45 protein-coding genes (1 of these 45 cut by a window edge) are annotated in these 57,671 nt (G+C 41.7%); 36 read left to right on the top strand and 9 right to left on the bottom strand.

The genetic code is table 11. The features are described from left to right. Window positions 1-61: 61 nt before the first annotated feature. The 5 genes from IM797_RS03160 to IM797_RS03140 all read left to right on the top strand — a co-directional run bounded on the left by IM797_RS03160 (window position 62) and on the right by IM797_RS03140 (window position 3,510). On the top strand, window positions 62-1,438 hold the full coding sequence (locus IM797_RS03160; RefSeq protein WP_194125625.1) for an MFS transporter: 1,377 nt from the start codon (window positions 62-64) through the stop codon (window positions 1,436-1,438). Between the two features lie 123 nt (window positions 1,439-1,561). Continuing rightward, window positions 1,562-1,882, top strand: a complete 321-nt coding sequence (locus tag IM797_RS03155; RefSeq protein WP_194125624.1) for a hypothetical protein — start codon at window positions 1,562-1,564, stop codon at window positions 1,880-1,882. Between the two features lie 105 nt (window positions 1,883-1,987). Beyond that, the gene (locus IM797_RS03150; RefSeq protein ID WP_194125623.1) at window positions 1,988-2,302 is read left to right on the top strand and encodes a hypothetical protein; all 315 of its coding nucleotides are present in this window, start codon (window positions 1,988-1,990) and stop codon (window positions 2,300-2,302) included. Window positions 2,303-2,304: 2 nt separating this feature from the next. Beyond that, window positions 2,305-2,871 carry a Crp/Fnr family transcriptional regulator gene (locus IM797_RS03145; RefSeq protein WP_194125622.1) on the top strand — a complete coding sequence of 189 codons (567 nt, stop codon included), beginning with the start codon at window positions 2,305-2,307 and terminating at the stop codon, window positions 2,869-2,871. Window positions 2,872-2,931: 60 nt separating this feature from the next. Then, window positions 2,932-3,510: an NAD(P)H-dependent oxidoreductase gene (locus IM797_RS03140; RefSeq protein ID WP_194125621.1), complete on the top strand. Its 579-nt coding sequence runs from the start codon at window positions 2,932-2,934 to the stop codon at window positions 3,508-3,510. Window positions 3,511-3,569: 59 nt separating this feature from the next. Here IM797_RS03140 and IM797_RS03135 read toward each other — a convergent pair whose 3' ends face one another. Both IM797_RS03135 and IM797_RS03130 read right to left on the bottom strand, forming a co-directional pair. Then, window positions 3,570-4,364 carry a M48 family metalloprotease gene (locus IM797_RS03135; protein ID WP_228098696.1) on the bottom strand — a complete coding sequence of 265 codons (795 nt, stop codon included), beginning with the start codon at window positions 4,362-4,364 and terminating at the stop codon, window positions 3,570-3,572. Between the two features lie 111 nt (window positions 4,365-4,475). Then, window positions 4,476-5,738: an ATP-binding protein gene (locus tag IM797_RS03130; RefSeq protein WP_194125620.1), complete on the bottom strand. Its 1,263-nt coding sequence runs from the start codon at window positions 5,736-5,738 to the stop codon at window positions 4,476-4,478. 116 nt (window positions 5,739-5,854) lie between these two features. On the opposite strand from IM797_RS03130, the gene IM797_RS03125 reads away from it, so the two are divergent. Then, window positions 5,855-6,004, top strand: a complete 150-nt coding sequence (locus IM797_RS03125) for a DUF4990 domain-containing protein (protein WP_194125619.1) — start codon at window positions 5,855-5,857, stop codon at window positions 6,002-6,004. Window positions 6,005-6,044: 40 nt separating this feature from the next. Continuing rightward, entirely contained in the window at window positions 6,045-6,341 is a 297-nt protein-coding gene (locus tag IM797_RS03120; protein ID WP_194125618.1) for a Dabb family protein, read from the top strand. A gap of 131 nt (window positions 6,342-6,472) precedes the next feature. Here IM797_RS03120 and IM797_RS03115 read toward each other — a convergent pair whose 3' ends face one another. Then, window positions 6,473-7,000, bottom strand: coding sequence for a thioredoxin domain-containing protein (locus IM797_RS03115; RefSeq protein WP_194125617.1), 528 nt, complete (start codon window positions 6,998-7,000; stop codon window positions 6,473-6,475). A gap of 4 nt (window positions 7,001-7,004) precedes the next feature. Beyond that, window positions 7,005-7,469: a redoxin domain-containing protein gene (locus IM797_RS03110; protein WP_228098695.1), complete on the bottom strand. Its 465-nt coding sequence runs from the start codon at window positions 7,467-7,469 to the stop codon at window positions 7,005-7,007. A 108-nt stretch (window positions 7,470-7,577) separates the two neighbouring features. Here IM797_RS03110 and pepE point away from each other — a divergent pair, with 108 nt between their 5' ends. The 3 genes from pepE (at window position 7,578) to IM797_RS03095 (ending at window position 9,300) form a co-directional block, all read left to right on the top strand. Further along, entirely contained in the window at window positions 7,578-8,288 is a 711-nt protein-coding gene (pepE, locus tag IM797_RS03105; protein ID WP_194125616.1) for a dipeptidase PepE, read from the top strand. Then, on the top strand, window positions 8,285-8,923 hold the full coding sequence (locus IM797_RS03100) for a hypothetical protein (protein WP_194125615.1): 639 nt from the start codon (window positions 8,285-8,287) through the stop codon (window positions 8,921-8,923). Before pepE ends, IM797_RS03100 begins: the two co-directional genes overlap by 4 nt. An 86-nt stretch (window positions 8,924-9,009) precedes the next feature. Next, entirely contained in the window at window positions 9,010-9,300 is a 291-nt protein-coding gene (locus IM797_RS03095) for a putative quinol monooxygenase (RefSeq protein ID WP_194125614.1), read from the top strand. Window positions 9,301-9,418: 118 nt separating this feature from the next. Here the strand turns inward: IM797_RS03095 and IM797_RS03090 are convergent, their stop codons facing one another. Continuing rightward, window positions 9,419-10,630 (bottom strand): hypothetical protein, encoded by a 1,212-nt coding sequence (locus tag IM797_RS03090; protein WP_194125613.1) that lies wholly within the window; start codon window positions 10,628-10,630, stop codon window positions 9,419-9,421. Window positions 10,631-10,650: 20 nt separating this feature from the next. Further along, window positions 10,651-10,986: a helix-turn-helix domain-containing protein gene (locus tag IM797_RS03085; protein ID WP_194125612.1), complete on the bottom strand. Its 336-nt coding sequence runs from the start codon at window positions 10,984-10,986 to the stop codon at window positions 10,651-10,653. A gap of 103 nt (window positions 10,987-11,089) precedes the next feature. On the opposite strand from IM797_RS03085, the gene IM797_RS03080 reads away from it, so the two are divergent. The 12 genes from IM797_RS03080 to IM797_RS03025 all read left to right on the top strand — a co-directional run bounded on the left by IM797_RS03080 (window position 11,090) and on the right by IM797_RS03025 (window position 28,871). Beyond that, window positions 11,090-12,097 carry an NADP-dependent oxidoreductase gene (locus IM797_RS03080; protein ID WP_194125611.1) on the top strand — a complete coding sequence of 336 codons (1,008 nt, stop codon included), beginning with the start codon at window positions 11,090-11,092 and terminating at the stop codon, window positions 12,095-12,097. A gap of 10 nt (window positions 12,098-12,107) precedes the next feature. Beyond that, window positions 12,108-12,689 (top strand): GNAT family N-acetyltransferase, encoded by a 582-nt coding sequence (locus IM797_RS03075; RefSeq protein ID WP_228098694.1) that lies wholly within the window; start codon window positions 12,108-12,110, stop codon window positions 12,687-12,689. Window positions 12,690-12,784: 95 nt separating this feature from the next. After that, entirely contained in the window at window positions 12,785-14,641 is a 1,857-nt protein-coding gene (locus IM797_RS03070; protein WP_194125610.1) for a 7TM diverse intracellular signaling domain-containing protein, read from the top strand. A 638-nt stretch (window positions 14,642-15,279) separates the two neighbouring features. After that, window positions 15,280-18,513 carry a TonB-dependent receptor gene (locus IM797_RS03065; RefSeq protein WP_228098693.1) on the top strand — a complete coding sequence of 1,078 codons (3,234 nt, stop codon included), beginning with the start codon at window positions 15,280-15,282 and terminating at the stop codon, window positions 18,511-18,513. Between the two features lie 41 nt (window positions 18,514-18,554). Then, window positions 18,555-20,477: a RagB/SusD family nutrient uptake outer membrane protein gene (locus IM797_RS03060; RefSeq protein WP_194125609.1), complete on the top strand. Its 1,923-nt coding sequence runs from the start codon at window positions 18,555-18,557 to the stop codon at window positions 20,475-20,477. 19 nt (window positions 20,478-20,496) lie between these two features. Then, on the top strand, window positions 20,497-21,723 hold the full coding sequence (locus IM797_RS03055) for a DUF5000 domain-containing lipoprotein (protein ID WP_194125608.1): 1,227 nt from the start codon (window positions 20,497-20,499) through the stop codon (window positions 21,721-21,723). Between the two features lie 23 nt (window positions 21,724-21,746). Continuing rightward, window positions 21,747-23,090 carry a DUF4998 domain-containing protein gene (locus tag IM797_RS03050; RefSeq protein ID WP_194125607.1) on the top strand — a complete coding sequence of 448 codons (1,344 nt, stop codon included), beginning with the start codon at window positions 21,747-21,749 and terminating at the stop codon, window positions 23,088-23,090. 87 nt (window positions 23,091-23,177) lie between these two features. Beyond that, window positions 23,178-24,980: a glycoside hydrolase family 9 protein gene (locus IM797_RS03045; RefSeq protein WP_194125606.1), complete on the top strand. Its 1,803-nt coding sequence runs from the start codon at window positions 23,178-23,180 to the stop codon at window positions 24,978-24,980. Between the two features lie 20 nt (window positions 24,981-25,000). Then, window positions 25,001-25,774, top strand: a complete 774-nt coding sequence (locus tag IM797_RS03040) for a ThuA domain-containing protein (RefSeq protein ID WP_194125605.1) — start codon at window positions 25,001-25,003, stop codon at window positions 25,772-25,774. An 8-nt stretch (window positions 25,775-25,782) separates the two neighbouring features. Beyond that, a complete protein-coding gene (locus IM797_RS03035) occupies window positions 25,783-26,574 on the top strand; it encodes a ThuA domain-containing protein (RefSeq protein WP_194125604.1) in 792 nt (263 codons plus the stop codon). Window positions 26,575-26,584: 10 nt separating this feature from the next. After that, a complete protein-coding gene (locus IM797_RS03030) occupies window positions 26,585-27,784 on the top strand; it encodes a DUF5009 domain-containing protein (RefSeq protein WP_194125603.1) in 1,200 nt (399 codons plus the stop codon). 40 nt (window positions 27,785-27,824) lie between these two features. Continuing rightward, complete coding sequence (locus IM797_RS03025; protein WP_228098692.1) at window positions 27,825-28,871, top strand: glycoside hydrolase family 18 protein; 1,047 nt, start codon at window positions 27,825-27,827, stop codon at window positions 28,869-28,871. A 48-nt stretch (window positions 28,872-28,919) separates the two neighbouring features. Here IM797_RS03025 and IM797_RS03020 read toward each other — a convergent pair whose 3' ends face one another. Beyond that, window positions 28,920-29,705, bottom strand: coding sequence for a ThuA domain-containing protein (locus IM797_RS03020; protein ID WP_228098691.1), 786 nt, complete (start codon window positions 29,703-29,705; stop codon window positions 28,920-28,922). Between the two features lie 411 nt (window positions 29,706-30,116). Between IM797_RS03020 and IM797_RS03015 the strand changes: the two genes are divergently transcribed. The 6 genes from IM797_RS03015 (at window position 30,117) to IM797_RS02990 (ending at window position 39,282) form a co-directional block, all read left to right on the top strand. Further along, window positions 30,117-32,348, top strand: coding sequence for a glycoside hydrolase family 3 N-terminal domain-containing protein (locus IM797_RS03015; RefSeq protein WP_194125601.1), 2,232 nt, complete (start codon window positions 30,117-30,119; stop codon window positions 32,346-32,348). A gap of 6 nt (window positions 32,349-32,354) precedes the next feature. Then, entirely contained in the window at window positions 32,355-35,027 is a 2,673-nt protein-coding gene (locus tag IM797_RS03010; protein WP_194125600.1) for a glycoside hydrolase family 2 TIM barrel-domain containing protein, read from the top strand. A gap of 6 nt (window positions 35,028-35,033) precedes the next feature. After that, window positions 35,034-36,197: an alginate lyase family protein gene (locus tag IM797_RS03005; RefSeq protein WP_194125599.1), complete on the top strand. Its 1,164-nt coding sequence runs from the start codon at window positions 35,034-35,036 to the stop codon at window positions 36,195-36,197. A 12-nt stretch (window positions 36,198-36,209) separates the two neighbouring features. Then, window positions 36,210-37,664, top strand: a complete 1,455-nt coding sequence (locus IM797_RS03000) for a glycoside hydrolase family 30 beta sandwich domain-containing protein (protein ID WP_228098690.1) — start codon at window positions 36,210-36,212, stop codon at window positions 37,662-37,664. A 22-nt stretch (window positions 37,665-37,686) separates the two neighbouring features. After that, on the top strand, window positions 37,687-38,331 hold the full coding sequence (locus IM797_RS02995; protein WP_194125598.1) for a hypothetical protein: 645 nt from the start codon (window positions 37,687-37,689) through the stop codon (window positions 38,329-38,331). A 69-nt stretch (window positions 38,332-38,400) separates the two neighbouring features. Further along, window positions 38,401-39,282, top strand: a complete 882-nt coding sequence (locus IM797_RS02990) for a hypothetical protein (protein ID WP_194125597.1) — start codon at window positions 38,401-38,403, stop codon at window positions 39,280-39,282. A gap of 27 nt (window positions 39,283-39,309) precedes the next feature. Here IM797_RS02990 and IM797_RS02985 read toward each other — a convergent pair whose 3' ends face one another. Then, entirely contained in the window at window positions 39,310-40,260 is a 951-nt protein-coding gene (locus IM797_RS02985) for a helix-turn-helix domain-containing GNAT family N-acetyltransferase (RefSeq protein ID WP_194125596.1), read from the bottom strand. 235 nt (window positions 40,261-40,495) lie between these two features. Between IM797_RS02985 and IM797_RS02980 the strand changes: the two genes are divergently transcribed. Next, window positions 40,496-41,050, top strand: a complete 555-nt coding sequence (locus tag IM797_RS02980) for an STM3941 family protein (protein ID WP_194125595.1) — start codon at window positions 40,496-40,498, stop codon at window positions 41,048-41,050. Between the two features lie 8 nt (window positions 41,051-41,058). Here the strand turns inward: IM797_RS02980 and IM797_RS02975 are convergent, their stop codons facing one another. Further along, window positions 41,059-41,538 carry an Lrp/AsnC family transcriptional regulator gene (locus tag IM797_RS02975; RefSeq protein WP_194125594.1) on the bottom strand — a complete coding sequence of 160 codons (480 nt, stop codon included), beginning with the start codon at window positions 41,536-41,538 and terminating at the stop codon, window positions 41,059-41,061. Window positions 41,539-41,764: 226 nt separating this feature from the next. Between IM797_RS02975 and IM797_RS02970 the strand changes: the two genes are divergently transcribed. The 7 genes from IM797_RS02970 to IM797_RS02940 form a co-directional block, all read left to right on the top strand. Next, on the top strand, window positions 41,765-42,757 hold the full coding sequence (locus tag IM797_RS02970) for an NAD-dependent epimerase/dehydratase family protein (protein WP_194125593.1): 993 nt from the start codon (window positions 41,765-41,767) through the stop codon (window positions 42,755-42,757). 338 nt (window positions 42,758-43,095) lie between these two features. After that, complete coding sequence (locus IM797_RS02965; RefSeq protein WP_194125592.1) at window positions 43,096-46,335, top strand: TonB-dependent receptor; 3,240 nt, start codon at window positions 43,096-43,098, stop codon at window positions 46,333-46,335. An 18-nt stretch (window positions 46,336-46,353) separates the two neighbouring features. Continuing rightward, the gene (locus tag IM797_RS02960; RefSeq protein ID WP_194125591.1) at window positions 46,354-48,180 is read left to right on the top strand and encodes a RagB/SusD family nutrient uptake outer membrane protein; all 1,827 of its coding nucleotides are present in this window, start codon (window positions 46,354-46,356) and stop codon (window positions 48,178-48,180) included. Window positions 48,181-48,190: 10 nt separating this feature from the next. Beyond that, entirely contained in the window at window positions 48,191-49,828 is a 1,638-nt protein-coding gene (locus tag IM797_RS02955; RefSeq protein ID WP_194125590.1) for a DUF4957 domain-containing protein, read from the top strand. A 36-nt stretch (window positions 49,829-49,864) separates the two neighbouring features. After that, window positions 49,865-52,492 (top strand): glycoside hydrolase family 3 C-terminal domain-containing protein, encoded by a 2,628-nt coding sequence (locus IM797_RS02950; protein WP_194125589.1) that lies wholly within the window; start codon window positions 49,865-49,867, stop codon window positions 52,490-52,492. A 127-nt stretch (window positions 52,493-52,619) separates the two neighbouring features. Further along, the gene (locus IM797_RS02945) at window positions 52,620-56,999 is read left to right on the top strand and encodes a two-component regulator propeller domain-containing protein (RefSeq protein ID WP_194125588.1); all 4,380 of its coding nucleotides are present in this window, start codon (window positions 52,620-52,622) and stop codon (window positions 56,997-56,999) included. Window positions 57,000-57,055: 56 nt separating this feature from the next. Continuing rightward, window positions 57,056-57,671: the 5' portion of a dienelactone hydrolase family protein gene (locus IM797_RS02940; RefSeq protein WP_194125587.1), read on the top strand. Its footprint extends 272 nt past the window's final position; only the first 616 of its 888 coding nucleotides appear in the window; the start codon lies at window positions 57,056-57,058; the stop codon falls past the right edge of the window.

Here is a 57,671-nt window from a genome sequence, read left to right as displayed (position 1 = left end):
TATTTTTTTTAATCAAAGTGACTGCATTTACATTTGCATAGAATAATATTCTTTTTTAGTTATGATTTCCAAGAAAAACCTCATCCTGATTATTGCCTCTATTGGTATCTTTGTAGAAGCATTGGATATTGCTATAGTGAACCTGGCGATACCATCTATACAAACACATTACGGGCTAACAGGAGATGCGGTTCAATGGCTGCAAACCTTGTACGTACTGTTGTATGGTGGCTTCCTGATCATCGGTGGTAAGCTGTCTGATGTGATTGGGCGTAAAACTATATTTATGCTTGGCGCAGCACTGTTTCTACTGACCTCCCTGGGGGCGGGTCTTTCTCCTTCTTTTCATCTGCTGGCTTTTTTCAGAGCGGTTCAGGGACTTGGAGCAGCTTTGATTATGCCATCTGCATTTTCAATCGTGACACATACTTTCACGGAGAAACAGGAGCGCGCTAAAGCTATCGGAATATTCAGCTCCTTTGCTGCAATAGGATCTGGCAGCGGTTTGTCTCTCGGCGGCATTATAGCGACATATTGGGGCTGGCAATGGGTGTTCTTTATGAATGTACCTGTGCTTGCTTTAGTGATCTTGCTGGCCTGGATCTATTTAGAGAAAGATGTTCCGGCGAAATCGAACAGCACACCCGACGTATGGTCAGGGTTGTTATTGGTGCTCAGTTTACTCATGTTGAGTTACGCCGTACATGAACTGGGTGATATTGGAAAACACTATTGGACATTACTGGCCCTGACGGGAGCGATTATAGGTTCTTATTTTGTCCTTAAACATCGATTGACAACACTGGAATCGCCCTTGATCGATCTCAGCGTTTTTAAATCGCGTGTTACCGTCAATGGTATTGTTGTATTCATGCTTCTTGGTGCATTTTTCACAGGTTATTTGTTTTTGCTTTCTATCATGCTTCAAAAAGACATGCAGTTCAGCGCAGCCAGGGCTGGGGTAACATTGGTTCCTTTCAGCATTTTATCAGCCTTGTTTGCTAAATTTGCTTTACCCTATGTGATGAAGCGACTGAACATCTGGCAGACCAGTATAGTGGGTATGGTACTGATGCTTAGTGGGGCAGTCTTGCTCGTCTTATGCATACTAAATCACTATAATTTTGCGGCCTTACTTTTTTCCGTTGCCTGTGTTACAGGATTGGGAATGACCATTTGTTTTACCAGTCTGTCTGTAATATGCGTTCAGGAGGTAGAAGCGAAGCACTATGGCCTGGCCTCCAGTGTAGCAACCACATCTTACTTCCTGGGGGGCGGTGTTGGTTTATCCCTGCTATCTTTATTTTTAAAATCAAATGCCGAAACTGCAAGTGTAACGCTTACAGCTGTTCTCGTACTCGGTCTATATGCTGCAATAGGACTGGTCTGGCTATTGATCTATAACAGGCGAAAATCGATTGCGTTCAATATGGCCTGATTTCTCTAATGGTCTTTTCATGCTGGACGTATTTAGTGCGCGTTAAATACCGTTAATGCTGAATATAATGATAGCTTTGGAAGGAAGCCCTTAATTTCATTTATCACCGGGATTTATTTGACTATGAAGAATGACAATTATGTAAAATTTATCCAGGCAGTTAAGGATAAAAAAGTAGTGAAGATTACCATAGAGACGAAAGAGGAGGGGCCTGTAACGCGAACTTGTATCCCTTTTGATTTTGGTGCCAATAAAAAATACAAAGATGGCCTGGACAGGTACTATTTTTATGCTTTGGACAGTCCGGATGGTCGGAAAGATTTACCCATTTTGGAAAATAAGTTGATCTCATTAGAGATTTTAAAGGACAAATTTGAGCCGGAGGACTACGTAACCTGGGATCCAAATTGGATATTAAAGCGTGATTGGGGCAGTTATAGCTAATAAATTCAAATATTTACGAATTTATGGCAGAGTCGGTAACACCAGGTATAGTATTTGCAACAAAATTATTATATTTGCTAATATTTGTAGTATTTCATTGATAATATGACCGTTACAGTACTTCCAATTGTAGATCCCGATACTGGCTCAACAGCCCCTTTAGCCAAAGTGATGACCGAAAGGTTGAAACGTCTTGCTGCCGAGTTGCAGGAAACCCATTTAAAAGCATTGGAATCAGTAGAACCGATGTTTGAAGATGTTGTCATTTACATTAGTTATAACAGTAAGTTCAGTATCCGTTGGAAGGTGGTAAACGATGTCGCTTTGTCTGTTGAAAATGAAGTGGCAGATGTTTGTGGTCGTTTGGGTTATATCAAATGGAAAACAGCAACTTTAAATACATTTAAAGGAAATCCCTAACCGTGCTTAAAAGCTATCTGGAATCTTTTAAACTGCTAACTGATCAGGAAATAGCAGAATTCATAGCGCTTACAAAACTAAAAGTATTGGATAAAGGCGCCTTTTTCATTAAAGAAGGCGAGCAGTGTAAGGAAGTTGGTTTTTTGACCAGCGGCATTTTGCGTTCCTTTTTCTGCTCAGCTCAGTCCGAAGAAATCACCTACTGCATTACTTTTCCCAATAACCTCAGTACAGCTTACTCTTCTTTTATTAGCCAACAACCGAGTCCCGAAAATATTCAGGCATTGGTTCGTTCTGAATTATTGGTTGTTAAAAAGAAAGATGTTGAGCGGTTGGCTGCTGGTAGTTTAAACTGGACACGCTTTTTAAAACAAATGGCAGAACAACAATATCTGGAACTTGAAAAAAGGTTGTTTTTGTTTCAAAAAGAGAAAGCAATAAAACGTTATTTAGACCTGATGGACCATCAGCCAGTTTACATTCAACAAATTCCTTTGCAATATCTTGCGTCTTATTTAGGAATTACACCCAGGCATTTGAGCCGGATACGGAAAGAAATTCTTTTATAGACATTTGTCTACTGGAAACCCTGCGGTACAACGTACTTTTGATGCCAAATAAAAGATACCATGAAGCAGATTCTGATCATCAACGGACACCCCAATACAGAGAGTTTTAATTGCGCACTTGCCAGGGCTTATAAAGTCGGTGCAGAGGCAGCAGGTGCAAATGTCTCTGAGATCAATATTAGTGCGCTGGACTTTAATCCAAATTTGCAATTCGGTTATAAAAAAAGAATGGAACTGGAACCTGACCTGTTAGATAGCCTGGAGAAAATTAAGCGGGCTGATCATCTGGTATGGGTACATCCGGTGTGGTGGGGCGGTTTTCCGGCAATGATGAAAGGTTTCATAGACCGGTTGTTTTTGCCGGGTATAACTTTTAAATACAGGGAGAACTCTGTCTGGTGGGATAAATTACTGGTTGGTAAGACAGCGAGGATTATGACCACTATCGATCAACCTGCATGGTATTATCGCCTGGTTTATGGTAGTCCCAGTGTAAATCAGTTAAAGAAAAGTATCCTGGAGTTTTGTGGTGTAAAGCCCGTTAAAGTAAGCTATTTTGGCATCGTTAAAACTGCTGATTTACGCAAGCGGAATAAGTGGCTGGAGCAGGCTGAGTCCCTGGGCAGGGGTTTGAAATGATAAAACCCTTCATGGTAATGACGCGCAGCCACTACAATGAAGGGTTTATTTAAATGCTCTTATTTTGAAAGGCCGTCTTTTTTAGCTTTTGCAAGAATTTTTTCGGCACGCGTTGCGCTTTCCGGGTGTGAACTTAACATCTTTTCAGTTTTAGTCCTATTGTCACCAGATCCTTTTTCCATATCTGCAAATTTCTGAAATGCGCTGGCTAAAGCTGTTACCTTATATTTATGGGTTTTCATAAACTCGTAAGCATAATCGTCAGCTTCACTTTCTTGTTTGCGATTGTATTTGCTATCCAGCAAAGCTGAAGCAAAACTACCCAGTTGAGTTTGAGATAAGCTGTTTACTACGCCCGACTGAGAGGAGGCAGCTTCAGTAATTGCAGCTCTTTTGTAAGCACTTCTTACCGCATCTCTGGAATCTTTATTGGCAACATGGCCAATTTCGTGTCCGATGATCCCCAGCAGTTCATCGTCAGACATGATGTCCATTAACGAAGAAAACACCCTTACACTACCGTCAGCACATGCAAACGCATTGATGTCTTTAACAAGATACACCTTGTAATTGAGTTTTAAACCACCCTCATTCTGGTGTTTAGAAAAAATCTTGTTTAACCTGATGGTATGTGGGTCTTTTGCATCTGCTACTTTATTGTGCGCATCCATCCAGGTTACCGCTTCTGCTGCTAGTTTTTCAGCATCTGCATCTGAGAATGTTACAGCTTTATAGCCTTTTTCAAGTGCACCAATACCTTTGGTATTTAATTTGATTTGCGCGGACACATTAGTGGCGCCAAGTGAGAGGGCCATGCCCAGTAGGGCCATTGGCAGAACGTTTTTTTGAATCATTGATGTTTTTTATAGGTTATGTATGGCAGCCTGATGAAGCTGCTGAACTAATATATACGCATAACCACTAACACACCATAATTGTTTTTAATCCATCAACTTATTTATCCCTTAATCAGCTAACAATACAGAAAGCTCTGTTTTCTCGTCATCTTCAAGCGTTACCACATGTGCAATGGTGTCAATAAGGCCTGCACGCTGATCGGAAATCAAGACCGTGTCGAGCAGTCTGACCAATATTTTTTTCTGATCAATACTCAAATTGCTGAACAATTTAGGTTGTATTTCGTAAAGCGATTTGAGCACATTTAACAAGTTGTGCTTACGTTCCGGATGTGTTTCATCGTAACCGGAAAATACCCCTTCTTTTTCATAACGCTCCAGCAATTTCCCCGAGTGTTCTTTCAAAAAGGCTTTACGTTTAAGTTGAAGTAACTCGTTAACTTTTTTGATCAGAAACTTATATTCCGGAGCGGATTTCGATCGGCTGTATAAATTTGCCTGCATTTCAAATTCTGTTCCACTGAAATCAAATTCACTGAAAAACTCACTTTCTATGTAAATACTGTGGTAATATTCATCAGCTTTTTTGTTCAGTGTGGTGTATTCTTTATGCACCTCTTCCAATTTTTCGTTGATGAAATACGCTTTAGAAAGTTCTTTATGAAGCGATTCGTTCCATTGGACAAATTTTAGTCTGAAGGTTGTATTGGTGTCTTCATATCTTAATATCATGTCATCCTGGTAATCGGCAATGTGGGTCTCGTAATCTAAAAGGATGCCATTGATCAGGATGCGATAGTTCTTTTTTTTATTGAGTTCCAGAAACCAGCAAAATTCAGATTTTAAATAAGGAATAATTTCCTGCAGCAAATGGGACTCATTAATTTTGAGGTTTAAAAATCTCACCGTCGTTCCGGTGTGCTCCTGGATGGGCTGATCAAATATAACCGATTGATAACTATTTAGTGAGCCAACGCCAATTCCAATTTTACCACTGACAAATTTGCTGCCTTTTTTAAAAGTGGTTGTCCATTCTGCATCGTTTGCCAATCTGAAAAATGTCAGGCGTCCGACTCCATTTTTACCATGCATCACTGATTTGTTTCGGTTTACAGCAAGCTGTAAGGCTTTTTCAGATTCATAGAAAGGATTGAATTTTGAGACCAGATGGTCAAAATCGATCCCATAGCCATTGTCAACCACTTCAAGATGGTCTATAAAGCCGAGCGGATTGGCATTAAAATTAATTTCAATGGTATCAGCCCTGGCATCAAATCCATTCCAGATGTATTCGGCAAGCGCTTGTTTTTCAGTATAATTGCGCAATACTTTTTGAATACCGTTTGAAGTAATGTTAACATGAGCAGCCATAAATTCTGTTGGATTTTGTTAAATTCAAAATTAACCTTTTTTATCCGTTTTTGTAGCTTTCAACCGTTTCGTTTTGAATCAGAATTTAATCCTGATGAGATACCCCTAAGCACAGGATGGATTTGATTTTGAGAAAGGCAGATGGAAGTTTGCCTGATATTCAATTCATGAAACTTAAATCGAATAGTACGCTGATTGGTAAGGGCACCGCAATTGGCTTTCCTTTTCAGGGAAAAGCTCCTGATTTGGGGTATGGTGTGCATTAATACCTGTGAATTCTTATATTCGGCAAAAAAAAATTGAAAAATGATAGCACATCACGTTTTATTCTGGCTAAAGGCCGATACATCAGAAGATCAAAAAAATGCGTTTCGTAAAGGATTGGAATCTTTGGAAGGCATTGAAACCGTAAAAACATTTCACATTGGTACCCCTGCGCCAATCGAGCGGGCCGTTGTTGATACCACATATACTTTCTCTTTGATTTTATTCTTTGAAGATTTAGCCGGACATGATGTGTACCAGGTTCACGCGATTCACAAAGCATTTCTGGATGAGTACCGTAGCTTATTTGATAAGGTCATCATTTATGATGCCGAATAATCGAGCTAATTGATGGCTGGTCTTGCCGGGGTTTTAGAGCGGCTGTGGCCCCAGCAAGGCCCCAGCAACACCTGCTTAAGGCCCCAGTAAGGCCCCCGCAATTACGAGCCAGATACGACCTGGATACCTGCTTAACCCAGGCCTGTATTTTCTTTGATCAAAGCATACAAATCCGCTGCTCCACCATCAAATCTTGCGCCATTTACAAAAAAGGTTGGCGTGCCATTTACGCCACTTCGTGCACCACTTTCAAAATCCGATTCAATTTTTTCGGTCAGCTTTTCGTCCTGAACTGCATTTTTAAAGCGTTGCAGATCCAAGCCAATTTTTTCCGCCATGTTCAGCAGGGAATCCCGATCCAGGCGGCTTTGGTTCGCGAAAAGGAGGTCGTGCATTTCCCAGTATTTACCTTGCTGACTTGCGGCTTCGGCAGCGATTGCGGCGTCAAATGCAAATTCATGGACATCTTTAAGTGGGAAATTTCTAAAACTAAAGGCGATGGCCTCCCCAAACTGATCCATAATCTCTTCTACGATTGGTTCCGCATCTCCGCAATAAGGACATTGAAAGTCTCCATATTCTACAATGGTCAGTTGAGGTTTTTTAGAACCTCTGATGTGATCTTTTTCCGAAAGTGCTGGTTTTAACTGTGCTGACATGGTGTTATGATTTTAATTTTTCAAGTGCGTCCAATACGCCATCTGCACCTGGATTGATCTCGTCAGGCGAGAGGAAGCTCCAGGCGATCTGGCCTTGCTTGTCGATCAAAAATAATGCCCGGCTATCGTAGCCCGCCTGGTCGTTATAAACCCCATATTTTTTGGCTACATCACCTTTTGGTTCAAAATCTGCCAGCAATTGAAAGTGGACTTTCCGATCGTCAGTAAACGCTTTGTGGCAAAAAAAGCTGTCCACAGAAATACCCAGCAATACAGCCTCTTCTTTGTCAAATATGGACTTCATTTCACTAAACAATGCAATCTCATCCCCGCATACCGGACTCCAGTCTGCCGGGTAAAAAATCAGGATGACGTTCTTTTTTTGGTAGTAATCTTTTAAGGCTACCGGTTTTCCGTCTGGATTTAACAGTTGAAAATCAGGTGCTTTAGTGTCTTTTTGTAAGATCATGGGCAGATAAGTTAGCTGATACAATATAAACTATTCCATTTATATATGAAAGCACTGATTGACGAAAACAATGCCTGTTTTCATGTTGATTTTAATTAGCTTCGCGATATGAAAAATGTGATTCTTGCCAGTACATCGAGTCTTTTTGGCGAAGCTTACCTTGCGTATCTGAAATCGGAGGTTGAAACTTTATTTCAGGGAGTTTCTGAACTTATTTTTGTACCCTATGCCCGCCCGGGTGGCATCAGTCATGATGAATATACGGAAAAAGTTGCCGGTTTTTTTGAAGCTATCGGAATCCGGGTAAAAGGATTACATGATTTCGAAGCTCCGGCAGAAGCATTGAGAAACGCAGAAGCTGTATTTACGGGTGGTGGCAATACATTTTTATTGGTAAAACAACTCCATGAACAAGATCTGATGGATGTTTTAAAACAAGTTGTAAGTCAGGGAAGGCCATACCTGGGTACCAGTGCAGGCAGTAATATCGGTGGCGTCAACATGCAGAATACAAATGATATGCCCATTGTGTATCCGCCGGCTTTTTCGACGATGGGACTTATTCCTTTTAACCTGAACGCGCATTACCTGGATCCTGATCCCAATTCAAAACACAATGGAGAGACCAGGGAAACCCGGATTAAAGAATTTCATGTGTTGAACCAGATTCCGGTACTGGGGCTGAGAGAAGGAAGCTGGATTCGCATAAAAGGCGATCTGATAACCACGGAAGGTCAGTTTTCTTCCAGGGTATTTTTGCCAGGACAGCAACCTTATGAAATTGAACCTGGAACGGTATGTGAATTTAGTTTGATATGATCTCTACTCAAGACTATAGTTTATTGCCTGATCACGAGGAGGTCAGGGCGATTTGTAAAGCAATTTCTGTCTTAGATGCGATCCTTTGCCAGGATTGGGTATACCGTTATTATTCTTACAACTGCGCCTGGGATGTTGGAGAGGAGTTTTGTGAAATGCGTAACGGCGAAGGTGATCAGATGCTGATCCTGTTTCGTAATGATGGTTGTGTTATTAATGGTTTTTCATCAGAATTTGAGCAACCTGATAAATTGGAAATTACAGCTGGCCTGCCCACTATATTTGAGTCTTTCCTTTTCGGCGAACCTGTGGATTCCATAGGAACAACTTTTTGCTTATGGAAAACTGAAGGAGCAGATTGGAGCCGTGGGGGACTTGCTACAGCCGGAGACGGGTCAGAGGAGATGCTTAAGATTTTAGATGGAAAGCCTCAAACCTATATCCAATGGGCTAGTCAATATTTTGAAGGCAGTTATACAGCCAATGGCCTTTCGCTTCCTGTCGTAAGAGAAATTTACCAGGGAAAAACGCTGACTAAAGCCATGGTACTTTCTTTGGTGGATGAGCTGGAAGATTGGGGGCAGCTGGAAGATGATTTAATTGAAATCGGCTACGCTTTCGACTTCAATATTTAACTATCATAATTATAATAGGTGGCTATGAGATTGCTTATTTTAATATGGGCCGGACATGTGGTATTTTTGGCCATAATTAAAATCATATGAACATTCACTTAACTGCATTGATCAGATGCAAACCAGGTCATACCGCTCAATTTAAATCACTTTTAAAAGCGCTCGTCAACGCTTCCAATGAAGAAGAGGCTTGTCTGAAATATGAATTGTATCAAACGGCATCAGATGATTGTCAATTCATTTTTCAGGAAACCTGGAAAGACCAGAAGGGCCTGGACCTGCACAACCAACAGCCACATTTACTTGGCTTTTTAAAATCTGCGGAAGCGCTTATGGACGGAAATGTTCTTGTCTATAGTACGAATAGGCTTTATTAATCATCATTACAATAATGGATACAAAAAATAGAAAATAAAACCTTTGCGTAGTCTGCAATTGCCTATGGCGCTTTTGCCATTGGTGGTAAGTGGTAATATGTGGGGTGGCTTTACAGGTTTAAACTTTATCCAGGTACTTGATGATCGATTCCGGATCTTTATCTTTCATCTCTAAAACTGAAAATTCTTTGATATGGCCCAGTTTTAATAAAGAAGCGCAACCTGCAGAAGTGAAAAGCCTGCTTAACCGCTCGTTTTTTTCAAAGTGGTAGGCATTAAAAGCGGGGAGGGTATCAATTTGCAGGTATGCTTTGTCTTCTTTTTCCAAAGCAACGAGGCCTTTCAGTTTTTCGCCTTCAGGAGTATCATTGTTGGTCAGGAAAAGAAAAGATTGAATCAATAGTTTTGCATCAATGAGCCTAACCAGTAAATAGCCGGTTTTTAGGTCAGACAATCTAAACTCTACCAGGCTGTAGTCTTTCAATTTATGGTGTGGTATCGGGTTTTCTCCAAAAATTAAAAAAGTGATGAAGTGCATGATGCCTGGAATGACGTCCAGGCGTTGTTTTAGCCTATCTAAGGCATGTTGTTGAATATATACGTCTAAAGGAATGTCCAGCGATCCGGTTTTAAATCCCAGTAATGATGGTTTTGTTTTTGCCCAAATCGGTTTCAGGTTACCATCTACCCAACCAACCTGGTAAATGCTGCGCTTTTTGTCGTTAACGGTTATGGTAGTTTTTGGTAGCTTAAATTCATGTAAAAAGATATCATTTTGATTGCTGGTTAAGTCAATGCAAGCGGTTTTTTCAATGTCGGCCTTGATGATGGTGTGGTTAAAATCACTCAGGGAAATGGTCACATCTTCTATCAGGTTGATTAAGCTTTGTTCCAGTATTTCCCGTCCCCTGGTTTCCGGGAAATAAGGTGCAAAGTAAGCTTTCAATTCAGCGGCGGCTGTAAATTCTTCCCCTTCAAGGCTGTAAAAATAATTCACCAGTAATGTTCCTTCTGAAAGGTACCAGCTTAAGAGGATCTCATTTCCATTTTCGAGGGTTATGTAGATGTCTGACAGGCTATGGTTCATCAATCTGTTAAACTGTACCACTTTTTCTTTGGTGACAGTTGATCCTTTGGCCGCCTTGGCTTTGAGTACCGGATATCTGACCATATAAAGACCTTCAAAAAGCCTCTTATGCGTTTTTTCCAAGGCCTGTGGACCGCCAAAAGCTACCATTAAAAATTTCATACGTTCCAGGAACCTGGCGTAGTGACGGGCTGCAAGCTCCTTTTCGTTGGTATTTACTTTTTTTTTCTTCTTTGCACTCATGATGGCGTTTCAAATTTGTATCAGCGATCGTTCCATTTAGAAAGATCTTGTAAAATAGGTAACAATGCCTTACCTTTTTCAGTTAAATGATAATCTACCCTTACTGGAACTTCTGCAATAATGGTTTTTGTAATTAATTTGGAAGATTCCAGCTCCTTAAGCTGTCTGCCTAACGTCTGATCGGATACCGGTTCCAATACTGCTTTTAACAGGCTGAATCTATTTTGTGCTTCTGATATGTGAATGATGATCAGCGCTTTCCATCGACCGGATATGGCATCCAATGCCGCATTTATTCTGCAAGACTGGTATAGAAATGCTTTGTTGGCTGCGTTTGAAGAGGTGTTTTTGATCATGTTACTTCTTTTTTTGTGAGTTACTCCCAATTCGGGATGCTTTAACTTTTACCGTTCGCCCCACTTACATTTGAGTTTTAAACAAAAATAAAGCTATTAATCAATGAAAGCAATTGTATTGAACGCCTTTGGAGCGGTCACAAATTTTAGCATGGCAGAATTGCCCCTTCCCGTTCCGGGAGCGGCAGAAGTTTTAATTGAATTGAAAGCCAGTGCTTTTAACCCGATCGATTACCAAATGAGAAAGGGGCTACGGGAAAGCAAGTTGATGCGCTCGCCTGTATTGGGCAGAGAATGTTCGGGTATTGTTGTTCAAACAGGCGCTGAGGTTGAAGGTTTTTTTCCCGGAGATGACGTGATTGTGATGTCGGGAAGTCGCGGTTCAAATGGAAGTTATGCTACATTTATGACTTTGGATTACCATTTTATAGCGCGTAAGCCTAAAAATATCAGTTTTGAAATGGCAGCGGCTATTCCGGCTTCGGGTACCACAGCATGGCAGGCTTTTACGCGAATGGCCTGCCACAGGGAGAGCCGGATTTTTATCAATGGTGCGGCGGGTGGGGTTGGAAGATTTTTAATCTCCCTATTACTGGCGCATGGTTTTGAGCGGATTGTAGCTTCGGCGGGCAGTGAGGAAAGCCAGGCTGCATTAAAACGAATCGGACTACCTGCTGCACAGATTGTGGATTATAAAGACCCTGGGTTTGAAAAGCTCATTTTGACAGCCAATGACGACCAGTACTTTGATTACAGCGTTGATTTGGTGGGCGGTCGTCAATCTGAAATTGCGGCCGATGTTTTAAAGGTGAATGGAATCTATGTTGATATTACTTTTTTAGCAACAGCAGCTGCCCGGGCTACATTATTTGATAAAGGCTGTGTGGTTTTAAACATCTCGGGTTATGCCTACGCGATGGAAAATAAGGTGTCCTGGTATGGCAATACTTTAGCCAGGATTTGTAATCTGATTGAAGAAGACAGGATTCTTGCACCAGAAATTAATATATTAGGTGGATTGAATGTTGAAACTGTGCAAATGGCACATCGTTTAATGGAGGCAAATCAGCTTTATGGAAAGAAGCTGATCATGCGCATTGAGCGGATTTGAATTTAAAGATATGATCATAAGAAAAGCTGTTCCTGCTGACGCGCATCAAATTGCAGGTTTAATTATCCTGGCTATGGACGACCTGGCTGCTAAATTTGCAGGGGAATCCGATCCTTTTAAGGCCATTCCATTGTTTGAGCATTTTGCAGCATTGCCCGGGAATCAATATAGTTATGAGAATATATTGGTTTATGAAGAAGAAGGAGTAGTGAGCGGGATGATCAGCGCTTATGACGGGGCTGATCTTGAAACGCTTAGAGCGCCATTTTTAACTTATCTTCAAACCACTTATGGCTTTGACAGCATACCGGAAGCTGAAACTGAAGCTGGAGAATATTATATTGACTGTGTCAGTGTAGCCCAGGGTAAGCAGGGGCGGGGAATTGGTAAAAAGTTAATCGTTGCCCTGATCGAGAAAGTTATACCTGCAAAACATCATACGGTGGGTCTGCTGGTCAGCTTAAATAATCCTCAGGCGGAGAAATTGTATGGCCGGCTGGGTTTTAAAACAGTAAGCCGGCGTCATTTTATGGGGGGAGATTACAGCCACATGCAATATGGGTTGTCGGGTGATACTTCATCTGATTCGTGAGTTCTAAAAATAATCACTATTATTACAGCAGCTAAATATAACTCATGTCCGAGGTCCGATTTCGCGGCTGTTGGTATCTCAGTACTGTAATTTAAATGACTACAATTTTTAAGAATAGGTTTTCCATTATTTTGGTGCTTTTGTTGCTTGCTAGTTTTGGAAGCTTAGGGCAGTCTGTGGTTCAAATAAACGACCAGGTACCCCATCATGTATTTGCCCTGGGGGAGATTGAACAATTGGAGGATACTTCAGGGAATTTAAAACTTGAAGATATCCTGAAGCCTGGACTGGATCAAAAGTTTGTTAAGAACAAGATCAATACACCTAAAATATTCCATCTCAATTCTACGTACTGGTTTAAAATTAAAATTGAGTATTTACCGCAATCAAAAGAAAGCTGGTTCCTGGAATTTTTTGACCAGACCATTGATGACATAAATTTATATGCGCCCGACGGAAAAGGCAAATACGCACATTTCAGATTTGGGGCACAATACAAATTTGACCAGCGGATGTATGGCCACAAGAATTTCCTGGTTAATCTTGACAATACCAGGACTGGCATTGGTACCTATTATATCCGCGTAAAATCTTCACAGGCAGCAAGTGTTTTAATTGTACTTAGAAATGTACGCTGGTTTGTACATTATGCCATTGATGAATACCTGGTTTTTGGCTTATTCTATGGCATGATTGCTGTTTTTGGTTTTTATAACCTGCTCATGTTCATTGCCATCAGGCAGAAACAATATTTATATTACGTACTGTATAACCTCAGTATCGGCTTGTACGAAATGTGCGTGGACGGAATTGCATTTCAATATTTATGGCCGGATTACCCGGGCTGGAACCAATATGCCTATGGTATATTTTTATTTTCCAGCAGCATATTCGGATTGTTTTTTACCATAAATTTTCTTTATTTAAAAAGTAAAGCACCAGGTATCTACAAGGCCATCCTAGGGCTGGTTGTTTTACGTACACTGTTCTTTTTGTGCTGTTTGTATAATCATAATTTGTTTACTTACAAACTGGTTGAAGTGGTGCCGCTAATTACGGCCCTGGCTGCGGGTATTTATATCTGGAGGATAGGTTTTAAGCCGGCCCGTTTTTTTGTAATTGGCTATTCTTTTTTGTTGCTCGGCTTTATAGTCAAGCTATTGGTATTGCTGAATGTCTCCTGGTTACCATACGGTCCAATTACGCATTACAGTTTAAGTTTTTGTTTTGTGATTGAAATGATCCTGGTTTCCTTTGCGATAGGAGATAACATCAGGGGCCTGAGGAAGAAGAAGGACAGGGCACAGAAGAGAATGATCCATCAGCTTCAAATCAATGAGAAGCTGCAGGATACGCTCAATAAAGAGTTGACTTCTTTAGTGGATGAAAGAACCAAAGAAGTCAGGGATAAAGCAGCCACGATCGAAAAGCAGAATGAGGAAATATCGCTGATGAACGCGATGCTGGAAAAGGACAATCAGGAGTTACATGAAAATATTGAAAAAGTGACCCGGGCAAGGGTCATGTCTCATGAGGTTGATTTTGCAGAGTTCAGTAAAATTTATCCGGATCGTGATACCTGTTTCAAATATTTATCTGAATTAAAGTGGGCAAACGGTTATACCTGCAGAAAATGTGGCAATACACATCACCTTTCCGGTTTTTTACCTTTCAGTCGAAGGTGTACCAAGTGTGGTTATGATGAATCGGTAATTGCCTACACCATTTTTCAGAACAGCCGTATTCCCATTAATAAGGCGTTTTATATGCTCTTCCTGGTTTACACCACTAAAGGAAAAATATCATCCCATAAACTGTCACAATTGCTGCTCATCAGGCAGAGCACCTGCTGGTCATACAACAGTAAGATGCAAAAGATTTTAGAGGAGCGTAAAAAAGACCTGAAAAATGCTGGTGAGGGTGGCTGGAGTAAATTGATTATTGAGTCGTAACCGGGTATTTAACGGTTTTCTGTACTGTTTCGGCTGATTTATTTGTTTTTTTTTAATGTTTTTTAATGTTTTTTTAGCGTATCGACAAGAAAACAGGAATGTATGCTAATGGCATCATAATCAAGGTAAAGCCGTATTGATGCTTGTTTGTTAAGCGTATCGATTTTGTATTTAACTTATTATTTATCAGATTGTTACGTTATTTTCTTCTTGCAGTTTTCATAGGATTCGAATAGCTTTACGTTATTAATCCAATTCTAACCAAATAAACGATGACAAAAAACTACTTTTCTTATGAACGGCTGAATAGCGTCCGTGTACGATTCCGATTCCTGCATATCAGATACCGTCGATGAGCAGATCATGATCTGTATGATGTGCGCTGCTTGATCCGCATAAATAACCAAACCAAATTCTAACCAAATCAAACTAAATGAAAAAACCTAGACTCACCCTGACTTAGCTGCATGCTCATGCTTGCATTTTTCCAATTGAGGCGAATTGTTCAATTCGTCAATGGAAAACTATCATCTAAAATTTATTCAATAATAACTCATTAAGCATTTTACAAATTATTATGAAGTTTAAATTATACCATCAATTTCAATCTCAGGTGTTAACCAATTTATCTGAAAACTATGCATAGAGATTTAAAAACGATGCTGTTATACACAGTTTACGCATCTATTTTTCTAGTGTTAACATCTCTTACTTCCCATGCCCAGGATCTTGTTAAAATCCGTGGTTCAGTTAGAGACAGTGTAGGCGCCTTGCCTGGTGCGGGTGTGTCTGTCTCAGGAACAAAAATTGCAACATCTACAGATGGTGCTGGTAATTATAAAATTGAGGCACCGAAAAGCGGGGTTTTATTAATCAGCTCGGTGGGCTATGTTACACAGAGAATCGAAATCAAAAACTTAAAAACTTCAGCCGCCGGCGATCATGTATTGAATGTACTTATGATACCAGATGCGAATTCACTGACAGAAGTCGCAGTAGTCGGTTTTGGTACGCAAAAGAAAATGACCATGGTTGGATCGGTAACCACCATTAATCCAAAAGAGCTGAAAGGCCCAACAAGCAATTTGACCCAAATGCTGGCCGGACGTCTGGCTGGGGTAATCGGGTACCAGAGTGGGGGTGAACCCGGAGCAGACAATGCCTCATTCTTTGTCCGCGGACTGGGTTCTTTTGGTGCCGGTAAGGTAGACCCGTTGATTTTGATTGACGGGGTAGAGTCTACTCAAAATGACCTGGCACGCTTACAGGCAGATGATATTGCCAGTTTTTCTGTACTGAAGGATGCTACAGCTGCTGCAGTATATGGGGCGCGTGGTGCCAATGGGATCATTCTGGTGAAAACGAAGGAAGGCGAACCAGGAAAAACGAAGTTTGCTTTCAGAACGGATCACACGGTATCCGGAAATACCGGGAACCTGAAATTTACGGATAACATCACCTATATGAACACAGCCAATGAGGCCGCATTGACCAGGAATCCGCTCAATCCACTGCCGTACTCTCAAACTAAAATTGACAGAACAGCATCTGGAACGGCCAACCCTTATTTGTACCCGGATAACGATTGGATTAAGGAGGTGATTAAGGATTACACGTATAACCAACGCTTCAATATGAGCGTTACTGGTGGAGCTGATAAAGCGAGTTATTATGTTGCCGGGACATTTAACGTGGATAATGGAATTTACAAGGTTGACAAACTGAACAACTTTAACAGTAACGTAAAGCTGATCAATTATTCGATACGATCCAATGTGACCTTAAACCTGACGCCTACAACCAGGGCCGATATTAGGGTTTATGGGCAGTTTGACGACTATAACGGGCCTCTTGGAAGTGGTAAAGATGTTTTTCAGCGTGCCATGTTCGCAAATCCGGTTAACTTTCCCATCAAATTTCCGTCATCGTATGCACCAAAAATCAAACATGTATTGTTTGGTAATGCGGTAATACAGGCTGTACCGGGGTCAATTTTAGGTGGTAATTTGTACATTAACCCTTATGCAGATCTGGTTAGTGGTTACCGTCAATCCAATAGCTCTAATTTACAACCTCAGATCGAGGTTAGCCAGGATTTGAAGCGCATACTTTCCGGCTTAAAAGCACGGTTCATGGGATATGTACAACGTAATGGTAATTATGGCGTGGCACGTGGCTATAGTCCATTTTACTATAGCGCCAATTCTATTGATGGCAGTGATATTACGCTAACCGAAATCAACAATGGCGGTCCGACGAATGTTGGCTTTCCGGGAAGCGAATATTTAAGTTATGCCGAAGGAAATAAGGACATTAAGTCGTCTCTTTATACAGAGACTGCGTTAAATTACAACCAGGTATTTAAAAAGAATACGGTGAGTGGTATGTTGGTCGGCATTTTAAGAAATTCACTTTCAGGTAATGCAGGAAGCTTACAAAACTCCCTGCCAAAACGGAATGTCGGTATATCAGGAAGGTTTACCTATGGTTATGACGACAGGTACCTGACTGAGTTCAACTTTGGTTATAACGGGACAGAGCGGTTTGATGCCAAAAACAGATTTGGATTCTTCCCTTCGATTGGTGCGGCTTATGTATTGTCCAATGAAAAGTTCTTTAAACCCCTGACTAACATCTTCAACCTGATGAAATTCAGGGCTTCATATGGACTTAATGGTAATGATCAGATTGGAAAGGATACTGACCGTTTCTTTTACCTGTCTAATGTGGATCTTACAAGGGGACCGGGAGCAACATTTGGTGAAGATCCGGCAACATCTTATTCCAGAAATGGGATCATCATCTCCAGGTATGCGAATCCTTCCATTACCTGGGAAAGATCTAAACAACTCAATTTAGGGATGGACCTTTCTGTACTGAATGCGGTAAACCTGACCATTGATGCTTATACCAAAAGGACTTCAAATATTTTACAGGTAAGAAGCGGCATTCCAAGTACAATGGGCTTACTGGCCGATGCGAGTGCGAACGTAGGCATTTCTGATAGTAAAGGTGTCGATTTTCAAGCGGATTACAGCAAGTCTTTCAACAAAGGATGGGTACAGATCAGGGGAACATTCACGTATGCTACCAATAAAATTGTAAAATATGATGAGCCTACTTACCCGGCAAATCTTGCGCATCTGTATCGCGTTGGGCATTCATCTGGTGAAATGATGGGCTATATTGCTGAACGCCTGTTTACAGATGATATTGAAGTTGCAAACTCGCCAAGTCAGGCTGCCATAGCAGGAAATGCTGCGGTAAGAGGTGGTGACATCAAGTATCGGGATGTGAATGGCGATGGTAAAATTGATGGTGACGACCGGGTGTACATGGGCTTACCAAACACACCTGAGATCACTTATGGTTTTGGATTTTCAGCATCATATGGGAATTTTGACATGAGTGCACAGATGCAGGGCAATGCCCGTATTGCTTTCTTTGTGAACAGTGGTGGTTTTAACCTGGACGATTTAAGCAAAAGTGGTATTGCACCTTTCCAACAGATCGGTGGATATCAAACCGGATTGCTGCAGGCCGTTGCCGACAACCATTGGTCTGAGGACAGTCGTAATGCTTATGCCTTTTTTCCAAGGTTAAGCAGTACGCCAACTCCTAATAACTATGTGAATTCGAGCTGGTGGTTACGTGACGGTGCTTTTTTAAGACTTCAGCAAGTGGAAATAGGTTATACGCCAAAGGCTAAATTCAGAAACCGGTTTGGTTTAAGTAACCTGCGTGTTTATGCCAGTGCAAGAAATCTTTTTGTGATGAGCAAGTTTAAATTATGGGATCCTGAAGTACGCGGAAATGGTTTGGATTATCCACTTCAACGTGTATATAATTTGGGTGTAAACATCGGGTTTTAGTCTCAGTTCATGATTTTAATATAGATAAAATGAAAAATATAATGCAATCAAAAAAACTTTGGCCATTGGTATTCGTACTCCTGTTAGCCAGTTCTTCTTGCAAAAAGTACCTGGATGTTGTTCCAGATAACGTACCTACAATCGATAATGCTTTTACCAGTAAAAATGAAGCAGAAAAGTTTTTATTTACCTGTTATTCTTATTTGCCAGCGGACGGAAGTCCGACCAGTAATCCAGGGTTTTTAGCGGGGGATGAAATGTGGATTCCAGCGAGTCGCAGGGGAACATTTGATACCGGATCGGCGCCTATGATGTGGGATATTGCACTTGGAAGGCAGAACTCGGCAAATCCTATCTACAGTCTTTGGTCCAGCAGGTATCAGGCCATCAGACAATGTAATATCTTTTTGGAAAATGTTCAGGATGAAAATAAGGTGTTTGATTTGACTTCAGATATGCGGTCAAGATGGCTTTCGGAAGTTAAAACTTTAAAGGCATTCTACAATTTCCAGCTGTTGAGAATGTATGGGCCGATACCTATTGTCGACACCAACATTGATATTGACGCACCTACATCGGAAATGATGGTGAGTAGGGCGCCTTTTGATGAGTGTGTAAACTATATCGTAAAACTGTTGGATGAAGCTACGCCTGCTTTACCTTTAGTGATTAGCGACAGGACAACAGAGCTGGGCCGGATGACACAGCCGATTGCCCTGGCAATCAAAGCTAAATTATTGGTACTGGCGGCTAGCCCGTTGTTTAATGGCAATGCAGACTATAACAGGTTGGTAAATAGAGACGGTACGCCATTGGTGAATACCGCTTTTGACAAGACGAAATGGGACCGTGCAGCTGTGGCATCCAAAGCTGCTATTGATGCCTGCGACCAGGCGGGAATCAAGTTATATACAGCAGTTCCCCTTGGTGTACTGTCTGCATTCACGAATCAGCAAATGACACTTAGAAATGTCATTTCGGAGCGATGGAATACCGAGCGGGTATGGGGCTTGTCGAACAGTACAGCTGGGCAGCTGCAAAGGGTTGCTATGGGCTGTCTGACCTCTTCATTTACACCGAACAATTCCAATGCGCAACTTGCTGCGCCGATGAAAATCGCTGATTTATTTTACACCAAAAATGGTGTTCCAATGAATGAAGACCGGTTACTCGATTTTACTGTAAAAAACGAATTGCGGACAGCTACTGCGGACGAAAGGTTTGCCATCAGTCAGTTTTATCAGACTGCCAGGGTTAATTTTGATCGCGAACCACGCTTTTACGCCGATCTTGGCTTTGACGGTGGGGTGTGGTATATGGTTGCTAATAATCCAGCCAGCCCATTGGGTAGTGATGAAGGCACATTTTACATGCAAGCCAAATTTACGCAACCGGGCAATTCAGGTGCAGAAGGATATTACAATGAAACCGGGTATTTCATTAAAAAACTTGTGGAAGCCAACCTGACCAATTCTTCAAACTCCAATACGGTAAAACCTTATGACTGGCCAGAAATCAGGCTGGCGGACTTGTACTTGCTTTATGCAGAAGCATTGAATGAATCGAAAGGACCTACAGACCCTGATATCTTTAAATACCTGGACCTCATTCGGCTGCGTGCAGGACTTGAAGGTGTAAGAGATTCCTGGACTAAATATACCAAGGATTTCGGGGCCAGGTTGGGTGATGTTGACTACGTCAGAAATATCATCAGACGGGAGCGTGGAATTGAACTTGCTTTTGAAGGAAGCCGTTTCTGGGATCTGCGCCGTTGGAAAACGGCTGCTTCTGAGCTCAATGCACCAATTACGGGTTGGACGATCAGCCAGTCATCAGCTGTTGGTTATTACCAGACACGGGTGATTTATAATCAGACGTTTATTGCTCCAAGAGATTATCTATGGCCTATACAGACCGGTGCTTTCAGAGTAAATACAAATTTAGTTCAAAATCCAGGGTGGTAATTATCTTAAATTTTAGAAAATGAAATTATTTAAATCAATTTTAATTATCGCAGTACCTGTCATGACCCTGTTTGGTAGCTGCCAAAAAGATATCATTGGTCCATTGGGGAATAATACAACCCCGCCCGGACCGGTGTCGGATGTAAAAGTCGTCAACCAATCGGGGCAGGCAACCTTGACTTATACCTTGCCTACAGACCTGGATGTTGCCTATGTGAAGGCTGAGTATACTTTGCTTTCCGGAGCCAAACGTGAAGTGAGGGCTTCATTTTATACCAGTCAAATGGTGGTTGATGGATTTGGCGACACAGAAACGCATACTGTAACCCTTTGGGCTGTGAATAAAAGTGAAGTTGCTTCAACGCCTATAACGGTTCAGGTAAAGCCTTTAGAAAATGCCATACAGATTGCTTTTAGAACCATGAAAGTTGTTCCTGCATTTGGTGGCGTAAACGTCTCTTTAAAAAATGTAGCAAGGGCCAACCTATCCATTATTCCCATGCGGCAGCAAGGATATAAAGGCTGGGTTGCTTTCGATGGTATTTACACCAATACGGATGTCATCAGTAAAAATATCAGGGGTTTAGATACGGTTCCGGTTAAGATAGCGGTGGTGATTCGTGATCGGTTTTTGAATCAGACCGACACGCTTTTTAGCACTGTTAAACCATTATTTGAGGTGCCACTGGCTAAGTCGCTCTATAAAACCATGCCGGGTATCATCTGGCCTGGAGATCAGCGGGCTAATTTTTCCAATAATGGAACCGATGCGACTGGTGTAGTTAGAATGTGGGACGGAGAAACGGTTGCATTTCCCAGCGTGGCTTATACGCCGCCTACGATCACGGATCAGGGGCCGCACTCCATTACTTTTGATTTGGGACAAACGGCACAGCTCAGTCGTTTGGTGATCTGGGATTATCCTGAAACGATCAGTGGAAGAAAAACCTATTATTACCGGGGCAACATGAAGAATTTTGAAATTTGGGGATCTGCGAATCCCAATGCTGACGGGACCTATGATAGTTGGTATAAACTTGGTACCTATCAATCGGTGAAACCATCTGGTTTGCCTTATGGAGAAGTAAGTGATGAAGATCAGGCTACAGCATCAGCAGGGTTAAGCTACGATCTGGACATTAACGTTCCTAAGCTGCGTTACCTGAGGATAAAATGTCTCAACAATTGGCAAGGCACAAATTTCCTCATGATTTCAGAGGTTCAGGCATATGGTAATCCTAAATAATTAACCCTAATTAAATGAAAATCATGAAAAATATTCTCAATATCAGGGCTTTATTGTTCCTGTTCGTCATTGGTATAGCGGTAGTGTCCTCCTGTACCAAAATGGACGATTTTAAAAAATACACTGAAGGTGGTGAAATCATTTATAGTGGCCGGGTTGATTCGCTCAAAATACGATCGGGTCTTAACCGGGTGCTGATTCAGGGGTTATTCATATCAGACAGAAAAGTAACGCTATGTAAAATTTTCTGGAACAGCCGTCAGGATTCCTTAATCGTTCCTGTGGTTAGGAAAGCTGCTGTGGATACACTCAGTAAATATGTAACCAATTTAGTTGAGGGTACTTATAACTTTGAAATTGTCACCTATGATGCAATCGGGCATCCATCGATTCCCGTAGTCAGGAGTGGTGTAAAAGTTTATGGCCCTAATTATGGTGCTTTTTTGATCAATATGCCTATTGCTGATGTTTCTCTGGACAATACCACAGCCAATATTGTCTGGGGTGGTTTGGATAAAACAAGTGGGGCTGTTTATATGGATATTCTGTATACCAATACTTCAGGAACTAAAGTCAGGGCAAAAAAGCTGGTAAACTCTTCAACAGCGCAGCTTTTAAACTACAAATACAGAAGCACATTTGATTATCGCACGGTTTATCTGCCTGATACGGCTGCTATCGATACATTTTATACTGCCTACCGGACGGTAAGTGCCAGAACAGATGTTACCGCAAGTTTTATAGACAATCCAGGGAAAATGGATCCGAAAAGCACTACCGGTACCATGTTCCAGCCGGTTAGTTTCTCGCAGGGTGCAGTTGTGGCCGGCAATACAGCGACATGGAGGAGGCTGGCCAGCTGGACCTCTAATGCCCAGGCCAATAACTGGGGAACCGCATTTGATACCTTTGGTACGTATGTGGAACGTGCTGCCGAGGGCGTAAATAACTTTGGTACCATGTCTCTGGAGGCAGGGAAAAACACCATAAATACCGCTTTAAATGTAGTAACGAACGGTAAGATTTACCAGACTAAACTATTGCCGGCAGGAGAATATAGTTTGGAAGCCAGGGTTGGTAATGTGAGTGCAAATACACCGGTTTATTTTGTTGCCAATGCAGGCAATCAACTCCCTGACGTTGCTGCATTAACTGCTAAAGCAAGTAAGGCTGTCCTTGCTGCGGCAAATGACGCTTCGTATATGCAGATTACTACGGTGGCACAAGGGTACAACATCACCATCAACTTCACGATTGAACAGCCTACCCAGGTTACTTTCGGTTTTGTTGGTACGCTTACCGGAACAGTGACTACAAATCAATTTTTAAAAATTTCTGGCGTAAGGATGAAATCACTCGCTTTTTAAAATAACGTTAATCTCAAATCGATGGTTCTGATTCCTGCAATTGTTCCTGTTTGCGGGAATCAGGACCGTTTTTAGTTAATATAAGCTATGAAGCCTAAAGTAATGATGATGTCTGCATTTGTAATATTTGCCCTTTTGACCTGGTCAAAAGCTTCCAAAGGTATTCAGGAGCTACCTCCTAAAAAGGTTCAAATATTAGTTAACCAGGTTGCCTATAATCTGAAAGCTTCTAAAGAAGCTATGGTTAAGAGCAGTATGCCATTGCAGAACAATGTAGAATTTCAAATTGTTGAAGTCAAAACGGGTAAACAGGTTTTTTCCGGAAAGGTAAGTCGGTCGGAACAAGTATTGGACTGGTCTGATCATGCCTGGTATAGTCCGATCAATTTTGCCGGTTTGATTCAAACCGGTGATTTTAAAATTCGTCTTTCTGTTGCCGGAATAAATTACGGATCTGATTCTTTTAAAATAGGGGAAGCCGCAATCGGTAAAATTTCCATTCCTGCAATTGTAAATTTCTTTTATCATCAACGGGCAAATTCTGAAGAAGAAAAGGAAGCGGATAAAGCCATCAGACTTTATGGCAGTGAGGAAACGGTTGATTTAAGTGGGGGTTGGTGTGATGCTTCAGGCGATGTCAGTAAGTACTTTTCCCATTTGGCTTATACGAATTTCATGTTGCCGCAACAGATTCCAATGGTCACCTGGTCTATGGCCAATACTGCAGAAAAGATAGCTGTTCTTTTGGAACAGATCGGAAGCAGGAAGTCACTTGTTCAGGAGGGACTATATGGCGCTGATTACCTGATGCGTTCACTTGCTAAAGAAGGCTATTTTTATATGACCGTTTTTAGTTATTTTGATAAAAATCCAAAGGCGAGAAGGGTAGTGGGCTTACTTGCGGACAGCAAGACAACAGGCGACTACCAATGTGCCTATCGGGAAGGCGGTGGAATGGCCATTGCCGCATTAGCCAGGATATCCCAATGGAAAACACATGGTGAATTTTCTTCTGAACAGTATTTGGCTGCCGCTGAACGTGCTTTTGCGCATTTGCAACAGTTTAGCATTCAATACGCCGATGATCATAAAGACAATATCATTGATGATTACTGCGCTTTAATGGCCGCTTCGGAATTGTGGAAAGCTACCGGAAAGCTGATTTATCGGAATGAAGCAAGGATCAGGGCAAAAAATCTAAACCTGCGGCTGTCCGCAACAGGATATTTTATTGCGGATGATCAGAATCGTCCGTTCTGGCATGCTGCAGATGCAGGTTTACCTGTCATTTCATTGGCCAGGTATCTGGATGTTGAAACTGATGCTAACTGCAGAAAAGTTGCTTTATTGACCATTAAAACAGCGCTTGATTATAACCTTAAGGTAACAAAAGAAGTGAACAACCCATTTGGTTATCCACGCCAAAGTTTCCTTTATAAAAATAAAGTTCAGAACGGATTCTTTATTCCGCATGAAAACGAAAGTGGCTGGTGGTGGCAAGGTGAGAATGCCCGGTTGGGTTCTTTGGCGGCGGCGGCAATTGTTGGTGGGCGTCTGGTGTATCCTGGCAAAGCTGCCTATGGTGTAAAGGCTGAACTTTCCGAATTTGCTAATCATGCGGTATCCTGGATTTTAGGATGTAATCCGTATCACATGTGTATGATGTATGGGTTCGGGCAAAACAATGTGCCTCACATGGATTCCATGTACGGGCACGGCACAGGAAAAGGGGGCATTTCGAATGGCATTACCGGAAAAGATGGTAAAGGAGATGGTTCCGGAATTGATTTTAAGGTAGTGGATGGCGGTAATGAATGGAGATGGAGCGAACAGTGGATTCCGCATACCGGATGGTTTTTACAGGCCGTAACAGCCATGTCTACAAATTAAATAGATAAAATAAATATAAAATGAAACTCAAAAGAATTAATCTCTGGTTGATGATGTTTGTCCTGCTGACATTCTCGCTAAATCTTAAAGCCATTTCAAAGCCACCTAAATTTAAGGTCCTGGTATTAACAGAAAGGGGCGGCGGACATGAAGGTTTTGTTGCTGCAGCGCTGCTGTGGCTCAATGACTTTGCTGCTAAACAGCACTTTGAAATTACGGTAATTAATCAGCCAAAGGAAGTGGATGAAGCTTATTTGTCGAATTATAAAGTCTTCATCCAATTGAACTATCCGCCTTATGCCTGGTCTGACCAGTCTAAAGTTGCATTTGAAAAATATATTGAGCAGGGAAAGGGGGGCTGGGTTGGTTTTCACCATGCAACCCTGCTTGGTGAATTTGACGGCTATCCGATGTGGAATTGGTTTTCCGGATTTATGGGCAGTATACGTTTTAAAAGTTATATCGCCGAACGTGCTTCAGGAACTGTACACGTTGAAGACAAGCGACACCCGGTTATGAAAGGACTTCCTGAATCTTTTAGTATTCCGGATGACGAATGGTATACTTTTGACAAAAGCCCAAGGCCAAATGTAAAGGTACTTGCCAACGTGGATGAAGCCAGTTATAATCCTGCTTCTGATCTAAAAATGGGTGACCACCCAGTCATTTGGAGCAATGAAAAGATGAAGGCCCGGAATGTTTATTTTTTAATGGGACATCATGCCAATTTATTAAAATCAACAGAATTTAAAACGATGTTTGGAAATGCCATTTTATGGGCATCCGGTAAATGATATACGGAATGAAAACTACTTTTAGTAAACAAATGGTCTTGAGTATTGTGCTGATTGTGTTAATCGGCACAAGCTTACAGGCACAATATCCCCGCTTTAAAGTCCTTGCATTTTACAATAAGCAGGTAGAATCGGCACATGTTGATTTTGCCAATGATGCTATAAAGTTCTTTAAAGATCTGACTATCGGGAATGGTTTTGTATTTGACCTGACTACAAATATGGATGATATGAACGATGAGAAGGTAAAGGGCTACCAACTGGTGATGATGCTCAATGACTTTCCAAATAGCCCTGCCCAAAAACAGGCTTTTCAAAAATACATGAAAAATGGCGGGGGCTGGATGGGATTTCATGTAGCTGCATATAATGACCGGAGTACCAAATGGCCATGGTTTGTTGATTTCCTGGGTGGCGGCGTGTTTTATCGTAACAATTGGCCACCATTGCCCGCAAAACTGGTCATTGATGATACCAATCATCCGATCACTATAGGTTTACCCAATACTTATATTGCTCCTGCCAACGAATGGTACCAATGGAAGCCAAGCCCGCGGGAACGTAAAAATGTAAAAGTTTTAGCGTCCTTGTCTACGGACAATTATCCCTTGGGCTTAAAGGATATTCTTCCGGACGGGGATACGCCGGTGATCTGGACCAATACCGATTACCGGATGATCTATTTGAATATGGGACACGGCGGCGAAATTTTTAAAGATGCCACGCAGAATAAACTGATTATAGCCGCTTTGCGTTGGGTAATTGCTACAGATAAAAAGGGAAATGTTTTTGAACGTTAATCGCAAATAAATGAACGAATCTCAACCAAAGATCCAAAGGATCTTATCAATTGATGTCATGAGGGGGCTAACGCTTTTCCTTATGCTTTTTGTAAATGATTTGTATGAGCGGGGCGTACCCCACTGGCTGCTCCATAGCGAAGGGGATGTGGATGGGATGGGGCTGGCAGATTGGGTTTTTCCTGGCTTTTTATTCATGGTAGGCATGTCTATACCTTATGCCATCGCTTCGCGAAAAAAACTGGGTGAGGATACTATTCAGGTTGTTACGCATATCCTGATCAGAACTTTGAGTTTGTTGCTCATTGGCGTATTGATGTTAAATGTCGGTCGGTTAAATTCAGAACTTAGTGGAATTGACCGCAACCTTTGGGCTGTATTGCTATATGTTGCTGTTTTCCTGGTTTGGAATACCTATCCTAAAAAGGAACAGAAAAAAACCGTTTACTTATTATTGAAAGGACTGGGGATAATTGGTTTACTAGCGCTGGTTATTGTTTTTAAAGCGGGTAAACCGGGGCATGTTTCCTGGTTAAAGATCGAATGGTGGGGCATTTTAGGCTTAATTGGCTGGGGCTATTTTGTAGCTGCACTTTCTTGTTTGTTTTTAAAGTCAAAATTGTGGCCAGTTGCAGGCTTATGGCTGTTTTTTATCGGCATGAACATTTGTTCGCAGTTGGGTCTGCTTGGTTGGCTTGATTTTCTGAATCCAGTATTTGGGGTGATTATTGATGGAAATGTACCCTCAATTGTATTGGCTGGCTTGACGGTGGGTTTGATGCTTGGGCAAAAAAGCTGGAGCGCTAAAAAAATAGCTTTGTGCATCGCCGCCCTGGGGCTAATATGTATAGGCTTGGGCTTCTTTTTACGTAACTGGTTTATCCTTTCTAAAATATACGGTACACCAAGCTGGGCATTGGTCTGTAACGGAATAAGTATGTTGGTTTATAGCTTGCTGTTTCTGATTGTTGACATTAAAGGTAAATTGCGTTGGGCGAGTATGTTTCAGGCTGCCGGGAAGAATTCACTCACTACTTATCTTGCTCCTGATGTCATTTATTTTATTTGCTGGGGAATGGGTTTCGAAATCTTTTTTTACAAACAAGAAGCGAGTCCGTTACTGGCAGTAGCGGGTTCTTTAGGCTGGGCAGCGGTGATGATCGGATTTTCGGTATTCCTGTCAAAAATCAACATCAGGTTGAAACTGTGAAAATAAATTGAATGATACATGTATTTAAATTAATAAACTTATGAAACCATATCACCTTATGCTCAAATCTATAAAAACGCTGTGCCTGATGCTCCTGGTCGGCACAGTTTCTTTTGCCCAAAGTTCTGGCGCTAAAAAAGAACAAAATAAAACTTCCGGAAAAGTAGCTGTGGCTTATGTAACATCCTGGACGGATGTCATGCCTGATCCGGATTACATCACCCACATCAATTATGCTTTTGGACATGTCAGTAACAGTTTTAATGGAATCCGTATTGATAATCCAGAAAGGTTGAAGAAACTTGCCGCCTTAAAAGCTACTCATCCAAAATTAAAAGTACTGATTTCGATAGGTGGCTGGGGGAGTGGCAGGTTTAGTGAAATGGCTGCATCGGAGGAGAACCGAACCGGATTTGCAAAGGATTGCCTGCGTATACTGAATGAGTTTAACCTGGATGGGATTGACATCGACTGGGAATATCCAACCAGCAAGGCGGCTAAAATATCCGCTTCTCCGGATGATACGCAAAACTATACTTTAATGATGAATGCCATTCGGAGCACCATAGGCCGCGGTAAATTGCTCACACTGGCCACATCTGCTGATGCAAAATACATCGATTTCAAATCCATTGAACCGCTGGTTGATTTTGTAAATATCATGACCTATGATATGGGAAATCCACCAAATCATCATGCAGGTTTGTTTCGCTCAAAATATACCGGAGGAATTAGTGTAGATGAGGCTGTGACGGCACATGTCAGTGCCGGAATGCCGATCAACAAACTGGTTTTGGGGATTCCATTTTATGGTCACGGTACAAATGGTATCACCAACTTTATAGACTACAAAGAGGTGCTGAAACTTAGGGGCTTTAAAACGCAATGGGATGCAGAAGCGAAAGTGCCTTTTTTAGAAAATGATAAGGGCGAATTTGTGTGCACTTATGAAAGCCCGGAATCCATAGCAATTAAATGTGAGTATCTGCTGAACCGGGGCATGCTGGGTGCCATGTATTGGGAATACGCAGGTGATACTGCAGAGGGTGTTTTGAGAAAGGCTGTGTATACAGGTCTGAATAAATAACATTTTTGAATCCGGCAGGATCCTGTTGCCTGCCGGAATGTTATTGTGCTAATTGCTTTTTTTTGTCTTGGGATCAGCCAGCCATAGAATTGAATTGATGATCATCTTATTTTGAATGTCATTGTCGAAGGTATGTGAAAGATCCTGATTGGTTTTATGCTCATAATCGATGTCGTTGTGGCCCATATTTACATAGACCATTTTATATTTTTTGTTGCTCCAAACTACTGGGTAGTAACCACTATGCCAGATCTCATAAGCTTTAGGACCAGTGCCTAAAGGAAAACTGCTGCTATCTATTGCCAGTAAAATATCAATATCGGAATTTTTACGGAGATCGTTTTGCCAGCGATACCACTCATTAGGCGAAGCCCTGAACGTTTTTGGGAGTTGTTTTGTGACCGGGTGTTTGCTGTCTTCTACACGTAAAACTGCTGATGTTGGTCGCCAGGTATTGCTACCATATGAGCCTGAACCGAGAAATTCATTATGGTACCAGTTCCAATTGTCGGGATAGCTGGATTTTGCCAGGGCAAATGCCGAGAAGTGAAAACCCAGCCAGGCGCCGCCATTTTTCATGTAGCTTTCAAAGGCCATCCTTTGTGCCTGGCTTTCTGGCCGGGTGTCAAGAAAAATTACCACCTGATAGGTAGACAGAAATTCGGCATTCATATTGTTCCAGTTGCTTGTAGAATCATAACTGAAATGATATTTGGCGGCAATTTCAGGAAACCATTGGTTGGCCTCATGTACATAACTGATGTGTGCCTGATCATTTTTTGCGGTATAAAAGGCAATTACTTTAAATCCTGATTTTGACGGTTTTTGTGCCATTGCGGTGTAGCAAAAAAATCCACAGCAAAGTAAAATCATTTTTTTTTTAATAAGATATTCATGGTTTATCAGGTTGAAAAGATGTTTGTTAACCAAATATAAAATCTTTGGGCATATAAATCTGACGATCTGCATGCAACTGCCTTTTTGCTAGTTTAAAAAAGGTTTTTTTTAGTTTTAATGCGGTTTTTTTTGATAATATTTAATGTTTTTTAAGCGTATCAGGGTCAAATGAGCAAACTCCCTAAATCCGTCATAATCAATATATACGCAGATTTATACCTGTGTGTAAAACGTATTGTGTTTTTATGTAATCTATTGTTTGTCAGATTATTATAATATTTTTTGCTTTTTCTTATCACATAAATCAAATAGCTTTACGGCAAGAATATTACTGTAAGTCCTTATATAATGAAAAAATACAATCTGTTTACCATTTTATTGTGTTGCAACTTTTTTACGCTCTCTCCCTTAATACTCTCCGCTCAGGATGCCAGGATTGTTAAACGCGTAGACTCTGTGCTTCGGTTAATGACCTTAAAAGAAAAAATCGGACAGTTAAACCAGTATACCGGAACGGAAGTAACAGGTCCAGCCAGCGACCGTAAAAACACTTTGTTGAATGACATCAGGAGTGGTATGGTAGGATCGATGCTGAATGTGAAAGGTGTTAAAGACACCCGGGAAATTCAAGCTGTCGCTTTGCAATCCCGATTAAAAATTCCTTTGCTGTTTAGCCTGGATGTGATACACGGTTATAAAACGGTGTTTCCGGTTCCCCTAGCCGAAGCTGCGTCCTGGAATATGGATTTGATTAGGCAGTCTGCACACATTTCGGCCAAAGAAGCATCTGCATCAGGCATCCACTGGACTTTTGCTCCAATGGTCGACATTGCACGTGATCCGCGCTGGGGCCGGGTGATGGAAGGTGCTGGTGAGGATACCTATCTTGGTGCACAGATCGCTAAGGCGAGGGTTTATGGCTTCCAGGGCGATCGGCTTGGTGGCATAGATGGGATTATGGCTTGCGCCAAGCATTTTGCAGCCTATGGGGCAGCTTTTGCTGGTAGGGATTATAATCCTGTAGATATGAGCGAGCAAATGCTCCATGAAGTATACCTTCCTCCATTTAAAGCTGCAGCGGATGCCGGAGTGGCAACTTTTATGAACTCATTTAATACTTTGAATGGGGTGCCGGCCACTGCAAGTGTCTATTTACAACGCGATATTTTAAAGGGAAAGTGGAATTATAAAGGCTTTGTGGTTAGTGACTGGGGTTCCATCCGCGAGATGATTCCCTGGGGTTATGCAGGCAACTTAAATGAGGCGGCTGAATTTGCGATGAATGCGGGTAGCGACATGGATATGGAAAGCAGTGCATATAAACAAGAATTAGAAGCCTTAATCAAAGCAGGAAAAGTGAAGCTTTCCCTACTGGATGATGCCGTAAAAAGGATTTTGTATAAAAAAATTGAATTGGGACTGTTTGATGATCCTTATAAATTTAGTAATGTGGAACGGGAAAAACAGGCCATGAATGATCCTCAACATGCTTTAATTGCCAGAAATGTAGCTGAGCAATCCATCATTTTGTTAAAAAATGAGCAACATGTATTGCCGATTAAAGGAAACCAGAAAATTGCCCTGATCGGGCCGTTGGTAAAAGCTAAAGCTGATCTGGCCAGCACCTGGACTGTATACGCTGATACTGCAAGTATGACCAGCGTTTACGAAGGGTTAAAACATAAGTTCCGGAATAAATCATCGATTAGCTATGCCAAAGGATGTGATTTAAATGGAAATACGACAGCCGGTTTTGAAGAAGCAATTCAGATAGCGATGGCGTCGGATCTTGTCATCATGGTTTTAGGTGAAGCGGGTGACATGAGTGGAGAGGCGAAATCAAGATCAAATATCAATTTACCTGGTCAGCAGGAAGCACTTTTTGATGTCGTGAAAGCAACTGGAAAGCAGGTAGTGGTGGTGGTAATGGGCGGAAGACCTTTGATATTTAATCATATTGCTGAGAAAGCTGACGCCATTATTTATGCTTTTTGGTTGGGTGCAGAAGCGGGAAATGCCCTGGCAAATGTATTTTCTGGCGAATACAACCCTTCAGGAAAATTGCCCATCACTTTTCCAAGATCTGTGGGTCAGATTCCTTTGTTCTATAATTATTTAAATACAGGACGGCCAGTAGGTAACCCTAAAGAAATCAGGTACAGATCTGCATATATTGATTCGCCCAATAGTCCACAATATGCTTTTGGTTACGGCTTAAGTTACACGACATTTAGCTACTCAGATCTTAAGTTGAGCACAAAGACATTAAAGAAAGGTGAGCCCTTGCGGGTAAGCATAAAGTTAACGAATACAGGGGATGTAAAAGGTGAAGAAGTGGTTCAGCTGTATCTGCAGGACAAAGTGGCCTCTCTGGCCAGACCAGTTAAAGAATTGAAAGACTTCAGAAAACTGATGCTAAATCCAGGCGAAAGTCAGGAACTGACTTTTACAATCGGTACCGACAAACTCGCCTTTTATAAAAGTGGTGCCGGATGGATCACGGAGCCTGGTGTATTTAAACTGATGATTGGCGGTTCATCGGATCAGACTAAATTGGAAACTGAATTTACTTTGCAATAATTCTTTATGACATTATTTAAGCGAATATACTTTTACCTGGTATTGATTCTACTTTCCAATGCTGCATTCGGGCAACAGGTACCACAAGGTATTGGCCGAACTTACATTGGTTTAAATGATTTGTGGACATTTAGTAAAGACCAGCAAACCTGGGACAAAATTTCCTTGCCACATACCTGGAATGCAAATGATGTAATGGATGATGCTTCTGGTTACTATCGTGGAGTTGGAGTCTATAAACGTGTGTTGACGATCAACCCATCCCTAAAGGGAAAAACGCTATCTTTATGTTTTGACGGTGTAAATCAGGAAGCTGAGGTGTATGTCAATGGTCAATTGGCTGGAAAACATGTTGGCGGGTATACCAAATTTATCGTTCCGATTTCCGAATTACTGAATACTACTGCGGGTTTTAAAAATGAGCTTACCGTTAAGGTCAACAACCGTTACAACGAAGACATCCCACCTTTAACAGCCGATTTTACTTTTTTCGGCGGAATTTATAGAAAAGTTGCTTTGCTGGCAACCAATTCTGTTCATTTTTTTACCGGTGATTACGGTAGTGATGGTCTGTACATCAGTACACCTTCAGTATCTGCTGAAAAAGCAAGCGTCAGGGTCAGGAGCATGCTGAGCAATACCGCCAGTTTAAATCGGAAATTGCAATTGAAAACGACACTTTACGATCCCAAAGGTAAAATGGTGTCCAGTCGTTTGATGCCCGTTAATCTAAAAGGTGCTGTAAACGAGACGATCCATCAGGACCTGGAGGTTGTAAATCTGCCTGAATTGTGGTCGCCGAGTTCACCTGCCTTATATAGCGTTGTATGTAGTATCATTGATCCAAAATCTAAATCGGTAATAGATGAAATCTCCAGTACTATAGGTTTCAGGTGGTTTAAATTTGACGCAGCGCAAGGTTTTTTCTTAAACGGGCAGCCACTTAAATTGATGGGCTCAAGCCGGCATCAGGATTATAAAGGTCTTGGAAATGCTGTTCCTCAAGCATTGCAGATCAAAGATGTAGAATTACTAAAGGCAATGGGCGGAAACTTTTTAAGGGTAGCACACTATCCACAAGATCCGGTGATCCTTGAAACCTGCGACCGTTTGGGGATATTGGCTTCTGTAGAAATTCCAATCGTCAATGAAATTACAGAAAACGCAACGTTTACGGAGAATTGCAAAAACATGCAGTTGGAGATGATCCGTCAAAACTTTAACCATCCGAGTGTAATCATGTGGGCATATATGAATGAGGTCTTGTTGCGGCCACGGTTTGGAGGTGAAAAAGAAAGACAAGAACTGTACTTTAGCCATATCCGGGAATTGGCCCAGACTCTGGAAAACCTGACACGAAAAGAAGACAGTTCAAGGTATACCATGATGGCTTTGCATGGTGATTTTGAACGTTACCATGGTGTTGGACTAACCAAAATTCCAATGGTGATCGGGTGGAATTTATACCAGGGCTGGTATGGCGGTGAGCTCAGTGGTTTTGGTGAGTTTTTAGATAAGCACCGCAGGGAATTGCCGGATAAACCTTTGCTGATTACCGAATTTGGGGCGGATGCAGATCCAAGAATCCGCTCATTTAATCCCATTCGTTTCGATAAGAGTGTGGAGTATGCCATGAAGTTTAGCCAGGTATATTTGAATGAAATGCTGAAGCGTCCGTTTGTAAGCGGCGGTATGGTCTGGAACCTGGCAGATTTCAGTTCGGAAAGCCGTGAAGAAACAATGCCGCATATCAATAATAAAGGTTTATTAACCTTAGGCCGCAAACCTAAAGACACCTGGTACTTGTATCAGGCTTATTTACTGGATCAGCCCTTTATCAAAATTGCTTCGAGAAACTGGGATAAAAGAACTGGTATCGCCGATTCTCTCCGCGCTTTTTGTACTCAACCTGTCCAGATTACAACGAATTTACCGCTGGTTGAATTGTTTTTAAATGGGAAAAGTCTGGGGGTTAAAAAGAGTATAGATCATATCTGTGAATGGGATGTTCCCTTTGTAAATGGCAGCAATCAGCTTCGGGCTTCAAACCCTCAGCAGCCATTTTTATCAGATCAGGCCGACATTGATTTCAACCTTTTACCCAACAGCTTTGCCGTTGGCGATACCTTTAAAACGCTCCACATTCTATTGGGTGCAAAACGCTATTTTATTGACGATGAACATCAGATATTGTGGATCCCGGATCAGTCGTATCGCAAAGGATCGTGGGGTTATATTGGCGGTGAAGCTTTTAAAGGTGGCAATAGCAGGATCACCTATGGTTCAGACAAGAATATCCAGAATACGGATCTTGATCCAATTTATCAGACACAACAGGTTGGCATCAAAGCTTATAAAATAGATGTGCCAAACGGAAACTATGAACTTGATTTATATTTTGCAGAATTACTGGGCGGTGCTTTCAAAGAGTCGCTGGCGTATAACTTAGATAATCAGGTTGTAAAGGAAAGACGGGAACAGCAACGGGTTTTTGATCTGAACATCAATGGAGTGAAGTTTTTGGAAAATTTTAACATTGCTCAAATGCATGGCTATGCTACTGCGGTTCATCAAACCATAAAAATTGAAGTTAGGGAAAATCAGGGTATTGTGCTTGATTTTATTCCGCTGCAAGGAAAACCAATTTTAAATGCCTTATCTGTCAGAAAAATAAATTAGCTGTGTATGAAAACTGTTAAACTGCTCCTGTTTTTTCTGATTGCTACTAGTTTTACGGCGGCTCCTGTTATTGACATTAAAAAAGATGCAGCTGCATTATTAAAGGAGCAGGTGATGAAAGAAGCACGCTGGGCCTTGCAACAAGCACCGGTTACGGTGACTGCTGAATCATCTCCGAGAAGCTCTGGCGGTAAACATGACTTTTTTTCTGAAGCAGATTATTTCTGGCCTGATCCAAAAAATCCTGAAGGGCCATACGTAGAAAGAGATGGTTTAACCAATCCGGATAACTTTGTTGCCCACCGAAAAGCCATGATCCGCTTGAGTAATGTGATTGGTGCATTGGCTTCTGCTTACGTATTAACGGGTGACGAAAAATATGTAAAGCATGCCATTTTGCATTTGGAGGCTTGGTTTTTAAATCCTGAAACTTTAATGAATCCGAATTTGTGGTATGCCCAGGCCATTAAAGGAAAACATCAGGGTCGAAATTATGGAATCATTGATACCATCCATCTCATGGAAGTGGCGCAAGGTGTATTGGTTTTTGAACGGTCGGGTATTTTTAAAAAAAACATTGCAGATGGAATTAAAAAGTGGTTCTTTGCTTATACTGTATGGCTAAACACGAGCAAACCCGGACTCCAGGAAAAGGCCATTAAAAATAACCACTCGAGCTGCTGGGCCATGCAAGTGGCATCATTTGCTAAACTTTGCAATGACCAGCCGATGCTTGATTCTATGCGTTTGAGATACAAAAATGTCTTACTTCCAGCGCAGATGGCTGCTGATGGGAGTTTCCCTCTGGAACTCGCCAGGACCAAACCTTATGGATATTCGATTTTCAATTTAGATGCGATGGTGATGCTGTGCCAGATTTTATCTACACCTGAAGATAACCTTTGGACTTACCAGGCAAAGGAAGGGCAGTCTATCCAGACTGGAATTGATTACCTGTTCCCTTTTGTTCGGGACAAACAAAAATGGCCTTTAAAACCGGATGTGATGTATTGGAAGGATTGGCCGGTAGCACAACCTTTTTTATTGTTTGGGGCTAAGGCATTTAAAAAGGAAAGCTGGTACCAGACCTGGGCAAGGCTGGATCATCATCCGCAAGTAGAAGAGGTGATCAGAAATTTACCAATCCGGCATCCATTGATATGGTTATAAAATCAAAATTAGATGCATCACTCAAAACCAAATAAACACGTGTACATCATTATCCAGCAAGTCATGATAAAACCTCACATCACTACAGTTTTTTTAGGGATATGCCTGGCCATGGCCATCCAGGCAACTGCACAAAATAAAGCCAGTTACTGGTTAACAAAGGGCGATCGATCTGTACTTTTTGCCAAGCAAAAGGAAGAGCCTGTATTTAGTAAAGAACGTGAAGATCATCCAACCATTTTTGTAAATGAACGGGAGACCTTTCAATCTATTGACGGTTTTGGTTATGCCTTAACGGGCGGTAGTGCACAGCATTTGATTAAAATGACCGCAAAAGCCAGAACCGCTATTTTAAAACAGCTGTTTGCTACAGATGGAAATAACATTGGCGTTAGCTATATCAGGTTGACGGTTGGGGCATCTGATCTCAATGAAAAGGTATTTTCTTATAACGATTTGCCTGAAGGCGAGGTCGATCTCGAACAGCGAAAGTTTGATTTGGGACCGGACCGGAGAGATGTGATCCCGGTGATGAAGGAAATTCTGGCAATTAATCCAAAAATCAAAATTATGGGTTCGCCATGGTCGCCGCCATTGTGGATGAAAACCGCTCATGATGCACGTGGTGGAAGCCTGAAACCGGAATTTTATGAGAGTTACGCGAAATACTTTGTGCGCTATATTCAGGATATGAAAAAGGAGGGGATACGTATAGATGCCATTACTGTACAAAACGAACCCTTACATCCGGGGAACAATCCAAGCTTGTTGATGCTGGCAGAAGAGCAGGCTGACTTTGTTAAAAATCATTTGGGGCCAGCTTTTAAGCGAGCAGGACTGGACACTAAAATTGTGATTTATGACCACAATGCCGACCGCCCGGATTATCCCATCAGTATCTTAAACGATCCGGACGCTAAAAAATACATTGATGGCTCTGCCTTTCACCTTTACGGGGGGAAGATTGATGCCTTAACAGAAGTACACCAGGCACATCCCGATAAGAACATTTATTTCACTGAACAAATGGTGATTCAGAATCCAAATGATCCAGAAATCAATATCGTATCGCCAGTGAAGAGATTGATTATCGGGGCGACCAGAAATTGGAGTAAGACAGTTTTAGAATGGAACCTGGCAGCAGATTCGGAGAATAAACCATTCACAGACCGGGGTGGATGTCCTATGTGCCAGGGTGCGATTACCATAGACGGCGATCGTGTTTTTATGAATCTTGCTTATTATGCAATGGCACATGCATCCAAATTTGTACGCCCTGGTGCTGTGCGTATTGCATCAAATGAAACCAAGTATCTTTCTAATGTCGCGTTTAAAACTTCAACTGGAAAAACGATACTAATTGTAGCCAATGTTAGCAAGGAAAATCAAGTGTTTAACATTGATTATAAAGGTAAAGCGATTAAAGTACAATTGGATAAAGGATCCGTGTCGACCTATATCTGGTGATATTTGTCCCTGATGTTTTTTGATGACGGTAGCTAAAGGATATTTACAGGATGAAAATACCCTGAAAGAAGTGTTATATTTAAAGCCGTATTATAAATGTAACATCCCTATGAATAATGTGGTCATGACTTCTTTTTTAATAACCGTTTTGGTTTATTTTTCATCCTGCCAGTCGGGCGTTAAAACAGTGCAAAAAAGCGATTCGGTTACGGTTTCAAATCCGGGAGAGACCGTGCTGGCTAAACCAGCGTTATCTGCTCCGACAGCTGATGCCATTGAAGGACATTATATTTCCAGTGCGCTGGAGGATGGTGGTGCTGCCCCTGGCTGCCAGATTACGCTGGACATTGTTAAGCGCCAGGCACAGTATTTTTATACTTTAATTTCAGATACTACCTATAAGGGGAAAGTCTCCATTTCTAAAAGTGAGGACGGTAAAGAAAGCTATGTTACCTTTGAAGGTATTGAATGGGCAGAGTATGAAGGGGATATTTCAAACGATAGCGAAGAAGAGAGGGAGCAAAAACCAGTAATGAAACTTCCCGTTGGTATCGATGGCCAGCTTCAAGACAAGGAAATTATCATTCAGAACTATGGTAATTCCATGAACTATTACGTGAAATTGGCTGGTTGTGGCGACAAATACATTCGATTGGTAAAAAAGTAGTGTTCCGGCTGTTTTTGTTCATTAAATTATGGTTAGGTATTTGTAAGGATACCAGAAAACACAATCCGTATGTCGATATCTAGATTTAAGCTATACTTATTTTTAATTTTTGCCCTTTGTACATTCAAATCTGTCGCACAGAACAGAATTTTATACAATTGGAAAGGAAGTGCTTTAGTACTGCGTGAACAGGGAAATGCCGGTAGTAAAGCGCTGATTAATATACCAAAAGGTGCTTCGGTTTTGGAGATTGCAGGTTCAAGTGGTCTGATGCCCTTTAACGTGGTTTTGAGTTATTACGGTAGTATGTCCAAAGCAGAACGCGGCGATTATGAACAACTTGGCGCCAGTTGGTATAGTCTGAAAGGATATTGGATTAAGGTGACTTATGCAGGGAAGTCTGGTTATGTGCCAAATCTGTTGTTATCCAGATTGCCGGATCTTTATCCCAAAAAAAATGTAGTCGGGATTGAAAAGGTAGCACCTGCTTACCTCGCTTCCTTTTTTGGCTCGCCCGTTTCCATTAAAAAGAAGGACTTGCCTAAACAAACCAAGGAAGAAATCAATTATGAGCAAACCTATACCTATAAAAATGGCAGTTATTATAAACTTAGCCTGGGTTATGCAGAAGAAGGGGGAGCTGGAGGTGAAGAACATTTGCTTTTCCTTAAAGGCTTAAATAAACATGAATCGATTTTATTGATGTTAAAATTAATTTCGTCCAACAGTAATCTTTCTGAGGCGGAAATTGGATTAAAGAAACGCAGTTTAAGTCACAGTTTATATGATCAATTTAGCTGGTGGTATAATAAAAATCTTGGTAAAGAGGAGCGGGTTGAGCGAAACATTGATCAGGAGTTTTATTATTCACAAGAGGGGGGATCAGAAACCTTGACCATTAAGGAGACAAAAGATGGCACCATCATCGCTTACAGTTTTGGTGGCTGTTGAGAAGTTTCGCCTTGTGTTTTTAATATTTTATAATTCTAATTCCATTTGGATATTGCAGCGTTCGTAAGGTGTAGATCTGCCTACTACTTTTTTAAACCCGAGTTTATGATATAGATTAATTGCCGGTTTTAAGGAGGTATTACTTTCCAGGTATATTTTGGATGCGCCCAACACTTTTGCGGCATCTGCCACTGCCTGACCAAGTAGCCAGCCGATACTCTTTCCCTGGATTTTAGGGGAGACTGCCATTTTTGCCAGTTCAAAATCATAGTCAGGATCATTCATTTTAATGAGTGCACAAACACCTACCGGTTCATTGTTATACAGGGCTACAAATATTTTTCCACCATTGTCCAAAATATAGGTTTGCGGATTATCTAAAGCCTTATAATCCGCCGCTTCCATTTTAAAATAGGTAGATATCCATTCCTCATTCAATGCGCGAAAAGCTTGTTGATACTGTGCTTCATATTCCACAATCTGGACATCCTTACCTTCACGTAATTTTTTCTGTTCATGTACTCTTCTAAATAAAGACTTCTGTTCTAAAAGAAATTCCCATTCTTCAATGGCTTCCCATAAATTGTGTCTGGCTTCAGCAATCACGCTTTCAATAGCCGCATCTACATCTGCGCATTGTATTTCAATGCGTTTGGAGATTGTAATGCCTTTCTCAGTCAGCGCCACCACATTCCTACGTTTATCTGTCGATTCCCGATTTTCCTGGATCAACCCGGCAGCGATCATTTCCTGAACAATTTTGCTTACGGATGGCTGAGAATGTGCAATTTCGTTAGCGACTTCCGTAATTGTCTTTTCGCCGCAGGTTGCAAGTACAAAGAAAACAGGAAACCATTTTGGCGAAAATTCTATATGATATAGCTCGTATATCTTAACAGCATCATCCGTTATTTTAGCAGTCATTAATCTTAAACGGCTACCTAAAGCCATCTTACCTGTTTTCTCGAAAAAATCCATAAGTATAGTTAGTTACATAACTGGTTATGTAAATATAGTCAAGTTTTTTTTATTTCCAACAACAACCTCAATGTTATTCGCATTTGTATTTTTTTGCACTGCAAATGTATCGGTTAGCCATTTAGGTTTGTATTTCTCGACAGGTTTTGTTTACTTAGCTTGAATAAGGATAGTTTAAATACCGGAAATTCTATTTTAAACTGCAATAAATCTGAATATTTTTTTTCCTATAATAATGAGAAACGCGATGATGAAAGGGGAGGTTAAGTTATACCGAAATAAGAAAAAGACAAATAAATTATTGTTATATGCACTGACTGTCTGCATTGTGCTGGTGGCCGTTTTATTGTACAGTATAGGTTTGTTTGATGGCGAAATGAAATTAAAACCAGCTATTTTCTCTGGGGCTGCCTTGCTGATTATGCTCATTTTAACTTTAAAGACTTTGGTTAATCTGAGAGACAAATCTCCTTTAATAGAAATGAATGAGCAGATGTTTATGGGAAAGACCACACCATTGTCCAAAGCTTTTGGCCGGGTGGACTGGGTTGACGTAAAGGATGTTCAGTTGCAGAAAATGGGTGGGGATACGCTTGTTGTAGTTACTGTTGGAAATTCGGATAAATATGCTGGCCGGCTTTCTAAGATGATGTGGAATATGGCTTATGACAAATCAACCGGGGCGTTACAGCTGATGTATTCTGCCGCTGAAGTTGATGTAGATGCAAAAGCTCTTTTTGAACTGTTTGCGGACTTCTGGAATACTACTGGTAAAAAGCACCAGGGTTGATTTCGCCGTTACAGAAGATGATCTAAAGGATAGTTGAGATTTCGTTTGCTTTCGTTGATGACAAAATAGCTTTGCAGCGCGCCAATATTTTTGATTCTGGCCAATTTATGCACCAGGAAATTATTGTAACCAACCATGTCTTTAACAATGATTTTGAGTAAAAAATCAAATGCGCCGGTCATATGGTAACATTCGAGTACTTCAGGAAATTTGACTGCCTCCTCCTGGAAGGACAGCAGGGTTTCGGCAGTATGGTCGTTCACATGCACCTGGGTATAGGCGATCAGGATGTCTCCAAACTTTTTACGTTCGATGAGTGTGGTGCTGCCGCTGATATAGCCCAGATCTTTCAGCCGCTTTATCCGATTGATGACGGTAGTGTTTACCCGCTTCAAGGTGGTGGCAATGGCTTTGGTCGACAAGGTAGCATCCTGTTGTAATAGCCTTAAAATATCGAGATCGACCTGATCGAGAGTTTGATTTAACATATTGGTAACATTTGTCGACAAAGAGATACTTTTTTTGGCAAACCAACCAACTGAAAACACATAATATTTCGCTTTTTTTTCCACGGCTGTTTTACAGGCAAATAATATTTTGTGATTTATGTGATTTTTTAGTAGAATTTACAAAAAAAACATCAAGCCATTGTAAAAAGTAATCGTCACAGCAACTTTGTCATCATTAAGGAGATCATTAACATCCGATATTGCTATGAAAACAAAAGAAATTATCTTGGTTATTGGTGCTTGCGGACAGATTGGACGTGAACTGACGTCTGCTTTGCGCAAGAAATACGGGACTGATAGTGTATTCGCTACAGATATTGCAGCGCCTGAAACTGTTCCAGCCAGCATGGAGCCTTATCAAAAGTTGAATGTGATGGATACAGTCGCCTTGGAAAGTTTGATGGAAAGTAAAGCGTTCACTCAGGTATATCACCTGGCAGCCGTCCTTTCCGCCAATGGCGAACGCAATCCAAAGGCAGCCTGGGATTTAAATATGAACAGTTTACTGAATGTATTGGACTTGTCTGTAAAATATAAAGTGTCTAAGGTATTCTGGCCAAGTAGTATTGCTGTATTTGGGCCAAATTCCCAAAAATTAAACACACCACAATATGGAGTTATGGAACCCACAACCATTTATGGGCTGAGTAAAGCCGCTGGTGAATTGTGGTGTAAATACTATTTTGAAAAATATGGACTTGATGTGCGTAGTCTGCGTTACCCGGGACTAATTAGTGCTGGTGAGCCGGGTGGGGGTACTACGGATTATGCAGTAGATATATTTCATAGCGCTGTAAAAGCACAAGTTTACACCTGTTTTTTAAAAGAAGATACAGGATTGCCAATGATGTATATGCCGGATGCTATCCGGGCAACGCTCGAACTCATGAATGCTCCGGTAGTGAATATGTCTGTGCGGACTGCCTACAATATCGGAGCGCTGAGTTTTACGCCTGAGGAGATTTATTCGGAAATTGTTAAACAAATGCCTGATTTTAAAATAGCATATCAACCTGATTTCAGACAAGAGATTGCCGATAGCTGGCCGCAAAGCATTGATGATTCGACGGCAAGAAAAGATTGGGGATGGAAGCCTGATTATGATCTGCAAAGTATGGTTGAAGACATGCTCGAAAATATAAAGAAACTTTCTGGTGCTGACTGCGGTCAAACCAGTGGTACAGCGGTTTTAGTTTAACTGCACAAATGAATCATTTTGAGGTAAGAAAATGGTTAAAATTTAGGTTAAAATAGCGGGACGGATCTGGATGGATCGTCCCGCTATATGTTTACCTATGCAAGCATTTTTTTCGGACATCATGAACCGGTTATATTCCCAAAGACAATCGATTGAATACATGCATAGGCTGAGATACCTGTATTCAGGCGAAAATCGATTTCCTGACCAATCTTTGAACCAATTGTATCAATTAGCGAACCCTATTTTCCTGGGCTAGGGTTAAGTTTGTGTTGTGGATGTCAAGTTATACCAAACGTTGGATAGCGAAAACATCATACTAACCAAATATACCAGTTATGAGAAAAATTCTACTTCAATTGCTTCTGCTATTGCTATTTTCCACCCAGGCTTGGTCTCAGACCAGGACCGTAACCGGAAAGGTATTCGGCAAAGAGAACGAAACCCTGGTTGGAGCAACCATTACCATTAAAGGGACCAATACGCAAGTCATGACAGATGGCAGCGGAAAATTTAAGATTAAAATTCCTATTACAGGTAATACGATTTTAGTCGCCAGTTACGTAGGGTCGAAACCCATCTCTATCGCAGTTGGTGAAAAAAAGGATTTGGTATTTGAACTTGCGCAGGACGATGCGACAATGCTTGAAGAGGTGAACATTGGTTATGGCAAAGTGGCTAAAGATGCACTTACCGGTTCAGTATCTTCAGTTACGGCCAAGGACTTGAAAGATTTTCCGGTAGCCACTGCAGCCGAGGCACTGGCCGGGAAACTGGCGGGTGTATCAGTGATTACCTCTGAAGGGAAACCGGGGGCTGAAATTACTGTTCGGGTACGGGCTGGAGGCTCGATCACACAAGATAATTCTCCATTGTATGTTGTAGATGGAATACAGATGGAAAATGCGCTTTCGGTTATATCCCCTCAGGAGATTGAATCCATTGATGTCTTGAAAGATGTAGCTTCTACGGCAATTTATGGTGCCCGAGGTGCTAACGGTGTAGTACTGATTACGACAAAATCAGGAAGGAATGCCCGCACCCTGGTGTCTATGAGTGCCTACGCCGGAGTACGTCAGATTACCAATGTGCTAGATGTGATGAAACCTTATGATTTTGTGATGTACCAATATCAGTTGTACAACAGCAATGCCAATGATCAGCCTTCAATTGATGCTTTTGCAAAAAGATATGGTGCTTTTTCAGATTTAGACATTTACAAAAACATTCCTTTTACCGATTGGCAGGATCGGGTTTTCGGTCGGCAGGCCTTTTCACATACAGAAAATTTAACCATTACCGGCGGTACCAAAGCTTCCAGTTATAACCTCAATGTTAACAATTACCAGGAAGATGGAATTATGCTCAATTCTGGCGCTGCGCGTACCTTTGTCTCTTTTCGTTTTGACAATACTGCTTCTGATAAATTCCGTTTTGGTTTCAATGCCAGATATAGCCGTCAAAAAGTCTTTGGTGCAGGAACTTCTAATTCTGGAAGCCAAAGCAACAATAGTTTGCGTAATGCCGTACGCTACCGGCCATATGATGAGCCTGGGCAAGCCGCTGATATTGATGAGTTCGATCCGGATTATGCGAACCTCACTAACCTGACTACGCCAATATTAGGTGTTTATTCGGTAACGAAGAACGATTACAATAACCAGATTGTCGCTAGTGCAAATGGGCAATACACGCCAATTAAGGGATTGGTGATTAAAACGATATTTGGTGTGACCAATGGAGAACGAAGAAACGATCAGTTTAATAACTCCATTACGGGAGTAGCCAGACAAAATGCGAACCTTCCTGTGGTGACTATTGGAACCGGATCCAGTTTAACGATCATCAATACCAATACCATATCCTATGATTTCACATTGGGCAAGTCTCATAAAATCAGTTTGCTGGCTGGTCAGGAGATTAACCAGAATAAAACGCGTAATTTATCGATTACCACCAAATGGTTACCGGTAGATCTTACCCCAGAACAAGCTTTTGCGGGGATACAAAAAGCTACTCCACCAAATGGTGGTGTACAAGATGCGCCGACCAGTTCAGAGAGTCAAAGTAAACTTTTTTCTGTGTTTGGCCGTGCATCTTACAATTACCTGGGTAAATATTTAGCTTCATTTATTGTACGGAATGATGCATCCTCGCTTTTTGCGCCGGAAAATCGTGATGCACTCTTTCCTTCTGGGCAGTTGGCCTGGCGTTTTAGCGAAGAGCAGTTCATGAAAAAGTTAAATCTCAATTGGCTGGGTAGTGCAAAAATCAGGGCCAGCTACGGTGCCGGCGGAAATAATCGTATTGGCACTGACCTGTGGCGGGTACTTTATCTTGGCGGAAGCAATTATGGTTACGCAATTGATGAATCGGTTACTCCTGGATTTGCACCAAACGCTCTTGCTAATCCAAATATCAAGTGGGAAACTACAGTATCTAGAAATTTAGGCCTGGATCTGAACCTATTCGGGAGTCGGTTGACGGCTACATTAGATGTATACAGCAACAATACAAAAGACCTTTTACTGGTAGCAAAAGTTCCGGTAACCTCTGGTTGGACAGATCAGCAACAGAATATCGGTAAAACTTCCAATAAAGGAATTGAACTGCAAATTGGTGCTGCATTAGCCAATACGAATAATTTTGGCTATAATATCAATTTCAATATTTCTACCAATAAGAACAAAATTGTGAGTCTCGGATTTGACCAGTACGGAAATCCAAACAAATCTTATACGACTGCCTCTGGAGGCATTAACGGATCTGACTTTCTGGTACAAATTGGTGGACCTGTAGGCCAATATTATGGATATGTGAGTGACGGACGGTACGAGATCAGCGACTTTGATGCCACTTACAACGCATCATCGAACACCTATTCTTATAAATTAAAAGCTGGTATTCCTAGTGCCAGGGCGATTGCATTGGGTGCGAAAGATCCACAACCTGGAGATATGAAACTGAAAAAACTGACAGGAGATCCGGGAGGTGATATAACAACTGATGACCGAACGGTTTTGGGAAATGCATTTCCAAAGTTTGCAGGTGGAATCAATCAGCAGTTTAATTATAAAAATTTCGATGCCAGTATTTTTATGAACTTTTCAGTTGGTAATAAGACCTATAACGCCAACAAAACTGAATTTACCGGCCAGTATCTATATAAAGATAACAATATGCTGGCCGTTGTAGCAGACCGCTGGAAGTCTTTTGACGAAAACGGAAAAAAAGTATCCGATCCAGATCAATTGGCGGCAATGAACCAGAACACCAGTTTCTGGACACCGGCGGCAGGGCAGTACATCCTCACTTCTTATGCAATTGAGGATGGTTCCTTTCTTCGCATCAGTAACGTTACCCTGGGGTATTCGCTTCCAAAGAAGTTGTTAAACAAAACGCGAGTTTTTTCGAAAGTCAGATTTTATGCAACGGTAAATAACCTGTTCACCATAACCGGTTACTCAGGTTATGATCCTGAAGCCAATACCCGCCGTTCTCCGCTTACCCCAGGTGTAGATTATGCAGCTTATCCGAGAAGCCGCTACATTCTAACGGGCCTAGAGATCAGTTTTTAACTCAAAAGATCATTTGAAATGAAATCAGCATATAAAAAAATAATTACACTGCTTAGTCTGGGGACTTTAATCCTTACCAGCAGCTCATGTAAAAAATACCTGGATATTGAAAATCCATCGACCATTTCAAAGGATGTTGCTTTTGCCAGCGCATCTTATACCAATACTGCTATTGTGGGGATATATAACCTGCTGCCGGGTGACAACGGGCTAACTAAAGAAGGAACCATCTGGTCGATATCTGCAGATGACTTCAAAACTTCGGGTAGTTACAGTCCTGAAGACCGGAGAGGGATCAGTATGTACAGGGCGAGTTCTGCCAATGGAGAGTTATTAGATGCGTTTAAACAACTATACATTGGCGTAGAAAGATCAAATGTATGCATTAAGGGGATTTCGGGCTCGGCTTTATATGCCGACGGATCAGCTAACGAGTCTATTATGGGTAAATACATGGGGGAAGCCCTTGCGCTAAGGTCTTTATATTATTTCATTCTGGTTCGTAACTGGGGAAATGTAGTTGCACAATGGGAACCATCCGGAGATATTATTGAACTTGATGCGCCAGTTACCGCAGGTACGGCTATTTTGGACAGGGTGCTTGAAGACCTTAAGCTAGCTGAAAGTATGGTTCCCTGGCGTACCGAATCGGGTTATGGCAGTACCAGGTGGACAAAAGGATCGATCAAAGCTTTGCGTTCCAGAATTGCACTGTTCCGTGGTGGTTATATGATGGATAAAGATAGCCATACCATGTTGCGCAGTGCGGACTATAAGAAATACTATCAGATTGCTTTTGATGAATGCAAAGAGGTGATGGGTAAGCGCGGTGAGCATGATCTAAATCCAGTTTATGAGAATATTTTCAAGTCGCTGCACAGCAGTACCAGGTCCGATCCCACCAACGAACTGATGTTTGAGGTGGGTGCGTATGGTGCAGGTTCAAGAACGGATACAAAGCTTGGTTATTACAATGGCTTGCGGATCAATGGGGCATCGCGTTTTGGTGGCGGTGGTGGCGGATTGATGGCCATTTCTAGCTATTTTTACGAGTTTGACCAGATTGGCGACTGTAGAAGGGATGTGACAATAGGGTCTTATGAAATTGACCTCAATAGCCAGAAAGTGATGAACACCTTGAATAATATGACTGATGCTAAATTCAGGAGATCATGGACCAATATTATTGGTACCACACAGACGCTTGCTGTTAACTGGCCTGTTATCCGTTTTGCAGATGTGTTGCTGATGTTTGCGGAGGCGGATAATGAAATCAACGGTGCACCATCAGCAGCAGCCCAGGCGGCACTGATGGAAGTGAGAAAACGTGCTTATGTTGGTTTTGAGGATCGCATTCCTGCTATACCTGCCAGCTATGTCGGATTTTTCGATGCCATTGTTAAAGAGCGCTTATTAGAGTTTGGAGGTGAGGCCGTACGGAAGTATGACCTGATCCGCTGGAATATCATGGCGAGTAAATTCGCTGAGACCCGCGTCAAGCTCCGTCAGTTAATGAATGGAGAAGGTGCTTATGTGAATGTGCCAAAATATGTGTACTCAAAAGCGGCAGTTTATAATGTAGTCGGGTCTCAATTGGAATTTAATACCCTGGACACTTATGGTGGTTCTCCTGCTGTAACTTTGTTTCAACCAGGTTTAGGTGTTTCAGGTGCTCCCTCGGGATATACCACTAAGAATTGGCGGGCTTCGCTTAACGAGGAATACATCTCTGGGAATCAGACTGGTTTTGCTACTTATTTTGAGCAAAATAAAAGTGAGGTTTTCCCATTCCACAACGATGTACTGCTCTACAATACCAGAACTATTCAGAACTATGGTTATTAATTCTATCAATATGAAGACAAATATCTTTTCAATCCGTATACTGGTTCCATTATTCATGATGTTGCTAAGCGCATCTGCCTGCAAAAAAGATCCAAACGAAGGGCTAGGGGCACCGCGTCTGTTTAAGCCGGGCGGTATTTCAATCAAAACGGAAGCAACATCAGCAAAGATCACCTGGGCTGCACCTGTACTAAGTGCCAAGCTGAACCTCTCCTACCTTACTGAGTTTTCCCAGGATTCGACATTCTCGAGTTCGGAATTTTCAATTAAAACGGATACCATTGGTGCAGTGGTAACTGACGAAAAACTTATCGTGCGTAAAAAGTATTACGTTAGGGTAAGGGCAGAGGCTACTGCAACCCAGCCAGAATCTCAATGGCAGGTCAGCAGTGGGTTCTCCATTACCGGTGAGCAGCTTTTTCTGCCGGTTCGCGAACTTGAGATTCTGGAAACCCAGTTTACACTACGCTGGAAACCAACAGCAGGTTTGGACAAGATCACACTGACGCCGAAAGATGGAACAGCCACTAATCTTCCCATTTCTGCCTCAGAAGCAACGGCGGGGGTAAAAACTGTATCTGGACTTCTTCCAGGGACAACCTATGCTTCGGAAATTTTTCTTGGCAGCAGAAGTAAAGGTTTACTCGAAATCTCAACACTGGCCACAACGGTATACACTACCATATTAAATTCAGGTGCTGATATTGTGGCGGCTGTTAATGCAGCTGGCAACAATGCGGTCATCGGACTTAACCCGGGTACCTACAGTGCAGGATCAGCGAATTTTACCTTATTGCAAAAATCAGTAACCCTTAAATCTACTTCCGGAAATCCTAAGGATACCAAGGTTAATTTTAAAGAGTTTACCTTAAGAGGAACCGGAGCTGGTATCGGACTTGATGGAATAGAGCTGGATGGAAAGGCTTCAGGATCACTTTATTTCATTAATCCTACAGGAGTACTGGCTGATGCGGAAAAGGCTGAGTTTGCCAGTGTGAAAATTAACAATTGTATCATACACAGTGCAACAACAAGTTTCTTGAGGGCGAATCGTGGTGCGGCTGCCGGAGATTATAAAATAGATCAAATTGTGGTTAAAAATTCCGTTGTTTATGACATCGGATCAACATTGGGCTATATCTGTTTTCATCTGGATAAACTGCAGTTTAATGCACTAAGCGTTACTAAATCTACATTTTATGATATCGGACAAGCCTTTTTAAGCTGTTCAACAGTGATCGCCGGCTCGCCACCAATAATCACCGTTGATTATTGCACCTTCAATAACTTTGGTGCCAATGGCAGGTATATATTTATGGATGCAGGTGCCAATCCTGTTCGGTTTTCTATGACCAATAGCATCATTGCCAATGTACCGAGGCCGTCTGGAACGGTAAACGGAGTAACTATGCGGGCTACCGGGGCCGGTACTACCCTGGTTTTTAGCTATAACAATACCTTTAATTTCACCAATGGATCAGGTGCTGCTCTTACCCAGCCTAGTGCCAATACTTCCCAGGCAGGGAACCTGGCAATCGGTCTGGGTTGGGACGTAACGACTAATAATTTTACCCTTCCGGCTACTTCACCACTAAGAACGGCAGGCAGTTCTGGCGTAGCCATAGGCGATCCAAGGTGGACTTACTAAAATGAAATTAACCGAGAACATATCATATCCATACTTATGACCAAGAAAAGCTGTTTAAGTTTCCTACTCTTATTACTATATTTTTTTAATCCGTTCAGTGGAATGGCCCAGATGGCCCGATTTCCTTTTGAGGACTACAAACTCAGCTTTGACGTGCGTGTTGACGACCTGATAGGTCGGCTGACATTGGAAGAAAAAGTGGCGCAGATGCTCAATTCTACGCCTGGTATTCCACGATTGGGCATTCCGGCATACGATTGGTGGAACGAGACGTTACACGGCGTAGCACGCTCTCCATATCGTGTGACAGTTTTTCCGCAGGCCATTGCTATGGCTGCCACCTTTGACGAGGCTGCACTTTTTAAAATGGCCGACTATTCTGCAACGGAAGGCAGAGCAGTGTATAACAAGGCCTTAGCCAGTGGTAATGGAGGTAGAAAATATGTGGGACTTACCTATTGGACGCCCAATGTAAACATTTTCCGAGATCCACGCTGGGGAAGGGGACAGGAGACATATGGAGAGGATCCCTTTCTGACCTCCTCGCTGGGTGATGCTTTTGTTCGCGGATTACAAGGTGATGATCCAAAATACCTGAAGGCTGCGGCCTGTGCCAAACACTACGCGGTACATAGCGGTCCTGAACCTTTGAGACACAATTTTGACGTTGATGTTTCAGCATATGACTTATGGGATACTTATCTTCCTGCATTTAAAAAACTTGTTGTGGATGCTCAGGTGGCGGGTGTAATGTGCGCTTACAATGCTTTCAGAACCCAGCCTTGCTGTGCCAGCGATCTGCTGATGACAGGTATCCTTCGCGATCAATGGAAATTTAAAGGCTATGTAACCTCAGATTGCGCCGGTATAGACGATTTTTTTATGAAGCACAAAACACACCCGAATGCAGAAGCTGCGTCTGTTGATGCTGTATTTCATGGGACAGATGTAGAATGCGGGCACAGTGCTTACCTGTCGTTGGTTCAGGCCGTAAAGTCGGGCAAGATTTCTGAACACCAGATTGACATTTCTGTAAAACGCTTATTTATGATTCGTTTCCGTCTTGGGCTGTTCGATCCGGTAAGCATGGTGTCTTATGCCCAGGTACAGGATTCCGTTCTTGAATCTGCAGAACATCAGGCACATGCATTAAAAATGGCACGGGAGTCTATGGTGCTTCTCAAAAATGATCAGACACTTCCTTTAAGTAAAAATCTGCATAAGATCGTGGTTCTTGGTCCAAATGCAGACAATTCGAGCTCAATATTGGGTAATTACAATGGAAATCCATCGAAACTATCGACAGTTCTGCAGGGAATCAAAGCTAAAGTTGGTGCAGCAGTTCAGGTTGTTTACGAGCAAGCTATAACATTTACAAGCGATGAGCTTTTGGATTACAAAGCAGTTAAAGGATCTTTCTCTTTTGATGGTAAACCGGGGGTTAAAGCTGAGTATTATCACAACAAGGATCTTCAGGGAACGCCCAATATTACCCAAAGAGAAGATCAACTGGGTTATCAGTGGCAGGAAGGTGAGGCTGTTGCAGGAAGCTTAACTGCCAATGATTTCTCTGCCCGATTTAGCACTTCTTTCAAATCTGAGGACGATCAGAACCTTTCGCTGGAAGTTGAAGCCGACAATGGCTGCCGGCTTTTTATCAACGGCAAATTGGTGTTGGATAGCTGGATTGTCAAAAAGAGCGAGGTTAAAAAATACATGCTGCTAGCAAAAAAGGGAATCTCTTATGATTTTGTGATTGAAAGCTGGCAGGGAGATGGCAATGCATATCTGAAATTTAATATGGGTAAATATGTGAGGACGGATTTTGACGACATTGTAAAAAGACATGCTGATGCCGATGTTTTCATTTTTGCAGGTGGCATCTCACCACAACTGGAAGGCGAATCTATGCGAGTAAACGAACCTGGTTTCAATGGGGGAGACAGAACCTCTATTTTGATTCCCGAAGTTCAGACCGAGCTAATGAAAACATTAAAGCGGTCTGGAAAGCCAGTTGTATTTGTTATGATGACCGGAAGTGCCATCGCTACCCCTTGGGAGAGCGACCAGGTATCTGCAATATTGAATGCCTGGTATGGCGGACAGTCGGCCGGAACGGCTGTGGCAGATATCCTTTTTGGAGACTATAATCCCTCAGGCAAATTACCGGTAACTTTTTACAAAAGCGATAGCGATCTGGCTTCATTTGTTGACTACAGTATGGCTAACAGAACATATCGCTATTTTAAAGGAAAGGCACAATATGGCTTCGGTTACGGGTTGAGTTACACTAGTTTTTATTACGATCAGGTTCAGGTTTCATCGGCTCCTGATAAAAACGATAAAATTAAAGTTACCTGCCGGGTAAGCAATAAGGGAAAGATGTCAGGAGATGAAGTTGTTCAGTTGTATGTGCTTGCTGGGAAGCGGAAAATTAAAATGCCGATTAAGGCACTTAAAGGTTTTCAACGTTTGAGCCTTCACGCGGGCGAATCTAAGAACATCAGTTTTGAGCTGAGCCGGGAAGATTTATCCAACATATTGGAGGATGGAACTAAGGCCTTAATGAGGGGTAATGTAGCGATTAGTATTGGTGGAGGCCAGCCTGATGAGCCCAATTTAACCAGTGGAAATGTTATAAAAGCAAATGTTAAGTTTTTTTGATATCTCAGGGTAAATGATACATTCCGCCAGGTTTTTTAACCTAGCGGAATGTTGTAAAGTCTGTTGAATTGTTTTAGCTTTAGTCGGCAGTATAGCCATGGTGCATCTGATTATAGAAAAATACTGAATGAAGCGCATATTTACTTTAAGCGTAAAGATTATTGTTGCCTTAATTTTAATGTGTGGGGGGATTTCTGCGCAGCCGCCGGCAAAAATTGAACATTATTCCACCGAAGATGGATTATCTCATGATGTGATCACCTGTATGTTTCAGGACAGACAGGGCTTTATGTGGTTTGGCACCTGGAATGGCATCAATCGTTTTGATGGACATCAGTTCCGTTCCTTTACTTCCGCTCCTGGAGACAAGTCCATGATCAGAAACGATCGGATTGACCAGATTTTTGAAGATAAGGCGAACCATTTATGGATCAAGTCTTACGATGGACAAATCTACCGGTTTGATAAAGGAACAGAGCAGTTCACCCCGTTATCTGTTATCATTGGTTTGAAAAGGAAAATTGTATTTGATAAAATTCTTTCTACAGAAGACGGGATGCTCTGGGCCAGTACCGTGAGCAATGGGTTACTGGCAGTGGCGGATGTGAGCATGGAGAAATCCAATTACTACACTTATTCTAAATCAAATAAAAATGCGGATCAACTTCCATCAGATACCATCAATTTTTTCGCGAAAGATGGCAAGTCCAGGTTTTGGGTAGGAACACCTAAAGGGTTGGTTCGGCTTACAAGAACTTTATCTTCGAGGTTTTCGGCTTTGCAAATCAAATTCAAGGGACGGCTAACAGATCATTTTTCTGCAGTAGGAATAGGGGCCAGATCTATATACTTTGGCACGGCTTCGGGAGATCTGATTGAGTTGGACAGAGTCTTAAATAAATATACCAGGTTTACTGTCAATAGTTCGAAAATCAATTCCATATTACAAAGCCGGAATCAGGCAAAAGTTTATCTGAGTACAGCTTTGGGGCAGGTTATTACTTTTGACAACCGGACAAAAAAATACAGCCAGTCAGTGAATTCATCCGGCCAGGCACTGTATTCAATTTTCGAAGATGGAAAAGGCAATTTGTGGCTTGAACCGGAAAAAAAAGGTGTTGTGCGTTTTGATATTCACAATGGTAGACTTGATGTCTATAGTCAAAAAAATGATGCCTTCAATGTTGTTCCACGCAATCATTTCAGGGTTTTTGAAGATAAAAATGGTGTCGTATGGTCTGTGTTAAGAGATGGTGGATTTGGATATTTTGATGATTCAGCAGCTAAATTTAAGTACTTTTACAATGAACCAGGGGCTGCATCGAGTCGGTTTTCAAATCTTGTAGCTGTCGCTTTTTATGACCGATCAGGAGTGATGTGGCTACATACTGATCAACGTGGACTAGATAAGGTTATATTTACACCAAACGATTTCAATCAGCATTTGGTAACACCAACAGGTGTATTTAAATCGGAAAACGAAATCCGGGGACTGATGTGCGATTCAAAAAACCGGCTTTGGGTGGGAGCGAAAAGTGGTAAGTTTTATATTTATGACAAGGGGAGTATTGCCAAAATCACTTTTGATGGTGTTCCAAAGGACGGAATTGGATCTGTTTATACGATTTTTCAGGCTGATAACCGATGCGTTTGGATAGGTACAAAAGAGAATGGGCTTTTTATGGCCCAACCGCTGGATAAGGAAGAAACGCATTATCAGCTTACCCATTTCCTGCACAAGTCTGGAGACCCACTTTCTATTAGCAGCAACCAGATTTATTCGGTTGTAGCAGATAGCCTTCACAGGATCTGGGTTGGAACATTTGACGGGGGGGTAAATATGTTGGTTCCAGGCAGGCAGGAGCAAACTTTTGTCCGGTTTTACGATGGAGTGAATGGATATCCCAATGGCTATCATAAAATCCGGCATCTGGCGATGGACGGTAAGGGTAGATTGTGGATTGCTTCTACTGATGGCCTGGTAGTGGCAGATGTCCTTAGAAAGGAGGGGGTTAGGTTCCGTACTTACAGCAAGTTACCTGGAGACATCAATAGTTTAGGTAACAACGATGTTCAATACGTGTTTAAAGGGCATGATGACCGTATGTGGCTGGCTACTTCTGGCGGAGGGTTGAATTTAGCCCAGCAGCAATCAGGATCGGATTCACTTACTTTTAGGATTTTTTCTACGCGGGATGGCCTGGCCAGCAATTACATTCTGAGTTGCCATGAAGATCGGAACCATCAGCTTTGGGTAGCTACCAAAAGTAGCTTGTCCCGATTCGACCCCTTGAAAATGAAATTCGACAATTTCAATTCTTACGACGGCCTCCCTAGTAGTGGTTTTTCTGAGGCATCCTGTACAATTACAAAGGAAGGAAAGATGTTTTTTGGCACGATAAGAGGGTTGTTAAGTTTTGATCCTTCCAGCATCAAATACCATCCCGTTCATGCCAATATGGTGTTTAATAATCTTTATATCAACAACAAAGAGATCAGGGCGGGCTCGGATCAGTCCATATTAAAAAACGATATAGATAAATCATCGGCCTTGATACTTAGCCATCATCAGAATACGATCAGTATTGATTACTCGATATTGGATTTTAGATTGGGTGATCGGCAACAATATATGTATCGGTTAAAAGGCTTTGATTCTACCTGGGTTGACAATAAGAACCAGCATAGAACCACTTATACCAATTTGCCACCAGGAAATTATGTGTTCGAAGTGAAGAGTTTTGACAACGATAATTACACTAATTTACCGCAGAAAAAACTGTTTATAACCATTCTGCCTCCATGGTGGAAAACCTGGTGGGCTTATGTCATTTACGTATGCCTTTTTTTTGCAGGGGCATTTGTTGTGCGGAGAATCATCTTTACCGTATTGAAGCTACGTCAAAAGATTGCTGTAGAACAGAAAATGACTGCATTGAAAATGGCTTTTTTTACCAATGTATCTCATGAATTACGTACTCCGCTTACCTTGATTTTAAATCCAACCGAGGAGGTGCTAAAAAATGAGCTGCTTTCTGAACAGGGGAAACTTTACTTATCCATCGTGAGACGAAATGCAGACCGGATGGTTCGGTTTGTAAATCAGCTTCTGGACCTGAGGAAAGCGCAAAGCGGACAGGATCGCTTAAGGTTAACAGAAATGGAACTCGAACCTTTTCTCCGCAGTGTTATGGACTATTTTGATGAAACCGCCATAGCGAGTTGCATCGAAATGAAGCTGAGCGGAGACGCGGGAATAACACTGCCTTTAGATGCTGATAAAATGGAAACTGTTATTTATAATCTTTTGGGCAATTCATTTAAATTTTCGCCACAGGGATCGATTATAGAGGTTTCGGTTAAATCCGAATCCGGTACTGCTGCAATTATCGAGGTGCTAGACCAGGGCCCGGGGGTTCCCGAAGAAGATCTTGAAAATATTTTCCAACTTTATCATGAAAGTGAAGCCTTGGCAACTCAGCATTTAAAAGGAACTGGAATAGGGCTTGCGCTTGCCCGGGAACTTGTAGCGCTTCATGGTGGAAAGATTTCAGCAAGTAACCGTAACAATCGGGGGTTATCGATCAGGATTGAATTGCCAATCCTGCATGATTTATTCCCTTCAGGAGAAGGAGCCATCGACGCTGACAGTCTGGATGTTCATGTAGCCAAACAAGGAGCAGTAAAACCTATAATGGCACAACCGAATGTTAGTGTTGTTGAGGGCATTGCAAAACAGCTGGTACTTTTAGTAGAAGATAATGAGGATATGCGGTCATTTCTAGCCAATAATCTGAGTGGTACTTACCGAATACAGACTGCTGCTGATGGGTTAGAAGGCTTGGTATTGGCTGGGAAAATTCAGCCAGATGTGATATTAAGTGACATCATGATGCCTAGGATGGATGGGATACAGATGTTAAACAGACTTAAGAACGAACAAGCTACCAGCCATATCCCCGTGATTTTACTTTCTGCAAAAAGTGCGATTGAAAGTCAGGTTACGGCGCTTAATTACGGTGCTGATTTCTACATTAGCAAGCCCTTTGATAACGCGCTCCTCTTTGCGGCAATAGCCAATATCCTGCTTCAGCGTAAAAAACTTGTAGAAGGGATTGTATCGGGTCAGAAAATTGTTGATCTCAGTCCGGGACAAGTTGTGGTGACTTCAAAAGACGAGATTTTTTTACAAAAAGTGATTGATATTGTAAATCAGAAAATGTCTGATCCGGAATTTAACATTGATGCGGTGGCTGAAACGGTGAATATGGCAAGGGCAACTTTTTTTAAAAAATTCAAAAGTCTTACTCAGCAAGCTCCCGTAGAATTTGTCAGGGACATGAGGTTAAAAATGGCCAGGCAGTACCTGGATTCAGGAACTGGAAATATCAGCGAAGTATCTTATGCCGTAGGATTTGGAAGTGCAAAGTACTTTAGTACCTGTTTTAAAACAATGTATGGGTTGTCGCCATCAGATTACCTGAAAACCTTAAAACCGAAAGCGTAATGAATTGTTATTTCCATAGCAACAATTTCTGAGTATATTTAAATAAAACTATAATTATGAGCTCGATCAACAAGAATGACATCAAGCAAGAAGTGTTTGACTTATACGATGATTATGCACATGATCGGCTTGACCGGCGGTCATTTGTTCAGAAACTATCAATTTACGCCGTTGGTGGTTTGACGGTGCCTGCACTGATGAGTTTTTTGATGCCTGATTACCAGGGGAATGTTCAGGTTAAGCCTGACGATCCTGGATTAAAATCGGAGTATATCAATTATTCGTCTCCAAAGGGTGGTAAGACGATAAAAGCTTTATTGTCTAAACCTGTAGATGTTAAAAATAAGCTTGGTGGAATTATTGTAGTTCATGAAAACAGGGGTCTTAATCCCTATATAGAAGATGTGGCCAGAAGAGCGGCACTTGCAGGATTTGTTTCCCTTGCTCCAGACGCGCTGACTCCCCTTGGCGGGTACCCCGGTAATGATGATCAGGGACGTGAACTGCAAAGCAAGAGAGACAAAGGAGAAATGGAAGAAGATTTTATTGCTGCGTATGAATATCTGAAAAACCACAAAGATTGTAATGGTAAGGTAGGGGTTGTTGGCTTTTGTTTTGGTGGTGGCATTGCCAATATGATGGCCGTTAGGATTCCGGGGTTGGCTGCATCGG

The organism is Pedobacter sp. MC2016-24 (assembly GCF_015223055.1).
Taxonomy (GTDB): domain Bacteria; phylum Bacteroidota; class Bacteroidia; order Sphingobacteriales; family Sphingobacteriaceae; genus Pedobacter.
The sequence above is the reverse complement of the archived record's forward strand: the minus strand, read 5'-3'. Positions and strand labels throughout refer to the sequence as shown.

Excerpts from the sequence above, each read along its gene's own strand:
- IM797_RS03160 (WP_194125625.1), top strand. The coding sequence starts at position 62 with ATGATTTCCAAGAAAAACCTCATCCTGATTATTGCCTCTATTGGTATC.
- IM797_RS03155 (WP_194125624.1), top strand. The coding sequence starts at position 1,562 with ATGAAGAATGACAATTATGTAAAATTTATCCAGGCAGTTAAGGATAAA.
- IM797_RS03150 (WP_194125623.1), top strand. The coding sequence starts at position 1,988 with ATGACCGTTACAGTACTTCCAATTGTAGATCCCGATACTGGCTCAACA.
- IM797_RS03140 (WP_194125621.1), top strand. The coding sequence starts at position 2,932 with ATGAAGCAGATTCTGATCATCAACGGACACCCCAATACAGAGAGTTTT.
- IM797_RS03135 (WP_228098696.1), bottom strand. The coding sequence starts at position 4,364 with ATGATTCAAAAAAACGTTCTGCCAATGGCCCTACTGGGCATGGCCCTC.
- IM797_RS03130 (WP_194125620.1), bottom strand. The coding sequence starts at position 5,738 with ATGGCTGCTCATGTTAACATTACTTCAAACGGTATTCAAAAAGTATTG.
- IM797_RS03125 (WP_194125619.1), top strand. The coding sequence starts at position 5,855 with ATGGATTTGATTTTGAGAAAGGCAGATGGAAGTTTGCCTGATATTCAA.
- IM797_RS03120 (WP_194125618.1), top strand. The coding sequence starts at position 6,045 with ATGATAGCACATCACGTTTTATTCTGGCTAAAGGCCGATACATCAGAA.
- IM797_RS03115 (WP_194125617.1), bottom strand. The coding sequence starts at position 7,000 with ATGTCAGCACAGTTAAAACCAGCACTTTCGGAAAAAGATCACATCAGA.
- IM797_RS03110 (WP_228098695.1), bottom strand. The coding sequence starts at position 7,469 with ATGATCTTACAAAAAGACACTAAAGCACCTGATTTTCAACTGTTAAAT.
- pepE (WP_194125616.1), top strand. The coding sequence starts at position 7,578 with ATGAAAAATGTGATTCTTGCCAGTACATCGAGTCTTTTTGGCGAAGCT.
- IM797_RS03100 (WP_194125615.1), top strand. The coding sequence starts at position 8,285 with ATGATCTCTACTCAAGACTATAGTTTATTGCCTGATCACGAGGAGGTC.
- IM797_RS03095 (WP_194125614.1), top strand. The coding sequence starts at position 9,010 with ATGAACATTCACTTAACTGCATTGATCAGATGCAAACCAGGTCATACC.
- IM797_RS03090 (WP_194125613.1), bottom strand. The coding sequence starts at position 10,630 with ATGAGTGCAAAGAAGAAAAAAAAAGTAAATACCAACGAAAAGGAGCTT.
- IM797_RS03085 (WP_194125612.1), bottom strand. The coding sequence starts at position 10,986 with ATGATCAAAAACACCTCTTCAAACGCAGCCAACAAAGCATTTCTATAC.
- IM797_RS03080 (WP_194125611.1), top strand. The coding sequence starts at position 11,090 with ATGAAAGCAATTGTATTGAACGCCTTTGGAGCGGTCACAAATTTTAGC.
- IM797_RS03075 (WP_228098694.1), top strand. The coding sequence starts at position 12,108 with ATGATCATAAGAAAAGCTGTTCCTGCTGACGCGCATCAAATTGCAGGT.
- IM797_RS03070 (WP_194125610.1), top strand. The coding sequence starts at position 12,785 with ATGACTACAATTTTTAAGAATAGGTTTTCCATTATTTTGGTGCTTTTG.
- IM797_RS03065 (WP_228098693.1), top strand. The coding sequence starts at position 15,280 with ATGCATAGAGATTTAAAAACGATGCTGTTATACACAGTTTACGCATCT.
- IM797_RS03060 (WP_194125609.1), top strand. The coding sequence starts at position 18,555 with ATGCAATCAAAAAAACTTTGGCCATTGGTATTCGTACTCCTGTTAGCC.
- IM797_RS03055 (WP_194125608.1), top strand. The coding sequence starts at position 20,497 with ATGAAATTATTTAAATCAATTTTAATTATCGCAGTACCTGTCATGACC.
- IM797_RS03050 (WP_194125607.1), top strand. The coding sequence starts at position 21,747 with ATGAAAAATATTCTCAATATCAGGGCTTTATTGTTCCTGTTCGTCATT.
- IM797_RS03045 (WP_194125606.1), top strand. The coding sequence starts at position 23,178 with ATGAAGCCTAAAGTAATGATGATGTCTGCATTTGTAATATTTGCCCTT.
- IM797_RS03040 (WP_194125605.1), top strand. The coding sequence starts at position 25,001 with ATGAAACTCAAAAGAATTAATCTCTGGTTGATGATGTTTGTCCTGCTG.
- IM797_RS03035 (WP_194125604.1), top strand. The coding sequence starts at position 25,783 with ATGAAAACTACTTTTAGTAAACAAATGGTCTTGAGTATTGTGCTGATT.
- IM797_RS03030 (WP_194125603.1), top strand. The coding sequence starts at position 26,585 with ATGAACGAATCTCAACCAAAGATCCAAAGGATCTTATCAATTGATGTC.
- IM797_RS03025 (WP_228098692.1), top strand. The coding sequence starts at position 27,825 with ATGAAACCATATCACCTTATGCTCAAATCTATAAAAACGCTGTGCCTG.
- IM797_RS03020 (WP_228098691.1), bottom strand. The coding sequence starts at position 29,705 with ATGGCACAAAAACCGTCAAAATCAGGATTTAAAGTAATTGCCTTTTAT.
- IM797_RS03015 (WP_194125601.1), top strand. The coding sequence starts at position 30,117 with ATGAAAAAATACAATCTGTTTACCATTTTATTGTGTTGCAACTTTTTT.
- IM797_RS03010 (WP_194125600.1), top strand. The coding sequence starts at position 32,355 with ATGACATTATTTAAGCGAATATACTTTTACCTGGTATTGATTCTACTT.
- IM797_RS03005 (WP_194125599.1), top strand. The coding sequence starts at position 35,034 with ATGAAAACTGTTAAACTGCTCCTGTTTTTTCTGATTGCTACTAGTTTT.
- IM797_RS03000 (WP_228098690.1), top strand. The coding sequence starts at position 36,210 with ATGCATCACTCAAAACCAAATAAACACGTGTACATCATTATCCAGCAA.
- IM797_RS02995 (WP_194125598.1), top strand. The coding sequence starts at position 37,687 with ATGACGGTAGCTAAAGGATATTTACAGGATGAAAATACCCTGAAAGAA.
- IM797_RS02990 (WP_194125597.1), top strand. The coding sequence starts at position 38,401 with ATGTCGATATCTAGATTTAAGCTATACTTATTTTTAATTTTTGCCCTT.
- IM797_RS02985 (WP_194125596.1), bottom strand. The coding sequence starts at position 40,260 with ATGGATTTTTTCGAGAAAACAGGTAAGATGGCTTTAGGTAGCCGTTTA.
- IM797_RS02980 (WP_194125595.1), top strand. The coding sequence starts at position 40,496 with ATGAGAAACGCGATGATGAAAGGGGAGGTTAAGTTATACCGAAATAAG.
- IM797_RS02975 (WP_194125594.1), bottom strand. The coding sequence starts at position 41,538 with ATGTTAAATCAAACTCTCGATCAGGTCGATCTCGATATTTTAAGGCTA.
- IM797_RS02970 (WP_194125593.1), top strand. The coding sequence starts at position 41,765 with ATGAAAACAAAAGAAATTATCTTGGTTATTGGTGCTTGCGGACAGATT.
- IM797_RS02965 (WP_194125592.1), top strand. The coding sequence starts at position 43,096 with ATGAGAAAAATTCTACTTCAATTGCTTCTGCTATTGCTATTTTCCACC.
- IM797_RS02960 (WP_194125591.1), top strand. The coding sequence starts at position 46,354 with ATGAAATCAGCATATAAAAAAATAATTACACTGCTTAGTCTGGGGACT.
- IM797_RS02955 (WP_194125590.1), top strand. The coding sequence starts at position 48,191 with ATGAAGACAAATATCTTTTCAATCCGTATACTGGTTCCATTATTCATG.
- IM797_RS02950 (WP_194125589.1), top strand. The coding sequence starts at position 49,865 with ATGACCAAGAAAAGCTGTTTAAGTTTCCTACTCTTATTACTATATTTT.
- IM797_RS02945 (WP_194125588.1), top strand. The coding sequence starts at position 52,620 with ATGAAGCGCATATTTACTTTAAGCGTAAAGATTATTGTTGCCTTAATT.